This window comes from Mycobacterium sp. E1386, assembly GCF_001672745.1.
Classification (GTDB): domain Bacteria; phylum Actinomycetota; class Actinomycetes; order Mycobacteriales; family Mycobacteriaceae; genus Mycobacterium.
Map to the genome: position 1 here is coordinate 1 of NZ_LZKH01000138.1, position 41,255 is coordinate 41,255.

Annotated in this window: 34 protein-coding genes and 3 rRNA genes; 12 read left to right on the plus strand and 25 right to left on the minus strand. The window is 64.3% G+C overall.

Translation table 11 applies throughout. The features are described from left to right. Positions 1–1,694, minus strand: a 1,694-nt coding sequence (glgP, locus tag A5709_RS14400) for an alpha-glucan family phosphorylase (protein ID WP_156768045.1), incomplete at its 3' end; no start/stop codon positions are given. A 334-nt stretch (positions 1,695–2,028) separates the two neighbouring features. On the opposite strand from glgP, the gene A5709_RS14405 reads away from it, so the two are divergent. Beyond that, on the plus strand, positions 2,029–4,143 hold the full coding sequence (locus tag A5709_RS14405; protein WP_231986971.1) for an alpha-1,4-glucan--maltose-1-phosphate maltosyltransferase: 2,115 nt from the start codon (positions 2,029–2,031) through the stop codon (positions 4,141–4,143). 1 nt (position 4,144) lies between these two features. Next, entirely contained in the window at positions 4,145–6,340 is a 2,196-nt protein-coding gene (gene glgB / locus A5709_RS14410; RefSeq protein ID WP_067950991.1) for a 1,4-alpha-glucan branching protein GlgB, read from the plus strand. A 4-nt stretch (positions 6,341–6,344) separates the two neighbouring features. On the opposite strand, the gene A5709_RS14415 is transcribed toward glgB, so the two are convergent. Together A5709_RS14415 and A5709_RS14420 are read right to left on the minus strand one after the other, a co-directional pair. Beyond that, positions 6,345–7,268, minus strand: a complete 924-nt coding sequence (locus tag A5709_RS14415) for a tetratricopeptide repeat protein (protein ID WP_068012675.1) — start codon at positions 7,266–7,268, stop codon at positions 6,345–6,347. 174 nt (positions 7,269–7,442) lie between these two features. After that, positions 7,443–8,636 carry an acetyl-CoA C-acetyltransferase gene (locus A5709_RS14420; RefSeq protein ID WP_067950994.1) on the minus strand — a complete coding sequence of 398 codons (1,194 nt, stop codon included), beginning with the start codon at positions 8,634–8,636 and terminating at the stop codon, positions 7,443–7,445. Positions 8,637–8,714: 78 nt separating this feature from the next. Here A5709_RS14420 and mce point away from each other — a divergent pair, with 78 nt between their 5' ends. Next, entirely contained in the window at positions 8,715–9,182 is a 468-nt protein-coding gene (gene mce / locus A5709_RS14425; protein WP_082953605.1) for a methylmalonyl-CoA epimerase, read from the plus strand. Here mce and A5709_RS27505 read toward each other — a convergent pair whose 3' ends face one another. Together A5709_RS27505 and nucS are read right to left on the minus strand one after the other, a co-directional pair. Further along, positions 9,183–9,479 carry a hypothetical protein gene (locus tag A5709_RS27505; RefSeq protein ID WP_082953606.1) on the minus strand — a complete coding sequence of 99 codons (297 nt, stop codon included), beginning with the start codon at positions 9,477–9,479 and terminating at the stop codon, positions 9,183–9,185. Positions 9,480–9,498: 19 nt separating this feature from the next. Next, a complete protein-coding gene (nucS, locus tag A5709_RS14430) occupies positions 9,499–10,170 on the minus strand; it encodes an endonuclease NucS (protein WP_067950998.1) in 672 nt (223 codons plus the stop codon). A 45-nt stretch (positions 10,171–10,215) separates the two neighbouring features. Here nucS and A5709_RS14435 point away from each other — a divergent pair, with 45 nt between their 5' ends. Further along, positions 10,216–11,829, plus strand: coding sequence for an adenylate/guanylate cyclase domain-containing protein (locus A5709_RS14435; RefSeq protein ID WP_068120448.1), 1,614 nt, complete (start codon positions 10,216–10,218; stop codon positions 11,827–11,829). Positions 11,830–11,893: 64 nt separating this feature from the next. Beyond that, positions 11,894–12,271: a hypothetical protein gene (locus A5709_RS28455; RefSeq protein ID WP_197501123.1), complete on the plus strand. Its 378-nt coding sequence runs from the start codon at positions 11,894–11,896 to the stop codon at positions 12,269–12,271. Between the two features lie 17 nt (positions 12,272–12,288). Here A5709_RS28455 and A5709_RS14440 read toward each other — a convergent pair whose 3' ends face one another. Next, positions 12,289–13,533, minus strand: a complete 1,245-nt coding sequence (locus A5709_RS14440) for an MFS transporter (protein WP_197520148.1) — start codon at positions 13,531–13,533, stop codon at positions 12,289–12,291. Between the two features lie 91 nt (positions 13,534–13,624). Here A5709_RS14440 and A5709_RS14445 point away from each other — a divergent pair, with 91 nt between their 5' ends. Together A5709_RS14445 and A5709_RS14450 are read left to right on the plus strand one after the other, a co-directional pair. Continuing rightward, on the plus strand, positions 13,625–14,506 hold the full coding sequence (locus tag A5709_RS14445) for a LysR family transcriptional regulator (protein WP_068012679.1): 882 nt from the start codon (positions 13,625–13,627) through the stop codon (positions 14,504–14,506). Positions 14,507–14,685: 179 nt separating this feature from the next. Then, entirely contained in the window at positions 14,686–15,459 is a 774-nt protein-coding gene (locus A5709_RS14450) for a hypothetical protein (protein ID WP_156673459.1), read from the plus strand. Between the two features lie 164 nt (positions 15,460–15,623). On the opposite strand, the gene A5709_RS28080 is transcribed toward A5709_RS14450, so the two are convergent. Both A5709_RS28080 and A5709_RS28460 read right to left on the minus strand, forming a co-directional pair. Continuing rightward, positions 15,624–15,923: a hypothetical protein gene (locus tag A5709_RS28080; RefSeq protein WP_156768046.1), complete on the minus strand. Its 300-nt coding sequence runs from the start codon at positions 15,921–15,923 to the stop codon at positions 15,624–15,626. A 26-nt stretch (positions 15,924–15,949) separates the two neighbouring features. Beyond that, positions 15,950–16,258 (minus strand): hypothetical protein, encoded by a 309-nt coding sequence (locus tag A5709_RS28460; RefSeq protein ID WP_067951006.1) that lies wholly within the window; start codon positions 16,256–16,258, stop codon positions 15,950–15,952. A gap of 615 nt (positions 16,259–16,873) precedes the next feature. Between A5709_RS28460 and A5709_RS14460 the strand changes: the two genes are divergently transcribed. Beyond that, positions 16,874–17,539, plus strand: a complete 666-nt coding sequence (locus A5709_RS14460) for a CAP domain-containing protein (protein ID WP_156768048.1) — start codon at positions 16,874–16,876, stop codon at positions 17,537–17,539. A 66-nt stretch (positions 17,540–17,605) separates the two neighbouring features. Here the strand turns inward: A5709_RS14460 and A5709_RS14465 are convergent, their stop codons facing one another. Next, positions 17,606–18,085 (minus strand): hypothetical protein, encoded by a 480-nt coding sequence (locus tag A5709_RS14465; RefSeq protein ID WP_068120455.1) that lies wholly within the window; start codon positions 18,083–18,085, stop codon positions 17,606–17,608. 371 nt (positions 18,086–18,456) lie between these two features. Between A5709_RS14465 and A5709_RS14470 the strand changes: the two genes are divergently transcribed. After that, positions 18,457–19,068 (plus strand): hypothetical protein, encoded by a 612-nt coding sequence (locus A5709_RS14470; RefSeq protein WP_067951011.1) that lies wholly within the window; start codon positions 18,457–18,459, stop codon positions 19,066–19,068. A gap of 69 nt (positions 19,069–19,137) precedes the next feature. On the opposite strand, the gene A5709_RS14475 is transcribed toward A5709_RS14470, so the two are convergent. Continuing rightward, positions 19,138–21,909 (minus strand): LuxR family transcriptional regulator, encoded by a 2,772-nt coding sequence (locus A5709_RS14475; protein ID WP_067951012.1) that lies wholly within the window; start codon positions 21,907–21,909, stop codon positions 19,138–19,140. 267 nt (positions 21,910–22,176) lie between these two features. Here A5709_RS14475 and A5709_RS14480 point away from each other — a divergent pair, with 267 nt between their 5' ends. Both A5709_RS14480 and A5709_RS14485 read left to right on the plus strand, forming a co-directional pair. Next, complete coding sequence (locus A5709_RS14480; protein WP_068120457.1) at positions 22,177–23,673, plus strand: DNA-3-methyladenine glycosylase 2 family protein; 1,497 nt, start codon at positions 22,177–22,179, stop codon at positions 23,671–23,673. Beyond that, positions 23,670–24,173: a methylated-DNA--[protein]-cysteine S-methyltransferase gene (locus A5709_RS14485; protein ID WP_067951015.1), complete on the plus strand. Its 504-nt coding sequence runs from the start codon at positions 23,670–23,672 to the stop codon at positions 24,171–24,173. The genes A5709_RS14480 and A5709_RS14485 overlap by 4 nt, the downstream gene beginning before the upstream one ends. 60 nt (positions 24,174–24,233) lie before the next feature. Here A5709_RS14485 and rrf read toward each other — a convergent pair. The 4 genes from rrf to murA form a co-directional block, all read right to left on the minus strand. Beyond that, positions 24,234–24,346: ribosomal RNA gene (rrf, locus tag A5709_RS14490) — 5S ribosomal RNA — on the minus strand. Between the two features lie 92 nt (positions 24,347–24,438). Further along, positions 24,439–27,536: ribosomal RNA gene (locus A5709_RS14495) — 23S ribosomal RNA — on the minus strand. Between the two features lie 282 nt (positions 27,537–27,818). Continuing rightward, positions 27,819–29,347, minus strand: a 16S ribosomal RNA gene (locus tag A5709_RS14500). Together the 16S, 23S and 5S rRNA genes form the textbook arrangement of a ribosomal RNA operon. Positions 29,348–29,715: 368 nt before the next feature. Next, entirely contained in the window at positions 29,716–30,969 is a 1,254-nt protein-coding gene (murA, locus tag A5709_RS14505) for a UDP-N-acetylglucosamine 1-carboxyvinyltransferase (protein ID WP_067951017.1), read from the minus strand. 140 nt (positions 30,970–31,109) lie between these two features. On the opposite strand from murA, the gene A5709_RS14510 reads away from it, so the two are divergent. Continuing rightward, complete coding sequence (locus A5709_RS14510; RefSeq protein WP_068120459.1) at positions 31,110–31,694, plus strand: cob(I)yrinic acid a,c-diamide adenosyltransferase; 585 nt, start codon at positions 31,110–31,112, stop codon at positions 31,692–31,694. A 15-nt stretch (positions 31,695–31,709) separates the two neighbouring features. Here the strand turns inward: A5709_RS14510 and A5709_RS14515 are convergent, their stop codons facing one another. From A5709_RS14515 to A5709_RS14565, 11 genes are all read right to left on the minus strand, one after another. Further along, positions 31,710–32,153: a DUF2550 domain-containing protein gene (locus A5709_RS14515; RefSeq protein WP_082953607.1), complete on the minus strand. Its 444-nt coding sequence runs from the start codon at positions 32,151–32,153 to the stop codon at positions 31,710–31,712. A gap of 17 nt (positions 32,154–32,170) precedes the next feature. Next, positions 32,171–32,536 (minus strand): F0F1 ATP synthase subunit epsilon, encoded by a 366-nt coding sequence (locus A5709_RS14520; RefSeq protein WP_067951021.1) that lies wholly within the window; start codon positions 32,534–32,536, stop codon positions 32,171–32,173. A 35-nt stretch (positions 32,537–32,571) separates the two neighbouring features. Continuing rightward, on the minus strand, positions 32,572–34,038 hold the full coding sequence (gene atpD, locus A5709_RS14525) for a F0F1 ATP synthase subunit beta (protein WP_067951023.1): 1,467 nt from the start codon (positions 34,036–34,038) through the stop codon (positions 32,572–32,574). 22 nt (positions 34,039–34,060) lie between these two features. Beyond that, positions 34,061–34,969, minus strand: a complete 909-nt coding sequence (locus A5709_RS14530; RefSeq protein ID WP_067951025.1) for a F0F1 ATP synthase subunit gamma — start codon at positions 34,967–34,969, stop codon at positions 34,061–34,063. Positions 34,970–34,975: 6 nt separating this feature from the next. Next, on the minus strand, positions 34,976–36,652 hold the full coding sequence (atpA, locus tag A5709_RS14535) for a F0F1 ATP synthase subunit alpha (protein ID WP_068012684.1): 1,677 nt from the start codon (positions 36,650–36,652) through the stop codon (positions 34,976–34,978). A 58-nt stretch (positions 36,653–36,710) separates the two neighbouring features. After that, complete coding sequence (locus A5709_RS14540; protein WP_068120461.1) at positions 36,711–38,051, minus strand: F0F1 ATP synthase subunit B/delta; 1,341 nt, start codon at positions 38,049–38,051, stop codon at positions 36,711–36,713. Positions 38,052–38,057: 6 nt separating this feature from the next. Next, positions 38,058–38,591 (minus strand): F0F1 ATP synthase subunit B, encoded by a 534-nt coding sequence (locus tag A5709_RS14545; protein ID WP_067951029.1) that lies wholly within the window; start codon positions 38,589–38,591, stop codon positions 38,058–38,060. 9 nt (positions 38,592–38,600) lie between these two features. Continuing rightward, the gene (locus A5709_RS14550; RefSeq protein WP_024636915.1) at positions 38,601–38,849 is read right to left on the minus strand and encodes a F0F1 ATP synthase subunit C; all 249 of its coding nucleotides are present in this window, start codon (positions 38,847–38,849) and stop codon (positions 38,601–38,603) included. 84 nt (positions 38,850–38,933) lie between these two features. Further along, the gene (atpB, locus tag A5709_RS14555) at positions 38,934–39,689 is read right to left on the minus strand and encodes a F0F1 ATP synthase subunit A (RefSeq protein WP_067281249.1); all 756 of its coding nucleotides are present in this window, start codon (positions 39,687–39,689) and stop codon (positions 38,934–38,936) included. Then, positions 39,682–40,176, minus strand: coding sequence for an ATP synthase subunit I (locus A5709_RS14560; protein ID WP_067951031.1), 495 nt, complete (start codon positions 40,174–40,176; stop codon positions 39,682–39,684). Before A5709_RS14560 ends, atpB begins: the two co-directional genes overlap by 8 nt. Before the next feature lie 218 nt (positions 40,177–40,394). Next, a partial coding sequence (locus A5709_RS14565) for an MraY family glycosyltransferase (RefSeq protein WP_068120463.1) occupies positions 40,395–41,255 on the minus strand: 861 nt, incomplete at its 5' end.

The window sequence follows — 41,255 nt, forward strand, 5'->3', positions numbered from 1 at the left end:
TCGTCGGCCGGGTGCGACTTTCCGGCGACGATCAGCTGAATCGGCCTGTCCTCATCGAGCAGCAGGCGTTCGAGCCGCTCCGGGTCGCGCAGCATCAGCGTCAGCCGCTTGTACGTGGGCACCCGCCGGGCGAACCCAATGGTAAGCACGTTCGGCTCGAATGCCGTTGCTATCCAGCCCAATTCGGCGTCCGATGCGCCGCGTTCCAGCCAGGATTTCCGCAGCCGCTGCCGGACGTCCTCGACCAGCAGCGACCGCAATTGCGAGCGGATCCACCAAAGATGGCCCGCGTCAACCTGGTTCAGCCGAAGCCAGACGCCGGGATCGCCGAACGAATCCGACCCGGCCAACTCACGCCCTAACTGCAACCATTGCGGCGCCGCCCAGGTGCGCGCGTGAACCCCGTTGGTGATCGACCCGATCGGCACTTCGTCCGCGTCGAACCCGGACCACAGCTCGTTGAACATGGCCCGACTCACCTCACCGTGCAGCAACGAGACGCCGTTGGCCCGCTGCGCCAGCCGCAGACCCATGTGCGCCATGTTGAATTTGGTCGGGTCGTCCTCGGCGCCGAGCGCGAGAATCCGGGCCGTCGGTACGCCTGGCAACAGCGCGGGCGCGCCCTTGCCGCCGGCTTTCTTCTTGCCGGGATCGTCCTCGATCTGGCCGTCGAAGTAGAGCCGCACCATGTCGATCGGGAACCGGTCGATACCCGCGGGCACCGGAGTGTGAGTGGTGAACACGGTGCTGGATCGCACGACGGCGAGCGCGGTGTCGAAGTCCAAGCCGGCATCGGTCATCAACTCGCGGATGCGTTCGGCTCCGAGGAATCCCGCGTGCCCCTCATTCATGTGGAACACCTCGGGCGCGGGCAGGCCTTCGATGGCGGTGAACGCGCGGATCGCCCGCACGCCGCCGATGCCGGCCAGCAGCTCTTGGCGCATCCGGTGTTCCTGGTCACCGCCGTACAGCCGGTCGGTAATGCCGCGCAGCTCGTGCTCGTTCTCCGGGACGTCGGAATCGAGCAGGAGCAGCGGCACCCGGCCCACCTGAGCAACCCAGATCCGCGCGTGCAGCTGCGCGGAGTCGGGAAGCGTCAGCTCGACCAGGACGGGATCGCCGGCGGCATCGGTGAGTAGCCGCAACGGCAGGCCCTGCGGGTCCAGCGACGGGTAAGTCTCGTTTTGCCAGCCGTCGGCGGTCAGCGACTGGCGGAAATAGCCGGACCGGTAGTACAGGCCCACGGCCACCAGGGGCACCCCCAGATCCGAGGCCGACTTGAGGTGGTCCCCGGCGAGGATGCCCAGGCCGCCCGAGTAATTGGGCAGCACCTCGGCGACGCCGAACTCCATCGAGAAGTAGGCGATGGCCGTCGGCATCGCCACGCCTTCGGCTTGCTGCTGCTGGTACCACAGCGGACGGCTCAGGTAGTCGTTGAGGTCGGCTGCCAACTGATCGAGTCGGCCCAGGAATGCTTCGTCGAGGGCCAGCTCGTCGAGTCGTGCCGGATTCACCGCGCCCAGCAACGCCACCGGATCAGAGCCGCAGCGCTCCCACAGGCCGACGTCGATGGTCGCGAACAAGTCCTGGGTCGGCTTGTCCCATGACCATCGCAAGTTGGTCGACAGCTGATCCAGCGCGGCCAGCCGTTCGGGGAGGTGAGCGCGGACGGTAAAGCGGCGGAGGGCTTTCACGCGTCCTTACCTTACTGAGGATTTCGCCCCATGCACGGCGTCGGTGGAGACCGCTTTTCCCGCCGAGGGTGTGACCGGACACTAGGCTGGGTATCGGTTAGTTATTGGGGCCGCAACGGTGCTTCCCCGCAGAGGAAGTTCCCCACGACAGGAAGTTTCGCCAGACGAGAGGCATTCCGCGACGGAGCGCACCGCGGTCTGGCCGCAGACAATCGGAACCAGTCGGCGAGGTCCGAAGCGGACCGAGGAGGAGCCGGCAAATCGGAACCAGTCGGCGACGATGCGGTCCGCGAACGCGGACCGAGGAGGAGCCGGCAAATCGGAACGGAGTGTTGTGCCTGGTCGTGTCGAGATCGATAACGTACAACCCGTCGTCTCCTGCGGCGCGTATCCCGCCAAGGCCGTGGTCGGCGAGACCGTCCCGGTCAGCGCGGCGGTATGGCGTGAGGGCCACGAGGCTGTCGCCGCGACCCTGGTCGTGCGGTACCTCGGACCGCGTTATCCGCAGGTCAGCGAAACCCGCCGAATCAAAGCGGTCCAGGCCCCGGTAAAGATCGCGACGGAAGTCGACGGTGCGGGAGATCAGCAACGGATCAAGCCGCTGCTGCTGCCGATGACGTTGGGCCTCGAGCCGTACGTCTTCCACGGGCAATTCACGCCCGACCGGGTGGGCCTGTGGACATTCAGAGTCGATGGCTGGGGGGACCCGATCCACTCCTGGCGGCATGGCCTGGTAGCCAAGCTCGAGGCCGGCCAGGGCGAGACGGAACTGTCCAATGACCTCTTGGTCGGGGCAGCGCTGCTCGAGCGCGCCGCCACGGGCGTGCCGCGCGCGAGGCGCGAACCACTGATGGCGGCCGCCACGGCGTTGCGGAGCCCCGGGGATCCGATCACCCGCACCGCCTTGGCCCTGGGGCCGGAAATCGACGAGATCCTGGCCGAGTATCCGTTGCGCGATCTGGTCACCCGGGGCGAGCAGTACGGGGTCTGGGTGGACCGGCCGCTCGCCCGCTTCGGCTCCTGGTACGAGATGTTCCCCCGCTCGACCGGGGGGTGGGACGCCGAGGGCAAGCCCGTCCACGGCACGTTCGCCACGGCGGCCGCCGAGCTTCCACGCATCGCGGCAATGGGATTCGACGTGGTGTACCTACCGCCGATCCACCCGATCGGCAAGGTGCACCGCAAGGGCCGCAACAACTCTCCCACCGCCGCTCCCGGCGATGTTGGTTCTCCGTGGGCAATCGGCAGCGACGAGGGTGGCCACGACGCCGTCCACCCGGACCTGGGCACCATCGAAGACTTCGACGCCTTCGTCGCCGCGGCGCGCGAGTTGGGCATGGAGGTCTCGCTGGACCTGGCGTTGCAGTGCGCCCCGGACCACCCGTGGGCCCGCGATCACCGTGAATGGTTCACCGAGCTGCCCGACGGCACCATCGCCTATGCGGAGAACCCGCCGAAGAAATATCAAGACATCTATCCGCTCAACTTCGACAACGACCCGGCGGGCCTCTACGACGAGGTGCTGCGCGTCGTCCGGCACTGGATGGACCACGGCGTCAAGTTCTTTCGGGTTGACAACCCGCACACCAAGCCGCCGAACTTCTGGGCATGGCTGATCGCCCAGGCGAAGAGCATCGACCCCGATGTGCTGTTCCTCTCGGAGGCCTTCACGCCGCCGGCCCGCCAGTACGGATTGGCGAAGCTCGGGTTCACGCAGTCCTACAGCTACTTCACCTGGCGCACGGCCAAGCAGGAACTCACCGAGTTCGGCGACGCCATCGCCGCCGCTGCGGACTTTCGGCGCCCCAACCTGTTCGTGAACACCCCCGACATCCTGCACGCCATCCTGCAGCACAACGGCCCCGGCATGTTCGCGATCCGGGCGGTGCTGGCGGCGACCATGGGTCCGGCCTGGGGCGTGTATTCGGGGTACGAGCTCTTCGAGCACCGCGCGGTGCGGGAAGGCAGCGAGGAGTATCTGAACTCCGAGAAATACGAACTGCGGCCTCGTGATTTCGCGGGCGCGCTGGCCGAAGGGCGGTCGCTCGAGCCGTTCATCACCCGGCTCAACTCCATTCGCCGGTTACACCCCGCGCTGCAGCAGTTGCGTACCATCCATTTCCACGCCATCGACAACGATGCGCTACTGGCCTACAGCAAATTCGACCCGGCGACCGGCGACTGTGTGCTGGTGGTCGTCACGCTCAACGCGTTCGGGCCCGAGGAAGCCACGCTGTTTTTGGATATGGCGGCTTTGGGTATGGAGCCCTATGAGCGTTTCTGGGTGCGCGACGAAATCACCGGCCAGGAATTCCAATGGGGGCAAGCAAACTACGTTCGCATCGACCCTGCGCGAGCGGTCGCGCATGTCATCAACATGCCACTCATCCCGCAGGAGTCCCGAATGACGCTGCTCCGCAGGCCACCAAAAGGACCGGAGGGATTGTGACATGAGCCAAGCAGACCAACTCGCCAGGACGCACCTGGCGCCCGACCCCGCCGACTTGTCGCGCCTGCTGGCCGGCACGCATCACAACCCGCACGGGATCCTGGGCGCCCACGAGTACACCGACCACACCGTCATCCGGGCGTTCCGCCCGCATGCGGTCGAGGTCGTGGCGCTCGTCGGAGACGACCGTTTCCCGTTGGAGCACATCGAGTCCGGCCTGTTCGCCGTGGCGCTGCCCTTCACCAACCTGATCGACTACCGGCTGCAGGTGAAATACGAGGGTTCCGAGCCATACACCGTCGCCGACGCGTACCGATTTCTGCCCACTCTGGGCGAGGTGGACCTCTTCCTGTTCGGCGAGGGCCGTCACGAGCGACTCTGGGAAGTCCTTGGCGCGCACCCTCGTTCGTTCACCACGGCCGACGGCGTCGTCAACGGCGTGTCGTTCGCGGTGTGGGCGCCCAACGCCAAGGGCGTCAGCCTGATCGGCGAGTTCAACGGCTGGACGGGCAACGATGCACCCATGCGGTCGCTGGGCTCCTCGGGCGTGTGGGAGCTGTTCTGGCCCGACTTTCCCGCCAACGGCCTGTACAAGTTTCGCGTGCATGGCGCCGACGGCGTCGTGACCGACCGCGCCGATCCTATGGCGTTCGCCACCGAAGTGCCGCCGCACACCGCGTCTCGCGTGACGCGCAGCGAATACACATGGCAGGACGCCGAGTGGATGGAGCGGCGCGCTCAGCTCAACCCGGTGTTCGAGCCGATGAGCACCTATGAGGTCCACCTCGGCTCGTGGCGGCCCGGACTCGGTTACCGGCAACTGGCCGAGGAGCTGACCAATTATGTGGTCGAGCATGGGTTCACCCACGTCGAGTTGCTCCCGGTCGCCGAGCACCCGTTCGCCGGGTCATGGGGTTACCAGGTGACGTCGTACTACGCGCCGACATCGCGGTTCGGCACACCCGACGAATTCCGGGCGTTGGTCGACGCGCTGCACAACGCCGGCATCGGCGTCATCGTTGATTGGGTGCCGGCGCATTTCCCGAAAGATGCATGGGCGTTGGGACGGTTTGACGGCACCCCGCTTTATGAACATGCCGATCCTAAGCGTGGCGAGCAACTAGACTGGGGCACTTACGTTTTCGATTTCGGGCGCGCCGAGGTGCGTAACTTCCTGGTGGCCAACGCGCTGTATTGGCTCGAGGAGTACCACGTCGACGGGTTACGGGTCGACGCCGTTGCCTCCATGCTGTATTTGGACTACTCGCGCCCCGAGGGCGGCTGGACGCCGAACATCTACGGTGGGCGGGAAAACCTGGAGGCCGTGCAATTCCTGCAGGAGATGAACGCCACGGTGCACAAGTCGGCCCCCGGCATCGTCACCATCGCCGAGGAGTCGACGTCGTGGCCCGGTGTCACGCGCCCGACCAACCTTGGCGGCCTTGGCTTCTCGATGAAGTGGAATATGGGCTGGATGCACGACACGCTCGACTACATCAGCCGCGACCCGATTTACCGCAACTACCACCACCACGAGATGACGTTCTCGATGCTCTACGCATTCAGCGAGAACTACGTGCTGCCGATCAGCCACGACGAGGTCGTGCACGGCAAAGGCACGCTGTGGGGCCGCATGCCGGGCAACAACCACGTCAAGGCGGCCGGGCTGCGCAGCCTGCTCGCCTACCAGTGGGCGCACCCCGGCAAGCAATTGCTGTTCATGGGCCAGGAATTCGGCCAGCGCGCCGAGTGGTCGGAGGAACGCGGCCTGGATTGGTGGCAGCTCGACGAACAAGGCTTCTCGAACGGCGTGCTGCGTCTGGTGCGCGACATCAACGACATCTACCGCAACCACCCCGCGCTGTGGAGCCAGGACACCGTCCCCGACGGCTACTCCTGGATCGACGCCAACGACTCGGCCAACAACGTGTTGAGCTTCCTGCGGTACGGCAGCGACGGCTCCGTGATGGCCTGCGTCTTCAATTTCGCCGGCAACGAGCACAGCGGATACCGGCTCGGCCTGCCGTCCGCCGGCCGTTGGCGCGAGGTGCTCAACACCGACGCCACCGACTACAACGGGACCGGCATCGGCAACATGGGTGGTGTCGATGCCACCGAGGACCCGTGGCACGGGCGACCCGCATCGGCGGTGCTGGTGCTTCCGCCCAATTCGGCCTTGTGGCTCGAGCCCGAGTAGGCCGTCAGTAGAGCGCGTTGGCGAGGTTGCGCCGTCCGGCGACGACCTCGGGGTCGGCAGGATCGAAAAGCTCGAAAAGCTCGATCAATCGGGTGCGCACCTTGGTCCGGTCGTCCCCAGATGTGCTGCGCACCAAAGCGATCAGGCGATCGAAGGCCGCGCTCACATCCTGATTGAGGATTTGCACGTCGGCGGCGGCGAAGGCCGCATCGATGTCGCTCGGTGCCGCGTCGGCGGCCGCGAGGGCATCCGGCGAGTGGGTGGTGGCGCGCTTGAGGAAGTCGATCTGCCGGATCGCGCCCTTGGCTTCGACGCTGCCCGGATTGGCATCCAAGATCGCTTGATACGAGGCTCTCGCCACCTCGAAATCACCCGCCTCGAGCTGTTCACGGGCGGCGGCCAGCTCGGGGTCGACCTCGTCGGGGTCCGCGGAACCGCCTGGGCCCTTGAGCTTTCCGGCCGTCGCAGAGAGAAGCGAGTCCACCCAGCCCCGCAACTGCTCGGGCGGCTGCATCCCTTGGAAGCTGGACAGCGGCTGCCCGGCGGCCAGAGCCACGACGGTCGGCACCGCGTCGACACCGAATATCTGGGCCACCCTTGGCGCCACGTCGACGTTGACCGTGGCCAGGGACCACTTGCCGTTGTCCTCGGCGGCCAGGCCGGACAGGATGTCGACGAGCTGGACACATGCGTCGCTGCGTGGCGACCACAGCAGCACCACGACCGGCACTTCCTCGGACCGGAGCAGGACTTCGGTTTCGAAATTGGCTTCGGTGATCGCGGTGACGCCAGGACCGGCCTCAGCGGCCGGCGTTGCACCGGCGCCCGTCGCGCCGGCCGGCGGCTGTTGCTGGGCCCGCTGCTTGAGGCCGGATAAGTCGACCGCACCGGCCATCGCCGGGCCTATCGAGGGTCGCGGACGCGTCACGTCGTCAAGTTTGTCATGCGCATCGGTGACCTATCCACCCGGTGGCGAGGACGTCCGGGCCAGTCCAGAGGGCGCATGGACGGGCCCCGACCGGGCATATGACCAAGATCACAAAAATTCCCGCACGTCAGGAGCCAGCAACCTCGCGCGTGGGCGCGAGCGCCCCCGGGCGAGCTACTTTGCCCGCAGAATCAGCGCGTCGCCCTGGCCACCCGCGCCGCACAGGGCGGCGACGGCGTAGCCGGAGCCGCGGCGGGCCAATTCCAGCGCCGCATGCAGCGTGATCCGAGCGCCCGACATGCCGATGGGATGCCCGACGGCGATCGCACCGCCGTTGACGTTGACGATCTCGGGATCCAACCCGAGTTCGCGGGTCGATGCCAGCGCGACCGCCGAGAACGCCTCGTTGATTTCCACGACGTCGAGCTGGTCGACGGAGATGCCCTCGCGGCTGAGGGCTTTCTTGATCGCGTTGGCGGGCTGCGACTGCAGAGTGGAGTCCGGCCCGGCCACCACACCGTGGGCGCCGATTTCGACCAGCCAGGTCAGGCCGAGCTCTTCTGCCTTGGCCTTGTTCATCACCACCACGGCGGCCGCCCCGTCGGAAATCTGCGACGCCGAACCGGCGGTGATGGTGCCATCGCGACGGAAGGCCGGCTTGAGCCCGGCCAGCGACTCGGCGGTGGTGTTGGCGCGGATCCCCTCGTCCTCGGTGAACTGCAGCGAATCACCCTTGCGCTGTGGGATGTTGACCGGCACGACTTCGTCGGCGAAGACGCCGTCCTTCCACGCCGCGGCCGCCTTCTGATGCGACCGCGCAGCGAACTCGTCCTGCTCCTGGCGGGTGAATTGGTCCACGTCGTTGCGCTGCTCGGTGAGCGCGCCCATCGGCTGGTCGGTGAACACGTCGTGCAGACCGTCGTAGGCCATGTGGTCGAGGACCGTGACGTCGCCATACTTGTAACCCGCCCGGCTGTCCATCAGCAAATGAGGCGCCTTGGTCATCGACTCCTGGCCCCCGGCCACCACCACGTCGAACTCGCCGGCACGAATGAGCTGGTCAGCGAGCGCGATGGCGTCGATGCCGGACAGGCACATCTTGTTGATGGTCAGCGCCGGAACGTCCCAGCCGATGCCGGCCGCAACGGCCGCCTGGCGCGCGGGCATCTGGCCGGCCCCGGCCGTCAGCACCTGCCCCATGATCACGTACTCGACCAGGCGACCCGGCACTTGAACATTCGGGAAAGCCTTCTCCAGCGCGCCGGCGATCGCGATGGCACCCAGGTCGCTGGCCGAAAAATCCTTCAGCGAACCCATCAATTTGCCGATCGGCGTGCGCGCTCCAGCAACGATCACCGACGTCGTCATGAAAACCTCCTAGGGGTCCGTGGACGGCCGATTCGGCCTCCCGGAGAAGCGCAATCTTTGCCGCCAGGTTACCTTTATGTGATGACGACCGATCAAGTTGACGCCCGTCAGATCCTGGCCACCGGCCTGGTGACGGCGATCGATCACGTCGGCATCGCAGTCGCCGACCTGGACGCGGCAATCGCCTGGTATCACGACCACCTCGGCATGAACGTGGTGCACGAGGAAGTCAACGAGGAGCAGGGAATCCGCGAGGCCATGCTGGCCGTGCGCGGCGCACCGGCCGGTACCGCGCAGATCCAGCTGATGGCCCCGTTCGACGACTCCTCGACCATCGCGAAGTTCCTCGACAAGCGCGGGCCGGGCATTCAGCAGATGGCGGTTCGCGTGGGCGACCTCGACAGCGTGATCGAGCATCTGCGCTCCCAGGGCATCCGGTTGATCTACGACGCGCCGCGCCGCGGCACGGCAAACTCGCGGATCAACTTCATCCACCCCAAGGACGCCGGCGGCGTTCTCATCGAGCTGGTCGAACCGGCCGCCTGATCACGACCACTTCCGGGTCGGGCCCCGCGTGGCGCGGTGGCTCCAGCACGGGGTGTGCCAATGCCGCCGATCGTCAGCTCCCCCGAGTGTCGAATCGGTCGGCCACACCACGAGATGTGCGGTACCGGCGCGTATTTCGTGATCACAACCGGGACAGCGGTAGGTCTTGACCGCACGGTCCGCCGCGACGGGCCGGACTTCGTACTCGTGGCCGTCGGGCCCGATCTCCAAGCGGCGCGGCACCAGGGGAGGCAGTGACGCCCGCTGCCGACGTGGCGGTGTGCGGCGTCTAGCCATGTCACCAGCCTAACGGGGTTCAGAACAGCCGGTATTCGTCGCTGTCCATTCCTCGCATCTTGTCGTAATCCAGTGTGATGCAACGGATCCCGCGGTCGGTGGCCAGCGTGCGCGCTTGCGGCTTGATCTGCTGTGCGGCGAACACCCCCTTCACCGGCGCGAGCACGCTGTCGCGATTGAGCAACTCGAGGTAGCGGGTGAGCTGCTCAACGCCGTCGATCTCGCCGCGTCGCTTGATTTCCACCGCGACGGAACCGCCTTGCTCGTCACGGCAGAGCAGGTCGACGGGCCCGATGGCGGTCATGTATTCGCGACGCACCAGCGTGTAGCCCTCGCCGAGCAGTTGCACGTGCTCGGCGAGCAACGCCTGCAAGTGGGCTTCGACGCCGTCCTTGACCAGGCCGGGGTCCACCCCGAGGTCGTGGCTGGAATCGTGCTCGACCTCCTCGACGGTGATGCGCAGCTGTTCCCCGGCCTTGTTCTGGACGACCCACACTGGCACCTGATCACCGGGCTCCTCGGTGAGCCAGCAAGGTGGACTCATCCAATTCAGCGGCTTGTAGGCGCGATCGTCGGCGTGCACGCTGACCGATCCGTCGGCCTTGAACAGCAACAACCTGCGGGCCGACGGAAGATGCGCGGTGAGCCGGCCGACATAGTCCACAGTGCACTGGGCGATCACTAGACGCACCCGACTCACCTTAGAGCGTGGCCGACAAATTAGGCTGACGCCACCATGTCGGCCAACCAGAGCTTGGCAAAACGCATCGGCCGGGTGCTCGAGACGGTCACCCGGCAGAGCGGGCGGCTCCCAGAGACCCCGGCGTACGGCTCGCTGCTGCTGGGACGCGTTTCGGAAAGCCAGCGACGTCGCCGCATTCGCATCCAGGTCATCCTGACGGTGTTGGTCTTGGGCGCCAATCTGATCGGCATCGCCGTCGCGCTGCTCCTGGTGACCATCGCCATTCCGCAGCCCAGCGTGTTCGACGCGCCGTGGTGGATCACCTTCGCGGCATCACCGGCATATATCGCGCTGGCACTGGCGGTGGGCACCTATTGGATCACCCGCAGGACCGTCGTATCGCTGCGCTGGGCGATCGAGGAGCGCACGCCGAACCGGGAGGACGAGCGAAACACTTTTCTGGCCCCATGGCGCATCGCCCGCTTCGATCTCGTCCTGTGGGGCGTCGGGGCGACGGTCCTGACGACGCTTTACGGACTGGTCAACACGCTATTCATCCCGCGCTTCCTCATCGCGGTGGGCATCTGCGGAATCTTGGTGGCGACCGGCAGTTATCTGCTCGCCGAGTTCGCGCTGCGCCCGGCGGCGGCCCAAGCGCTCGAAGCAGGGCCACCGCCGCGGCGATTCGCCTCGGGGATCATGGGCCGGACCATGGTGGTCTGGTTCCTCGGCTCGGGCCTGCCCGTTCTCGGTATTGGCTTCCTGGCCGGCTTCCAAGCCCTGATGCGCAATCTGACCGAAACGCAATTCGCCGTCGGCGTGCTGATCGTGTCGATCGCCACGCTCATCTTCGGTTGCCTCTTGATGTGGATCCTGGCCTGGCTCACCGCAACTCCCGTGCGCGTGGTCCGCGCGGCGCTGAGGCGTGTCGAGCGCGGTGATCTGCGGGGCGACCTCGTCGTGTTCGACGGGACCGAACTCGGTGAACTACAACGCGGATTCAACGCGATGGTGGACGGGCTGCGCGAGCGCGAACGCGTTCGCGACCTGTTCGGCCGGCACGTTGGGCGAGAGGTGGCCCTGGCCGCCGAACGCGAGCGACCGAAGCTGGGCGGCGAAGAACGGCACGTGGCGGTGGTATTCATCGACATCGTCGGGTCGACCAAGCTGGTGACGAGCCGGCCCGCGTCGGAGATCGTCCAGTTGCTCAACCAATTCTTCGGAATAGTCGTGGAGGAAGTGGACCGACACTGCGGGCTGGTCAACAAGTTTGAGGGCGATGCCACGCTGGCCGTGTTCGGGGCCCCCAATCATTTGGACTGCCCCGAAGAGCAAGCGCTGGCCGCCGCGCGTGCCATCGCCGAGCGGCTGAACGACGAAATCTCTGAGTGCCGGGCCGGTATCGGCGTGGCGGCCGGCCAAGTCGTGGCCGGGAACGTCGGCGCCAGGGAACGCTTCGAATACACCGTGATCGGCGGACCGGTCAATGAGGCGGCCCGGCTGTGCGAACTCGCCAAGTCGTACCCGGGCCTACTGCTCGCGGCGGCCGACGCGCTGGAAGGGGTCGGTGAGAAGGAGCGCGCCCGTTGGTCTTTGGGCGAGACCGTGACCCTCCGTGGACACGAGAACCCCACGCGGCTCGCCATGCCCACCGACCCGGCGCAGTGATTGATTTCGGACCCGAGTGGGTAAGGGGTTTATGGACATCGCCCCTCTAGAGATTGGTGTTGACATGACCGGAAGTGGAACTGTCCGCCGTGTTGCCGTCGCGGCGGGCATCGCCGCGGCAATCGCGCTGAGTTCGTTCACCGCCGGATGTAGCTCGAACAACAACAACAAGAACCCGACGACCTCGACCGTTACCACCACCGTCACCACGCCCGCGAGCGTCACCACGACGGCGCCGGCGGCGACGACTCCCGCCGGACCGGGCGGCGGCCCCGAGACCGGACCCGGTGGCGCCACGACCGCCGGACCGGGTGGTTCCGGCGCCGGCGCCGGGCCAGGAGGGGCGAGCGCGGGTGTGCCGGGCGCCGGGGCTTCCGCTGGACCCGGGGGCGCGGGCGCCTGCGCCGGCGGTGTTTGCGTCGGGACCCCTCCCGCCCCGTAACCGCCTGCCGGGCGCAATCAATAACGGGTGGTCAAGGCTGCAACGAGGTGGTTGTTGGTGCGGGAGTCGCTCTCCCGCACCAACATCGCCACGAGGCCCGAGCCGGCCACCAGCAGTGCGCCGACGAAACCGACGACCGCGGGCCAGCCGTGGACGCCGTAAATGAGGCCGCCGACCGCGCCGGCGACTGATCCGCCCAAGTAATAGCTGAATAAATACAGCGCGGACGCCTCCGCGCGGTCGGTTTGCGCCAACGCGCCCACCCAACCGCTGGCCACGGTGTGCGCGGCGAAGAAACCACCCGTGAAGACGCCGACGCCCACCACTACCGCGGCCAGGGCGTGCGACACCGTCAGCAGTAGACCCGTCATCGTGACCGGCAAGGCGACTCCGAGCACGAGTGGGCGTCCCCTGCTGTCGGCGAGCCGCCCGGCGACCAGCGATGTCCAGGTGCCGACCAGGTACAGCAGGAACAGCAGGCCAACAACCGACGGAGCGAGGCCGAACGGCCGCGCGGTCAGCCGGTAGCCAAGGTAGTTGTACACGGTCACGAATCCACCCATCAGCACGAATCCCACCGCGAAGAGCTTCAGCAGTAAGGGATTTCGCAGATGTGCCGCGAGGTTACACACGCTGGCCCGCGCACTCGTCTCTTTCGCTTCGAAGAACTGAGACCTCGGCACCAGGACGGCGAAGACCACCGTGCCGGCCAGCGTCGTCAGGGAACACACCAGCAGCGCGACCCGCCAATTGCTGACCTCGATAACGAACGACGGGACGAGGCGACCGGCCAGTCCGCCGACCGTCGTTCCGGCGATGTAGCGGCCCATCGCCGATCCGAGCGACGAAGCGTGCACCTCCTCGGCCAGGAACGCCATCGCGACAGCGGGTATCCCTGCCAGGGCGACGCCGTGCACCGCGCGGCCGACGAGCAGCACGCCGAGCGTCGGACTGAATGGCAGCAACAGCCCGATCACGCTGGACGCCAGGCCGGAGGTCAGCATCACTGGGATTCGCCCGTAGCGCTCGGATACCACGCTCGCGGGAATGACGGCCAGCGCCAGCATTCCAGTAGTCAGCGAGACCGTCAGCGCCGCGACGGCGGGGGTGATCCGGTAGGACGCGGACAAGGCCGGAAGCAACGCCTGTGTGCAGTACATCGCGGCGAAACTGGCGAGACCGGCGCCGTACAGCGCCGTTGTCAGCCGGCGATATCCGCTGGTTCCGGCTCGGTGCGCGACGGCAGAGGGGCGCTCAGGCATAGCAACGATGCTTCCGGCCTGCGCAGTACAACGGAAATGAATTATTCGTTGATCTGTTATGCAATAATCGAATAAGTAGAGGTGGTGGCATGTGGGCGACGATTACGAGTGGTTCGTCACACTCGCGGAGCTAGAGCACGTCACCGCGGCCGCCGAGCAGCTGCACCTGGCGCAGCCGACGCTCACCCGGATGCTGGCGCGCCTGGAAAGGCGACTGGGCGTGGCGCTGTTCGATCGCCGCGGCAAGCGACTATCTCTGAACACGTATGGCCGCATCTTTTACGAGCACGCACGGCGGGCACAGTCGGAGCTCGACTCGGCCCGGCGCGCAATCGACGACCTGGCCAATCCGGCTGTCAGCGAGATCCGGTTGGGATTCCTCGGTTCGTTCGGAGCGACGGTGGTGCCGCGCTTGATCGCCGGATTCAAGGAAGTATCGCCACGAGTGACGTTCGCGCTCCAGGAGGGTGCGGCCGAATCGGTCGGCGACCTCGTGCAGTCCGGAGAAGTCGACGTCGGTGTGGTGTCCCCACGCCCGCGGCGGGCGGTTCTCGCCTGGCGCAGCCTCTTTCGGCAGCGGCTCGGTATCGCCGTCCCGCCGGGGCACCGATTCACCGGCAGTGCGTCGGTATCCATGACCGAGCTGGCCGACGAGCCCGTCGTGGCCATGCACCCCGGGTTCGGCATGCGTCGATTGCTCGACGAGCTTTGTGTCGCAGCGCATTTCCAGCCGCGGATCGTATTGGAAGCGGCGAACCTCACCACGACCGCGGGCCTGGTGGCCGCCGGACTGGGCGTCGGCCTGATGCCCATCGACGGCAGCGACTACGCACCGGGGTTGAGCGTGCTGCCGCTGGCCGACGCCGACGCGTACCGCGACGTGGGGATGATCTGGGATTCGGGCCGGCCGCTTTCCCGCCCGGCCCGCGATTTCATCGCGGCCGCCGCGGCAGTCCGTCAGCGACAGCCTTAGGTCGGCGCGGTCCGCCGGCTTACCCAACACGATTCGATTGGTTGGCTGTGCCGATCAATAGGGAAATTCCTTATTTGTTCCTCTCCCCCAACACGCGAGAGTTGCTAGCGGAGCAGACCACAACGTTCGACTGATGCGCGGCACACCGATCCGTGAGTACAGGGCAAAGGAGAAAAGCAATGGCGAGAATGCGGCTTTCGGTATCTCTGAGCCTCATGACGACAGCGGCCACCGGTGTCGCCCTGTTCTCCGTGAGCGCGCCAGTGGGGATTGCCCGCGCTGATCAGCAGGACATGAAGCAATACGTCAACAACGAGCGCCGTTCCACCAGCTGTCCAGGGCTGACGGACCGCGCCGACCTCGACAATGCGGCTCAGCAGTATGCGAACACCGAGAAGACCCCGGTGCAGTCAGGCGGCTACCGGGGCGCCGTCGTCGCCTTCCTCGGCTCAGGCGATCCGTACGCCAAGGCCGCTGACAGCGCCATGGCGAAGGCGAAAGGTGCCGTCCACGACTGCAAGTACACCGACTATGGCGTGGGTTTCATCCGACATGAAGATCGCAGTGTCGACGTCGTGACCATCGTGCTCGGCGCGGAAAACCCCACGCCGACCGTCTCTCCGCCGTCCAACCAGGCGCATGGACCGGGGCTCGATTTGGAACAGAGTGCCGTCGTTCAGGCACGCAGCGGAACCAGCTGCCCAGGGCTGGCCTACCAAACCGCACTTGAAGGCGTGGCGCAACAGTACGCCAGAACAGAGAGTCCCGCGTTCGCGCCCGGCCAGACAGGATTTCTGGCATCCGGTGATCCCACGGTCAGAGCCATTGACAGCCTGATCCCTAAAGCCCACAACGCGATTGCCGATTGCAGCAACACGGTGTACGGCGTGGGCTTCGTCCGGCACGACGACAGAAATGTCAGCGTCGTCACGGTTGTGCTTGCAAAGCACTGACCCGACTGTTTCTGTGTCGACCGACGCGTAATGTCCTTCGGCGCCAACTACTTACCCAGCAAGTGCCTCAGTCCTGATGTGCCACACGCCGCCGGTCATATCCTGCGCTCCCTTGAACATCACCTGCACCGACGCCAGCGGCCACATCCCAAAACTGTTGACAGTTAAGCTCTGCCGAGGGGCGGTACTTGAGTAGCTGCCGTTACCCGGTCGGCAGGAATGCCCGCCTGCAGACAGGCTCGGGTGACCAGGTCGGCGGAATCGGCCGAGAAGATTCCGAACATGTAGGCGTCCTCCGGTACCGAGACGGCGTAGAGCAACTGAGGGGGATGGGCTTGGGCGGCAAGGGCCGCCAGTGATCGTCGCAGGGACTGCGCCATGTCGGCGATAAGTAGCTCATCGCTTTGGCGGGTGTACCACTCCGCCAGATAACACGGTGACGAAGCAACATCATCAGCCGTCACAACATGCACCCCGAGCTATCCGGGCTCTAGCGCGGCACTTGCGGGGCGATTTCACGGGCCAGTTTTACCGCAGCGGCATTCGCGTCGTCGGGCGAGAGCCGCAAGACTGCGACCTGCACCGTATTGACGCGATTGCCGGCAGCGAATTCGACTTCACCGCCACCCAGGTAACGCATCCCGTCCGGCCCCGGCCTGGAGGTGTCCGGGAAGCTGGGCGCTGGAAGCTTGTTGTTCAGGGCGGTGCCGGGGTTGCTGATCGTGAGTGAGACGGATTCCTCAGTCGCGGTGTTCTGCCACGTGCAGTCGGCTTGTTGCGGATCCTTGCCCGTCGCCACACCCGGAGCCGCCGCGCCTAGCAGTGACGAAATCTCCTGTGGCGCAATCATAGAGCAGGCGTCAATGCGTGCCGCAACCGGCGGCTTGGAGGCGGCGGTCGACTGCGACGCCGGTGCCCCGGCGGCGCCGGCGTTCAGACCGTTCGACCCACATGCGGCTAGCACGCAGCACGCCGCGGCGATGGCCGGTATCCCTTGCGGGCGAGGCGGCCGGATCAAGATCGAACTTACCGACGCACCATTATTGCCAAATGCACGCATGGTTTACCTCCCACATCGCGAACCGGTGACTCGACGGCCCAACGAATTTCGACACTAGGAGCTTTGGATCGCGGCTATCAATAGGGAGTTCCCCTACACCCGCGCCGAGCGCGGCCGTCCGCGCCCGTTTAACGCACACGAGACGCAACACCGCGATACTGGCCCGTGCGTCATAGCCATAGGGAAATGCCCTATTGGCCGGCACACACATCGGGCATAGCGTCGAAATCGTTAGACGCAGCAGCAAAACCGTCAACACCGCTTGACGAGAACTGCACCGAGTGAGGCCCCATGACCAGATCACGACCACGCATAACGCTTGCGTCCGCAGCAGCGTCCGCAGGCGCCGTTGTCTTGGCGGCAGCCATCGCCACTCCGGCCGCACATGCTGATCCTCTCGACGCGATTCGGGGTGCGGTCAACGGCGCACGTGCCGAATCGACTTGTCCACCCTTGACGTATTCCGGTCAATTAGAAGCCGCCGCGCAGCAGCTCGCCAGACAACCGAGCGACGCCTACGAGCACATCAACCCCCACGGCTACCAGGGCGCCACGAGCGGTAACCTCGTTCGCGACGATCCCACGGCCAGAGCCACATCCGAACTCGTGGCACAGGAAAGGATCCCCATTCACGACTGCGCCAATAAGGATTACGGCGTAGGCATGTTTCGGGACGACGGAGCGGACAAGAGTGTTGTCGCCGTCGTGCTGGGTAAGCCGGCGCCGCCAAAAGCCCCGCCGGCGCCACCACCCTCGCCGAAAGCCGCACCAGATCCCCCGCCGGCGCCGGTCCACCAGCTCGCCAAAGTGGTTGGCGGGGACGTGGACGTGTTCAACATCGCACACAACGACGTTCCCGATCCCACGACCGGCGTAGTAGCGGTCAAGATCGGCAAGTTGACGAACGGCTCGCAAGTCTCGATTGAACCGCCCTGCAAAAACGGTTGGTGCTGGGTCGATTCGACTCAGATAAAACGCGGTTATGGCTTCGTGGAGCAGAGTCACCTGCAGCTAAGTTAACGGACCATAACCTGCATGGCGCGGGAAAGCGCACGCGGCAGCCGACCCTCCCCGCCGTGGCCGAAGCTAGACCGGGCGCGCGGCTTGAGTACTGACCTCCATGCCATGGCCGGTGTGGTCATTGGTGAAGACGAAGCTGTCGCCCGTAGCCGCGACGGACCAGCCTTGCGCCTCGTACGCCCCGGGCTGTAGCTCAACCTTGCCCGCAAGCGCTCCCAGGTCAGCCTCGACGAATTGGAATTTGCCGTCGGCGCTGACGCTCACGGCATGGAATGGCTGACCGTTGCCGCGAGGAGGCCAGCTGTCCGAGGAGGTTTGACAGGCGACCAGTTCGGCGCTGATCGAACAACTAATCGCCCGCGATGCCAAGGTCACACGCACATACCCGTGGTCGTTGGGGACCAAGGGAGTGGGGGGCACGGGAGGCGTCGAGGTCGAGATCAACCGATACGAGCGCGGCTCCGTCATGCCGGTTGACCTCGTGGCGGCCACCGCGGCCAAGATCACAGCAATAAGGGCGGCCAGCTGCCGAGCTTTGATACGCATCGCATCGAACCCCTGTCGCTTGTATTGAACGCGCGAGGACCAACGCTATCGGCGCAGCGGCCGGCTTTGCATCAGGGAAATCACTACATTTCGACGCGCTCGGTGAGCATGCCGCATAGCGAGACGCCCCCAGGTCGGCTTCGAAACTTATAGGGAAACTCCGTATTCCACCTCGAACCCGGCCGCCTTAGCGTTGAGCAGCGAACAGAGGGCATATGGCGACAGGAGTTGTTCTGATGTCTTGGTATTCGGCGCCACAGGCCACGTCCGTGAAAGAGCCCCGCCGCGAGTCGGAGCGGCCTTCGCGACACGAGCACCACCGGACCGCACCGCTAGCCGCGTTGCTGCTCGGTGCGGTCCTTGCAAGCTGCATGACCGTTCTGCCCAGCGCTTCCGCGAATGGCGGCTGCATTCCCGGCGACGCCCCCGGCCAGGTTCCGCGCCAAGCCCGCCCCGGCGACAACGTGTGCGTCTCGTCAACGGTCGCGGCGGAAGTTCAATCCGAGAACGCGGCCGCAGCCGCGGGCCAGGGCTACGCCGGTGGAGGCGCTTACGGACCCAAGACGTGTGTCTCGGGGTTGGTATGGCGCGAGGCATTCGACGGCGATGCGGTGTGTGTCAGCCCGCAGAGGCGCACCGAAACGTGGCAGGAAAACGCCAATGCTGGGGTCGGCGCCACCGGCGGACTGAAGCCACAAACCAACTCGACAGCGTCCGGTCAGCACACGGTGACGTACCAGGTCCTGGGAGCGGGTGACGTCTTCTCAGCCATTCCCGACCCCGGCACGCCGGTGTATCCGGCCAGCAACACCACCTGGGTTTCTACGCCGTGGTCGCAGACGGTACAAGTATCCGGAAGCAAGTTCCTGGCCTTGAATTACACGGACCACCACGGTACTCACGACTGCTCGATCTTGGTGGACGGTCAGCCCGTACACCTCACTGAGCACAAGCCAGGACGCTGCGCTTACCAGATTCCTTAGTAAGCGGCGTCCAACTCCTTCCGCCTCGGGGATTCCTTCGCCCGCAGACCCGGGTACTCAGACCGGTTGCTAGGAGTCGCTTTTCAGTTGGTCCAGGCGACGGCCTAGTTCCGCACGGGATCGGATGCCGAGTTTGCGATAGATCCTAGAGAGGTGCACTTCCACGGTCTTAGGACTGACGAAGAGTGCAGCGGCGATGTCGTGATTCGTTCTGCCACCCGCCGCCAGGTCGGCGATCCGTTGCTCCGCTGACGTCAGCACCTTCGACTCACCTCGGCCGAAGTTGATGCGTTCCAATGAGGTTCGCGCACGTCGCTCCCAAAGCGGCGTGTTGAGCTCTTCGAAGGCGGCCGCGGCTGTACGCATCGCTGTAGCGGCGACTTCTCGGCTGCGCTGCCTGCGCAGAATCTCACCAAGGAGCAATTGCGTCCGGGCCCGCTCAAACGGCATCGGTAGCCGCTCATGCTCGGCCATCGCGCGTTCGGCAGCCTCCAGCGCGGCACTCAGATCTCGTCTACCGGCCAAGAGCATCGCCCGGCAACGGGACCCCAATGCCAGCATCCACGGCCTGTCCAACCGATGTCCGTTGCCCTCCAGAACGTCAATCAGGCTCAGGGCCTCGTCGAATCGGCCAAGGTGAATCAGCGCTTCGGCCGCATCGGGTAGAAACGGGGTGACATAGATTTCCGTGGCGCGCGGGTTCTGCTCGAATCGACCCAGCAGCGGTGCCACAGTCTGCAGCACCGCCTCGTAGTTGCCGAGGGAAAGTTCAAGAAAGCCAAGTGTGGTCGTCGGCCACACCGTGACCAGTGCTGGCGAGTCGCACCGCTGCGCTGCGCTAAGCGCCGCGCGGGCATCGCGGCGAGCTACAGGCTCGTCGCCGGCGTAGGCGGCCACCATGGCCTGGATCATCAGTGCCACCGCCAGCGGCAGGTCCTCGTCGAGGAGGCGCGCACGCTGCAGGGCATCCTCACCGATGAGCGATGCTTCCGCGAAGTCGCCACGCCAGATCTCGTTGAGCGCGCCATGGAAGGCATCGACCATCATCTCGCTGTCCGCACCACGCTCGGCATAGCGCTGCCGAATCGTCCTGAGCTCCCGGCGCCCCTCCTCTAGGCGTCCCGTCGCGTTGAGCAGCGCGGCGCGCTGAAGAGTTGGCCACAGCATGGCCGACGACGGCTCTTCGCCGTCGTCGAGCAGCACCGCCGTTCGCAAGGTCGCTTCGTCGAAACCGTCACCGACCAGGAAGTGCACCAGAACTTGCATGCTCAACGCCTGGCTCAGGACCTGACGGTCGTCTAGCCGGGCCGCCCTGTTCACCGCCTCGTTGGCCGCCTGCACGGCGGCGTCGAACTCGTGAGTGTTGATCCGGGCGAAGGACAACGACACCAATATCCGACCCAGCAACCCGTTGTCTCCGGTGGCCGCGTCCGCCGCTCGCTGCAGCAACCGAGCGCCTTCTCGGGAACTGCCGTCGAGCAACGCCCACAGTCCCAGCAAGCTTAGGGCCTCGGCGTGCACCCGCACCGCTGCCGGGGTCTCGAGCACTTCCTCGAGAACCTCGCGTGCGCGAGCTGCATCGCCGGCGCTGAAGTGTAGTGTCGCGCAACGGATCCTACGCTCAGGATCATTTGCGCCGAGCTCGTTGGCTAATTCGGCGAACTCGGCGGCCGCCGCCGGTGCCCCACGCCTGCTGGCCAACTCAGCGGCGGCATCAAGGGCCTCCAGCGTTGCCGCGTCACCGTGGGTGGCGGCCAGCGCCAGGTGGCGAGCGCGCAATTCCGGGTGGTCAACCAGCGCCGCCAGACGCCTGTGCATGGCGCGCCGTTGCGACGGTGCGGCTGCGGTATAAACGGCAGCGATGAGTAGTGGGTGAGTGAATCGGAGCCGGTTACGGTCGATTGTGATGATGCCGCGCTGCTCTGCGACGAGCAGTCGTTGAACACATTCATCGACGCCCCGACCTGCCGCCTTCGACACGACGTCTACCGTCGGTTCGGCCAGACATGCTGCGGCAAGAAGGATTTCGCGCACATCCTCATCGAGCACCCCGATTTTGGAAGTTACCAGCCCGGTCAATGTGGCTGGCAGGGTCATCTCGATGCCCGTTTGCCCCTCGGGTATGGCGCGCGCTAATTCGATGGCGTAGAAGGGATTGCCGCCAGAGGCGTCGTGAATGCGCAACATGGCATGCCTTGAAACCGAGCGCCCCAGCCGCGCCGTGATGACTTGATGCAGTCCGCCGACGGTCAAGGGTTTGAGCGCAAGTCGCCTCATCGCATTGGGGTTCTCGAGCTGCAGCCACGATACGTCGTCAGCATCGCCAGTCCGCACGGTCGCCAACAACCCCACGGGACCGGAAAACCGTCGTGCGGCGAACGCGACAATGCGAGCACTGGAAGGGTCCAGCCATTGGAGGTCGTCGATGGCCACCAGCACCGGAGCGCTATCCGACAGGATCTCGATCGCCGAAACGAACGCCGCCGCAACCGCACGTTGGTCCGTTGCCTGTCCATCGGCACTGACCTGCAACAGAATTCGGTCGACCGCCGCCCGTTGCGGTGCCGGTAGCGCGTCGAGAACGTCCGCCCCGACAGTTGAAAAAAGGTCAGCCAAGGAGACGTAGGCCGTCACCGATTCGGTGGCCGCGGCATGCGCGGAAAGCACATGCATGCCTCGTGCGCGGGCCCGGTCGATAGCTGCCAACCACAGGGTGGTCTTGCCGATTCCCGCTTCGCCCTCCAAGAGCAAGCATGCGGTCGTTGTGGTGCACGCATCGAGAAATTCGGAGATGGCTTCGGACTCCGCCGCACGACTCCCCGGTAGCAGTGGCCCGTCCATAAGCGTCAGTGGGAAGGACCGCCAGCGAATGAACAAATGCCGGCGCCGAACACGGCTGGGCGAGCCGACTCGCCTGACCCCACAAGCCGTGGCCAATCGCGGCGTGGGAGCCTGCTCATGATCCGGGGCAATTTGACATAAAACGAAACATATAGGTGCTCTAACAGGCCTGCAACCTCGACACGTGCGGCAAGGGACAGCGACGGTCCGCACTACCATGTCGTTTTTCCGCCAGTTTTGTCGGCGGGCGGGTGTAAGTCTTGAGGCGTGCACGAAGACTTCGAACGCTGCTACCGCGCCGTCCAGTCCAAGGACGCGCGGTTCGACGGCTGGTTCGTCACGGCGGTGCTGACAACGGGCATCTATTGCCGGCCCAGCTGCCCGGTGCGTCCGCCTTTCGCCCGCAACGTCCGGTTCTATCCGACCGCCGCCGCTGCTCAGCGCGCAGGATTTCGGGCATGTAAGCGGTGCCGTCCCGACGCGTCTCCGGGATCGCCGGAATGGAATGTGCGCGGCGACGTCGTTGCACGAACGATGCGGCTCATCGCCGACGGCACGGTGGACCGCGAAGGTGTCGGCGGGCTGGCGGCCCACCTCGGTTACACCACCCGCCAGTTGGAGCGGCTGTTGCAGGCCGAGGTCGGGGCCGGCCCGCTCGCACTGGCCCGGGCCCAACGGGCGCAGACCGCCCGCCTGCTCGTCGAGACCACGAACCTGCCCTTCGGCGACATCGCGTTCGCGTCCGGCTTTTCGAGCATTCGCCAGTTCAACGACACCGTGCGTGCGGTCTTCGACAACGCGCCGACGGAGCTGCGCCGACGCGCGGCGGATCCTTCGGGTGCCGCGAAGCTCGGAGCGGCGTCGGCGGGGACGGTCAGCCTGCGGTTGCCGGTGCGCACACCATTCGCCTATGAGGGCGTCTTCGGTCATCTCGCCGCCGGCACGGTGCCCGGATGCGAGGAGGTCCGCGATGGTGCGTACCGACGCAGCCTGCGCCTTCCGTTCGGCAGCGGCGTGGCCGCCCTGACACCGGCGGTCGACCATGTCCGCTGTGTGCTCACTCTCGACGACTTCCGTGACCTGACGACTGCGATCGCCCGCTGCCGGCGGCTGCTGGATCTCGACGCCGACCCCGAGGCGGTGGACGGCGCGCTGGCTGGGGACCCGTACCTGGCTCCCGTGGTGGCCAAGGCGCCCGGCCAACGCATTCCGCGCACCGTCGACGAGGCCGAGCTGGCCGTGCGGGCGGTCCTGGGGCAGCAGGTGTCGACAAAGGCGGCCAGAACCCACGCCGGCCGCCTTGTCGCGGCGTACGGGGAGCCGGTCGCCGACCCCGACGGCGGATTGACCCACACCTTCCCGTCAGCGGAGCAGCTGGCCGAGATCGACCCCGTCCACTTGGCGGTCCCCGAAGCCCGGCGACGAACCCTCAACGCACTCGTCGCCCGTCTCGTCGACGGCAGTATCGTCCTGGACAGCGGGAGCGACTGGGAGGCCGCCCGCAGGCAATTGCTGGATGTGCCGGGGGTGGGCCCATGGACCGCAGAGGTGATTGCGATGCGCGGCCTCGGTGACCCCGACGCGTTCCCCGCCACCGACCTCGGCCTTCGCCTGGCCGCCAAGGAGCTGGGCTTACCGAGTGGCGAGCGGGCCCTGGTCGCCCATGGCGTCCAGTGGCGCCCTTGGCGCTCCTACGCAACCCAGTACCTATGGACCACCCTCGAGCATCCGGTTAACCAATGGCCACCACAGGAGGTCGCATGATCGAGTACCGCACCATCGACAGCCCGATCGGGCCGCTGACCCTTGCCGGCCAGGACTCGGTTCTGACCATGCTTCGAATGGTCGACCAGACCTACGAGCCAAGCCGCACCGGCTGGGCCCCGAATCCGGCGGCATTCAACGAGGCTACTGAGCAACTCAACGCATATTTCGAGGGCGAACTCACGGAGTTCGATTTCGAATTCGAGCTGCGCGGCTCCACATTCCAGCGGAGAGTGTGGGAGGCCCTTCGGACTATCCCCTATGGCGAAACGAGATCGTACGGACAAATCGCGGACCAGATCGGCGCTTCCGGTTCCGCACGAGCCGTGGGATTGGCCAATGGCCACAACCCGATTGCGATTGTCATTCCCTGCCACCGCGTTATCGGTGCCAACGGCAGCCTTACCGGCTACGGTGGCGGCCTCGACCGAAAGCGGACGCTGCTCGCATTGGAAAAGAAACGCGCTTCGGTGAATTCGGCTTTGACGCTATTCGATTAGGAACGCGCCGGCGTCAGCGAATGCAAAAACACCCCCGTCGCCGGGGGTGTTTTTGTGTATGTTCGGCGGTGTCCTACTTTTCCACCCGGATGGGCAGTATCATCGGCGCTGACAGGCTTAGCTTCCGGGTTCGGAATGGGACCGGGCGTTTCCCTGTCGCTGTGGCCGCCGTAACTCTATTTAAATTTGGTTTCGGTGGGGGGTGTGGCGTCAGAGCGTCCCGCGACTAATAGTCGCTGGAACTGAAAAGTGGTTGCGATTGTGTATAAGTAAGTTTTCGGCCGGTTAGTGCCAGTTCCCTACACCCATTACTGGGCTTCCAGGTCTGGCCTATCGATCCCGTGGTCTGCGGGGGGCCTTATCCCTCTAAAAGGGTGAGAAACCTGATCTTGGAGAAGGTTTCCCGCTTAGATGCTTTCAGCGGTTATCCTGTCCGAACGTGGCTATCCAGCCGTGCCCCTGGTGGGACAACTGGTATACCAGAGGTTCGTCCGTCCCGGTCCTCTCGTACTAGGGACAGGTTTCCTCAAGTTTCTGACGCGCGCGGCGGATAGAGACCGAACTGTCTCACGACGTTCTAAACCCAGCTCGCGTGCCGCTTTAATGGGCGAACAGCCCAACCCTTGGGACCTGCTCCAGCCCCAGGATGCGACGAGCCGACATCGAGGTGCCAAACCATCCCGTCGATATGGACTCTTGGGGAAGATCAGCCTGTTATCCCCGGGGTACCTTTTATCCGTTGAGCGACACCCCTTCCACTCGGGGGTGCCGGATCACTAGTCCCGACTTTCGTCCCTGCTTGACTTGTAAGTCTCGCAGTCAAGCTCCCTTGTGCACTTACACTCAACACCTGATTGCCGTCCAGGTTGAGGGAACCTTTGGGCGCCTCCGTTACATTTTAGGAGGCAACCGCCCCAGTTAAACTACCCGCCAGGCACTGTCCGTGAACCCGATAAGGGTTCGACGTTAGGTGTCCAATACGATCAGAGTGGTATTTCAACAACGACTCCGCCCCAACTGGCGTTGGGGTTTCACAGTCTCCCACCTATCCTACACAAACCGTACCGAACACCAATACCAAGTTGTAGTGAAGGTCCCGGGGTCTTTTCGTCCTGCCGCGCGTAACGAGCATCTTTACTCGTAGTGCAATTTCGCCGAGTCTATGGTTGAGACAGTTGGGAAGTCGTTACGCCATTCGTGCAGGTCGGAACTTACCCGACAAGGAATTTCGCTACCTTAGGATGGTTATAGTTACCACCGCCGTTTACTGGGGCTTAAATTCTCCGCTTCACCTTACGGTTAACGGGTCCTCTTAACCTTCCAGCACCGGGCAGGCGTCAGTCCGTATACATCGTCTTGCGACTTCGCACGGACCTGTGTTTTTAGTAAACAGTCGCTACCCACTGGTTTCTGCGGCCGAATCCCGCTCCCACCGCAAGGGTGTTCACGGTATTCCGGCCCCCCTTCTCCCGAAGTTACGGGGGCATTTTGCCGAGTTCCTTAACCATAGTTATCTCGTACGCCTTGGTATGCTCTACCTGACCACCTGTGTCGGTTTGGGGTACGGGCCGTGTGTGTGCTCGCTAGAGGCTTTTCTTGGCAGCAGAGGATCACCGAATTCACCTCAATCGGCTATGCATCACCTCTCAGGATTAATGAGCGACGGATTTGCCTATCGCTCTCCCTACAGGTTTGCCCCAGTATTACCACTGACTGGTACGGCTACCTTCCTGCGTCACCCCATTGCTTGACTACTACCAGCGAAGGTCCCACGCAGCCGGCGATCCTCGCACCCCGAAGGGATTGATAGACCACCATTTGGGTGGTTAGTACCGCTGATTCGTCAGGGACGCCCACACACGGGTACGGGAATATCAACCCGTTGTCCATCGACTACGCCTGTCGGCCTCGCCTTAGGTCCCGACTCACCCTGGGCGGACTGGCCTGGCCCAGGAACCCTTGGTCTTACGGCGGGCAAGGTTCTCACTTGCCTTATCGCTACTCATGCCTGCATTCTCACTCCCCCAAACTCCACCACCGGTTACCCGGTAGCTTCGCTGCATGGGGGACGCTCCCCTACCCAACCTTACGGTTGCCGCGGCTTCGGCGGTGTGCTTGAGCCCCGCTACATTATCGGCGCACAATCACTTGACCAGTGAGCTATTACGCACTCTTTCAAGGGTGGCTGCTTCTAAGCCAACCTCCTGGTTGTCTCTGCGACTGCACATCCTTTTCCACTTAGCACACGCTTAGGGGCCTTAGCCGGCGATCTGGGCTGTTTCCCTCTCGACGTACGGAGCTTATCCCCCGCCGTCTCACTGCCACGCTATACACCACGGCATTCGGAGTTTGGCTGACGTCAGTAACCTAGTAGGGCCCATCGGCCATCCAGTAGCTCTACCTCCGTGGTGAAACACGTAACGCTGCACCTAAATGCATTTCGGGGAGAACCAGCTATCACGGAGTTTGATTGGCCTTTCACCCCTACCCACAGCTCATCCCCTCAGTCTTCAACCTAAGTGGGTTCGGGCCTCCACGCGGTCTTACCCGCGCTTCACCCTGGCCATGGGTAGATCACTCCGCTTCGGGTCCAGAACACGCCACTACACCCCAAAGGGGATGCGCCCTATTCAGACTCGCTTTCGCTGCGGCTACCCCGCACGGGTTAACCTCGCGACGTGTCCCTGACTCGCAGGCTCATTCTTCAAAAGGCACGCCATCACCCCACAAGGAGGCTCTGACGGATTGTAGGCACACGGTTTCAGGTACTCTTTCACTCCCCTCCCGGGGTACTTTTCACCATTCCCTCACGGTACTAATCCGCTATCGGTCATCGAGAAGTATTTAGGCTTACCGGGTGGTCCCGGCAGATTCACAGCAGATTCCACGGGCCCGCTGCTACTCGGGAGTTGATACAAGGTAGGTGCCGGGTTTTCGCGTACCGGGCTTTCACCGTCTACGGCGGGCCGTCCCAGGCCACTTCCGCTAACCACGACACTTTATGACTACCCCTCAGCCAGGTAGAGCTGAGACATATCAATCCCACTACCCCGCACACACAACCCCTACCCGGTTACACATGCGTGCGGTTTAGCCTGTTCCGCGTTCGCTCGCCACTACTAACGGAATCACAATTGTTTTCTTCTCCTACGGGTACTGAGATGTTTCACTTCCCCGCGTTACCTCCCGCACCCTATATATTCAGATGCGGGTAACACGACATCACTCGTGCTGGGTTTCCCCATTCGGAAATCCTCGGATCAAAGCTCGGTTGACAGCTCCCCGAGGCATATCGCAGCCTCCCACGTCCTTCATCGGCTCTCGATGCCAAGGCATCCACCATGCGCCCTTAAACACTTACATACACACAAAAACCAAAGAAGAAATTACACATTTCAACGAATACGCGACCGTTGCCGGCAACGCATCCGTTTAGATGCTCGCAACCACTATCCAATACTCAAACACCACACCCCACCACCAAGATGGAGGGACACCACACGGACTGGCCGAGTGTTGTCTCAGGGCCCAATAGTGTGTCTGGCAATCATTTGCTGTTGTGCACCCGGCCCTCATCCACTACAGATGAGAACCCCGCACGGCTTACACCCCACCAATTGGGGTGTTTTTCGTGGTGCTCCTTAGAAAGGAGGTGATCCAGCCGCACCTTCCGGTACGGCTACCTTGTTACGACTTCGTCCCAATCGCCGATCCCACCTTCGACAGCTCCCTCCCAAAGGGTTAGGCCACTGGCTTCGGGTGTTACCGACTTTCATGACGTGACGGGCGGTGTGTACAAGGCCCGGGAACGTATTCACCGCAGCGTTGCTGATCTGCGATTACTAGCGACTCCGACTTCACGGGGTCGAGTTGCAGACCCCGATCCGAACTGAGACCGGCTTTAAAAGGATTCGCTTAACCTTACGGCATCGCAGCCCTTTGTACCGGCCATTGTAGCATGTGTGAAGCCCTGGACATAAGGGGCATGATGACTTGACGTCATCCCCACCTTCCTCCGAGTTGACCCCGGCAGTCTCTCACGAGTCCCCGGCATTACCCGCTGGCAACATGAGACAAGGGTTGCGCTCGTTGCGGGACTTAACCCAACATCTCACGACACGAGCTGACGACAGCCATGCACCACCTGCACACAGGCCACAAGGGAACGCCTATCTCTAGACGCGTCCTGTGCATGTCAAACCCAGGTAAGGTTCTTCGCGTTGCATCGAATTAATCCACATGCTCCGCCGCTTGTGCGGGCCCCCGTCAATTCCTTTGAGTTTTAGCCTTGCGGCCGTACTCCCCAGGCGGGGTACTTAATGCGTTAGCTACGGCACGGATCCCAAGGAAGGAAACCCACACCTAGTACCCACCGTTTACGGCGTGGACTACCAGGGTATCTAATCCTGTTCGCTCCCCACGCTTTCGCTCCTCAGCGTCAGTTACTGCCCAGAGACCCGCCTTCGCCACCGGTGTTCCTCCTGATATCTGCGCATTCCACCGCTACACCAGGAATTCCAGTCTCCCCTGCAGTACTCTAGTCTGCCCGTATCGCCCGCACGCTCACAGTTAAGCCGTGAGATTTCACGAACAACGCGACAAACCACCTACGAGCTCTTTACGCCCAGTAATTCCGGACAACGCTCGCACCCTACGTATTACCGCGGCTGCTGGCACGTAGTTGGCCGGTGCTTCTTCTCCACCTACCGTCAACTCACGAAGTGAGCCTTCGTCGATGGTGAAAGAGGTTTACAACCCGAAGGCCGTCATCCCCCACGCGGCGTCGCTGCATCAGGCTTGCGCCCATTGTGCAATATTCCCCACTGCTGCCTCCCGTAGGAGTCTGGGCCGTATCTCAGTCCCAGTGTGGCCGGACACCCTCTCAGGCCGGCTACCCGTCGTCGCCTTGGTAGGCCATCACCCCACCAACAAGCTGATAGGCCGCGGGCCCATCCCACACCGCAAAAGCTTTCCACCACAAGGCATGCGCCAAGTGGTCCTATCCGGTATTAGACCCAGTTTCCCAGGCTTATCCCGAAGTGCAGGGCAGATTGCCCACGTGTTACTCACCCGTTCGCCACTCGAGTACCCCCGAAGGGGCCTTTCCGTTCGACTTGCATGTGTTAAGCACGCCGCCAGCGTTCGTCCTGAGCCAGGATCAAACTCTCCAAACAAAATCTCCTCGCAGAACGAGGTGAATTTCAAATCAGAGAAAATCTGACCTAACAAAAAGACACCAAATAACTGGCATCAAAAATTGCCATACCCACACACGGGGAGTGCTAGGTATGGCCAAAAACAACAACAAATAAAAAGACCAAACACACTATTGAGTTCTCAAACAACACTTGTTTCGCCCGTTTTGGGGCAACCCTGCCAGCTTAATACAAGTCCGGCAGTGGAGTCAACTCCCAGTTTTGGTCTTCTAGAGACCGTTTCGGGAGCAGCCGTGCCAGGCTAGTACCAATCCAGCGAGGGAGTCAAGCGCCCGGGGTGTCGACCGCCTGGTGTGGCGACCGGCCCTGCGGGGCACTGACTTTGGTTACTCTACCCGCTCGATCTCCGCTCCCAAAATCGCCAGGTTTTCGACGAACAAGGGGTAGCCGCGATCGATGTGGAAGACGTCGTGGACCTCGGTGTCACCGTCCGCGACGAGCCCCGCCAGCACCAGGCCGGCGCCGGCCCGAATGTCCGAACACCACACCGGGGCGCTCGATAATTGCGGCAGTCCACGTACGACGGCATGGTGACCGTCCGTGCGGGCGTCGGCGCCCAACCGGATCATTTCTTCGACGAAGCGGAAGCGCGCCTCGAAAACGTTTTCCGTGATCATCGACGTGCCGTCGGCGATGGACGCCAGGGCGATCGCCATCGGCTGCAGGTCGGTCGGGAACCCGGGGAACGGCAGCGTCGCGACGTTGACGGCTTTGGGGCGTTCGTACTGCGTGATCCGGAAGCTGTCGTCCGTTTGGGTCACCGTCGCGCCGGCGTCGTGCAGTTTATGCAGCACCACCTGGAGGTGGGCCGGGTCGACGCCCGTCACCGAAATGTCGCCTCGGGTCATTGCGGCCGCGATGCCCCACGTGGCGGCGACGATGCGGTCCCCGATCACGCGGTGCTCGGTCGGGTGTAGCCGGGGAACGCCGGTGATGGTCATGGTCGGCGAACCCGCACCTTCGACCTGCGCGCCCATTTGATTCAACATGGTGCACAGGTCCACGACATCGGGCTCGCGCGCCGCATTGTGGATCGTGGTTACGCCCTCGGCCAAGACGGCGGCCATCAGGATGTTCTCGGTGGCTCCCACCGACGGGAACTCCAGCTGAATCTCCGCACCGCGCAACGTGTCGGCTTGGGCGACGACGCAGCCGTGCTCGATGTTGCATTGCGCGCCCAGTTGGCGCAGGCCCGACTGGTGCATGTCGAGCGGACGAGACCCGATCGCGTCACCGCCCGGCAGCGCAACCCTGGCCCGCTTGCACCGGCCGACCAGCGGACCCAGCACGCAGACCGATGCGCGGAACTGGCGCACCGCGGCGAAATCGGCGTCGTATTTCGGCTCGTCGGGCGAGGTGATGCGGGCGACGTCGCCGTCGAGCTCGACGGTGGCACCGAGCCCACGCAACACCTCGGCCATCAAAGGCACATCGAGGATGTCGGGGCAGTTGGTGATGGTGCTGGTGCCTTCGGCCAGCAGGGTCGCGGCCATCAGCTTGAGCACACTGTTTTTGGCGCCGCCCACTGCGACTTCGCCGGACAACCGGTTGCCGCCGGTCACCACGAATCGCTCAGCCACCCGCGTCAGTCTAGTGAAGCGGTATCGGCTTGTCAGTCAGCCCAGCTCGGCGACGATGCGCTCCGTGCGGCGGAGTGAACAGGAGACGGGCAATCGAGCCGAGCCTCCATGCCTACCCCGGGCGCAGTACCGTTTTGCTCATGGCGATACACCTGACCCGCATCTATACGCGAACCGGTGACGACGGCACGACGGGATTGAGTGACTTCTCGCGGGTCTCCAAGAACGACCCTCGCCTGGTCGCGTACGCCGATTGCGACGAGGCCAACTCGGCGATCGGCGTCGCGATCGCGATGGGGCAGCCCGACGAGGAAATCGCGGGCGTGCTGCGGCAGATCCAGAACGATCTGTTCGACGCCGGCGCTGACCTGTCGACCCCGGTGGTGGAAAACCCCGAATATCCCCCGCTGCGAATCACCCAGCCCTACATCGATCGACTGGAGGGCTGGTGTGACAAATATAACGAGCACCTGGCCACGCTGAATTCCTTTGTGCTGCCGGGCGGTTCGCCGTTGTCGGCAATGTTGCACGTCGCCCGCACCATCGTCCGTCGAGCGGAGCGCTCGGCGTGGGCGGCGATCGATGCCACGCCGCAGCAGATCAACGTGCTTCCGGCGAAATACCTGAACCGCCTCTCGGATCTGCTTTTCATCCTGGCGCGCGCGGCAAACCCCGACGGCGACGTGTTGTGGAAGCCCGGCGGAGGCAGACCGAGCGCGGGTTAGCCTGCGGCGCAGGGCTTAAACGCTGCGGCGACGAGCGCGTGGTGACGGACGGGACTCCAGCCAGGACAGGAAGGCCGTCAAAGCGCCCTTGTCCAGCGCGATCTCGTAACCGGTCCTGCGGTCCTGGGTCGTATCGCGCAGCTCCACCACGACGATCTCGTCGGTCATGATGTCGAATTCGTCGCCGCGCGGCGCACGCCGGGCGACGATCTCCACTCCCCTGCGGCTGATTCGACGGTCCGGCCATAATCGCAGGCTGGACAGTCGGTAGAACGCCGCCTCGCCGCCGCGGTACCGAATCACGCCGTGACGCCAGCCGTGACCTCCGACCGCGGGGATGTCCCGCATGATTCCCGCCGTGCCGCCCTGGCGCAGCTTCCACAACCGATAGCTCAGCGCGACGACCGCGCCCGCCAAGACGACAACGAGCGCGACCATGCTGATCATGGGCGCGCTCACTGTCTTCTCCGAGGCGGCTAGTCGATTGCGCCGACGGCGCGTAACCTGCCGCGCCCCCGCGCCGCGATGCGCGGGTCGTCGGACTCGGATTCCTCCCTGGCGGCGCTTTCGTCGATCTCGGATTCGAAGGCGGCAGACTCGGCCAGGACCGTCACCGTCTCCTCGGTGACCGACAGAAACCCACCTTCGATGGCGACCCGCAGATCGTCTTCGCCTTCGCGCTCGACGCGCACCATCGCATCGTCGACCAACTGGGCGACAACCGGGATATGCCTGGGCAGAATGCCGATTTCACCGACGGTGGTGCGGGTGAACAGAAACGTTGCCTCGCCCGACCATATCTTCCGGTCGACCGCGACTATCTCAACGTTCAATTCAGCCATGCCACAGAGCCTTTCAGAGCCGATTCACTCACGCCTCAGGAATCCAACTTGGCGCCGAAGCCTTCGGCCTTCTTGGCCAAGTCGTCGAGGCCGCCGATCAAGAAGAACGCCTGCTCCGGTATGTGGTCGAAGTCGCCCTTGGTCAGACGGTCGAACGCCTCGATGGTCTCCTTCAGCGGCACCGTCGAACCCGGCTGACCCGTGAACTGCTCGGCCGCCATCATGTTCTGCGAGAGGAACCGCTCGATGCGTCGTGCGCGCTGAACGAGCTGCTTGTCTTCTTCCGACAGCTCGTCGATACCGAGGATGGCGATGATGTCCTGGAGGTCCTTGTACCGCTGCAGGATTCGGATGACCTCCTGCGCCACCCGGTAGTGCTCGTCACCGACGACGCTCGGGTCCAGGATGGTCGAGCTCGATGCCAGCGGGTCCACCGCGGGGAAAATTCCCTTGGAGAACACCGAGCGCGACAGCTCGGTCGTCGCGTCCAGGTGAGCGAACGTCGTCGCCGGCGCGGGGTCGGTGTAGTCGTCGGCGGGCACGTAGACCGCCTGCATCGACGTGATCGAGCGGCCGCGCGTCGACGTGATGCGCTCCTGCAGCTCGCCCATCTCGTCGGCCAGCGTCGGCTGGTAACCCACGGCCGACGGCATGCGGCCGAGCAGTGTCGACACCTCGGAACCCGCCTGGGTGAAGCGGAAGATGTTGTCGATGAACAGCAGCACGTCCTGGCCGGCCTCGTCGCGGAACCACTCCGCCATCGTCAGCGCCGACAGCGCCACCCGCATACGGGTGCCGGGCGGCTCGTCCATCTGACCGAACACCAGCGCGGTGTCTTTGAGCACGTCGGCTTCTTTGAGCTCGACCCAGAGGTCGTTGCCCTCGCGGGTGCGCTCGCCCACGCCGGCGAAAACCGAAGTACCACCGAAGTTTCGGGCGATACGGTTGATCATCTCCTGGATGAGCACCGTCTTGCCCACGCCGGCACCGCCGAACAGCGCGATCTTGCCACCGCGCACGTACGGGGTGAGCAGGTCGACGACCTTGAGACCGGTTTCGAGCATCTCGGTGCGGGGCTCGAGCTCTTCGAACGCCGGGGGCTTGCGGTGGATCGACCAGTGCTCGAAGTCCTCGCCGTAGCCCGGCTTGTCCAGACAGTCTCCGAGCGCGTTGAAGACGTGACCCTTCACCTCTTGGCCGACCGGTACCGAGATCGGCTTGCCGCTGTCGGTCACCTCGACGCCGCGGACCAGGCCGTCGGTGGGCTGCAACGAAATGGTGCGAACCAGGTTGTCGCCGAGGTGCTGTGCGACCTCCAGCGTGAGGGTCTTCTTGAGTTCCTCGAACGTGATCTCGGCGTTGAGCGCGTTGAACAGTTCAGGAACGGATCCACGCGGGAACTCGACGTCGACCACGGGCCCGGTGATTCGTACCACGCGGCCGCTGGTCTCGGAGTTGGTGGACTTATCGGTCTTTTCTGTTGCTTCGGTAGTAGCAGCCATGTTTTTTCTTCTTCCTCGTGTGCTACTTGGCGTCGGCGAGTGCGTTTGCACCGCCGACGATTTCGCTGATCTCTTGGGTGATCTGAGCCTGCCGCTCGCGGTTCGCCATCAGCGTCAGCTCTTTGATCAGGTCGTCCGCGTTGTCGGTTGCCGACTTCATCGCTCGTTGGCGCGACGCGAGCTCCGATGCCGCCGATTCGAGTAGCGCGGCGTAGACGCGGGTCGTCACATACCGCGGCAGCAACGACTCGAAAAGCGTTGTCGCGTCTGGCTCGAACGAATACAGCGTATGAAGTTCCTCGGTGTCCTCGACATATTCCACGACCAGCGGGGCGATGCGGTGGGCCACCGCTGCCTGCGACATCATCGACTTGAACTCCGAGTAGACGATGTGCAGTTCGTCCACGCCTTGGTCGTCCGATGACTCGTCGTCGCCCGCACCCTTCATGAACGTCTCGACGAGAGTCGAAGCGATCTCCGCGGCGTTTTCGTAGCTGGGCTGCTCGGAGAAGCCCGTCCACGATTCGGTGATGTCCCAGTTGCGGAACTTGAAGTAGTTCAGCGCCTTCCGGCCGACCGTGTACACGACCGGCGTCTTGCCTTCCTCCCTCAGCAGCGAGAACAACTCCTCGGCCCGGCGGAAGATGCTGGAGTTGTACGCCCCGCACAATCCGCGGTCGGAGGACACCACCAGAACGCCGGCCCGCTTGGGTTCTTCTCTCTCGACCAGCAGAGGGTGATCGAGGGCGGCTTCGGACGACAGCGTGGTCAACATCGCGGTGATCTGAAACGCATAGGGCCTAGCGGCTTCCAGCCGAGCCTGCGCCTTACCGATGCGCGATGTCGCGATCATCTCCTGGGCCTTGGTGATCTTTTTGATCGACCCTGCCGAACGAATTCGACCGCGTAGTTCGCGAAGTGTTGCAGCCATTGTTAGCTACTTCTTGTCCTTACCGCTCTTGGAGTCCTTCTTGTCCTTCGGCTTCTCCTTCTTGACCTGGACCGACTCCTTTTCGAGATCCTCCTCGTCCAAAGGCTCGACGTGCTCGTCGGGCACCACCGATCCACCGCCGGTGGCAGCGAAGCCCTTCTTGAAGTTGTTGATGATCTCGGTCAGCTGGTTCTCGCCCTCTTCGGAGAGCTTTCCGCTGTCGCGGACACCGGCCAGGAACTTCTCTTCCGACGCCCGCATGTGGTCCAGCAACTCGGTTTCGAAGCGCCTGACGTCTTCCACCGGCACGGAGTCCAGGTGACCGCCGGTGCCCAGGAAGATCGAAACCACCTGCTCCTCAACCGGCATGGGCTGGTATTGCGGTTGCTTGAGCAGCTCAACCAGCCGTTCACCGCGCTCCAGCTGCGCCTTGGACGTCGCGTCCAGGTCCGAAGCGAAGGCCGCGAACGACTCGAGTTCGCGGTACTGCGACAGGTCCAGACGCAGCGACCCGGCCACCTCTTTCATGGCCTTGATCTGCGCCGCACCGCCCACGCGGGACACCGACACACCAACGTTGATGGCCGGCCGGACACCCTGGTTGAACAGGTCGGACTCCAGGAAGCACTGGCCGTCGGTGATCGAGATGACGTTGGTCGGGATGTAGGCCGAGATGTCGTTCGCCTTGGTCTCGATGATCGGCAGACCGGTCAGCGAGCCACCCCCGAGGTCGTCGGAGAGCTTCGCGCAGCGTTCCAACAGCCGCGAGTGCAAGTAGAACACGTCACCGGGGTAGGCCTCGCGACCCGGCGGGCGGCGCAGCAGCAGCGAGATCGCGCGGTACGCCTCGGCCTGCTTGCTCAGGTCGTCGAAGACGATCAGCACATGCTTGCCGTCGTACATCCAGTGCTGGGCGATCGCCGAACCCGTGTACGGCGCAAGCCATTTGAAGCCGGCGGAGTCGGAAGCCGGGGCAGCGACGATGGTGGTGTAGTCCATCGCGCCACCCTCTTCGAGCGCCCGACGGACCGAGGCGATCGTGGTGCCCTTCTGGCCGATCGCCACATAGACGCAGCGGACCTGCTTCTTCTCGTCGCCGCTTTCCCAGTTCTCCCGCTGGTTGAGGATGGTGTCGACGCAGACGGCGGTCTTGCCGGTCTTGCGGTCGCCGATGATCAGCTGCCGCTGACCGCGACCGATCGGGGTCATCGCGTCGATGGCCTTGATGCCGGTCTGCAGCGGCTCGCTCACGCTCTGCCGCTGCACCACGGACGGCGCCTGGATCTCCAGCGCGCGGCGCGTGTCGGTGTCGATGTCTCCCCGGCCGTCGATGGGGTGGCCGAGCGGGTTGACGACGCGGCCCAGGAACGCGTCGCCGACGGGGACGGACAGGACCTCGCCGGTGCGCTTGACCTGTTGGCCCTCTTCGATTTTCTCGAAGTCACCCAGGATCACCGCACCGACGCTGTGCTCGTCGAGGTTCAATGCGACGCCCAGGACCCCGCCCGGGAACTCGAGCAGCTCCTGGGTCATGACGGAGGGCAGGCCTTCGACGTGCGCGATGCCGTCCCCGGCCTCGACGACGGTACCGACCTCTTCGCGGGAGGTGTCGGAGGTGAAAGAGCCTACATACTCCTCGATGGCGCTCTGGATGTCATCAGCGGAGATTGTCAACTCGGCCATGGCTTTTCGTCTTCCTACTTGATCTTCGTTCGCGTGTGGTTGTGGTAGGTGGTTGGTGTCAGTCCGGCAGTTGCGCCTTCGCTGCGGCGAGGCGAGAAGCGAGTGTCCCGTCAATCACTTCGTCTGCCACGGAGATGAGCAGACCGCCGAGCAGTTCGTCGGAGACCTGCAGCTGCACCGTCACCGGATGGCCGTAGATACGGCCGAGCACGTCGGTGAGGCGAGATCGTTGGGCGTCGCTGAGGTCGGCCGCCGCACTGACCCGCGCGACGATCTCGCCGCGGCGCGCCACCGCGACTTTCGCCAGGAACTGGAAGGCCTCCTCGGCGGACTCGCCCCTGAGCAGTTGGACGGTTTGGGTCAGCAGCGCCACGACGATCGGGTCGACCCGGGCGCTGGCACTGTCAAGAACCTTGCGAAGCAGGTCGATTCGGCCTTCCACCGGAACGCCGTAGTCGCCCAACAGGATCCCGAGCCGGGGCTGTGCGTCCAGGATGCGGGAGAACCGGAACAACTGGTCTTCCACGTCGTCGACCTTGTCCTCGCGTTCGGCGACCTCGAGCAAGGCCTGGCGCGAGATGTGCTCGATCGCGTCGCCCAAATCGGAGTTGGCCGACCAACGCTCCGAGACGGCCATCCGCAGAACGTCGAGCGTGGCATCGGCGACCTTGCCCGAGACCAGCCGCTCGATCAGCCGGATCCGGGGCGCCGCATCCTCGGCGGGCACGGTCAGGTACCGGGTGACAACGATCTCCCGGTCCAGCATTTCGGCGACCGAAACCAGCTCGGCGGACAGGCTGGAAAGCGCCTTATTGTCAAGGTTTTTGGCTATGTCGCTGAACCGCTCCGCCAGGCTGGCAACCGCCACCCGACTGGCGGAGCGCATCTTCGCCAGCAGCGGGTATTGGACCTCCGCGGGTGCCGGGGCCATCGCTTCGAGGTCGTCCAGGAAGCGATCGACGGTACCCGCTTGTTGCGCGGGGTCGGCGACGTAGTTACGCACCAGCTCGCCCGCCTGACGCACCGCCTCGTGACCGAGCTCCAGGCGAAGCTGGCGGCTCAGCTGGGTGCGCAGCAGGTCGGCCTGGCGGGCACCCTGCGCGGTGATGCGTTCGGACTCGACGCCGGCCTGGGTCCGGAACTGTTCGGCGATGCGGCCGGCGTCCGTCTCGGCTTCTTCGACGAGCCGCTCGGCTTCGGTCTTGGCGGATTCCACCGCGTTGCTGTGGGCCGTGGTCGACTCGCTCAACCGATCTGCCGCTGCCGCAGAGTCTTTCAGCTGTTGGCGCACGGTCTCTTGGCGGGCGGCCATCAGACGACGTACCGGCGGCACGACGTAACGCATGACCAAAAGCACGATGGCCGCGAAACCGATCAACTGCCCGATGAATGTCGACATACGCGATTACCGTCCAGATTTCCCGGTTGCCGATGTTGCCGCGGTGGCCGGGGCCACCTCGACGCCGAGGATCCGGCTGGCCAGCGTCGCCGACATGGCCGCCACGTTGGCGCGCAGATCCAGCTCCACGGCGTCTCTCTCCCGCTTGAGTTGCTCGGAGGCCATTTGCAACGTCGACATCACCTGTTGCTCGGCACTGGCGCGCGCGTCTTCGACCACCTTACGGCCCTCGGCGCGGGCATTGTCGCGCAGCGACGACGCCTTGACCCGCGCCTCCGTCAGGGCCTCTTCGTAGTCGGCCTTGGCGGCGTCGAACTGCTCGGCCGCCTTCTTGTTGTCGGCGGCCGTCTTGGCAACCATGGCGTCGCGTTCGCGCAACACCCGCATGACCGGCGGCACGACGAAGGTGCCGATGACGGCCAGCACAATCAAGAAGATGGCCAGCACGAAGAAGAAGGTGCCGTTGGGAACGAGGAAGTTGTTGCCTCCCTCTGCCACAACCTGGCTGGATGCCAGAACGCTCAGACTCGCGTCACCCATCACAGCGAACTAGGTGCCGACGGGTGTGGCGAAGACGAACAGCGCCATGAACGCCAGGTTGATGAAGTAGGCCGCCTCGACCAGACCGACGGTGATGAAGAACGGCGTGAACAGCCGGCCTTGCGCCTCGGGTTGCCGGGCGATGCCGGAGACCAGCGCGTTACCGGCGATACCGTCACCGATACCGGCGCCGATCGCGCCACCGCCCATGATGAGTCCACCGCCGATGAGCGCAGCGGCAGCGACTTGGGGGTCCAGAGCCATTCTTATCCTCCTTGATAGCTGGTAGCGGTCTACCAGGCCTCTGTAATGGTGTGTGGGACAAAGCGATTCATGGTGGACTCAGTCATGATGTTCCTCGATCTCCATGGCTTGGCTGAAGTAGAGGATGGTCAAGATCGAGAAGATGAACGCCTGGATCGCCCCGACGAACAGGTCGAAGGCCTTCCAGATCGCGTTGGGCGCCCACATGATGTACGGCGGGAAGAGCGCGATCAGCGCGACCAGGATGCCGCCGGCGAAGATGTTGCCGAAAAGTCGGAGCGACAACGAGATCGGCTTGGCGAGCTCTTCGACGAGGTTGATCGGGGCCAGGAACGCCACGTGACCCTTGAGCACGGCGAGCGGGTGGCCGACGATGCCGCGGCGCCAGATGCCCGCCACGTGATAGCAGACGAACACGAAGAGGGCCAGCGCCAGAACGTAGTTGATGTCCGCGGCCGCCGACTTCAGCAGTTCGGTGGTGTGCCCGGACTTGTCGGTGTACTGCAGCGGGAGCACCGACAGCCAGTTGGAGATCAGGATGAACACGAAGATGGTGACGGCCAGCGGCAACACGAACGGCGCGATCCGCATCCCGACCGCACTCTCGATCTGATCGCGCATCTGGACGGTGATGGCCTCCCAGAACAGCTGCACACCGCTGGGGACCCCGGTGGAGGTGATCTTCGCCCGCAGGAAGAAGGCGAGCGCCAGCACGATCACCGCGGCGATCGCGGTCGACAGGATGGTGTCGGTGTTGACCGTAAGCCCGAGCCATTTGGCCTGGTTGTGCTCACCAACTTCGATCGCGGCGGCCAGGAACGTCGTCTCAGTCATCGCTGCTGCCTCTTCCTTCCGTTCCTTCCGCTCCCGCCGTCAAGCCGCCTCCGTCCGCGGGATGGGCGTCCGCCCAGTCACCGGCACGCAGCTTCTTCCAGACCGGAAGCGCCGTCGATGCCACTAACAAGACCTGGAAAAGCGCCAGCCCGAACACGACACCCAGGCCGGCGGGCCGAAAAATGTAGGCGATGATCAGCCCGATGATCGTGATGATGGCAAGCCGGGTGGCAGAATTGAGTGCCATCGTGCTTTTCAGCGGGTGCTCTTTCGCGGTGATCGACGCGACCGAACGGCGCACCAGAAGGGCGTTGAGCAAACCGAGCAGCAGCCCGACGCCGAAGAAGACACCGACCATCAGGTGACCGGTCAGGCCGGCGACGACGACTGCCACCGCAGTGACCGCAATGCTGAGGACGAACAGGCGGACCGGGCGGAAGGCAACAGAGGGAAACACCAACGGCGCGTCCTGCGCTGGTGTCGTCACTGCAGCACCTCAATCCCAAGTTGGTGAAGCGGGAGTCCCCCGACCGACTGATCGGTGGCCCGCCGAGCGTATCGCACGTCACAGTGGAATCACCCAAGGGGTATCTCCCGACGTGAATCCCCAGCCGACCCAATCGGATCTGCGTCCGATGGACCGGCATTCTGTGCGGCTTTTTGGGGTTCTACCTGCACCGTACCATATGGAGAAGGCCACTACTACTAGCTGTCGTAGTCCTCGTCTGCGTACTCGTCCCGACGGCGCAGGAGCGGGATCGCCGTCGCGATGCCGGCGACCACGATCGCGCCCAGCATCACCGCGGCGGTATCGCGGGGATTGAAGAAGATCGTGCTGGCGGCGCCGAACGCGACGATGCCGACCCAGAGGTAGATCAGCAACACCACCCGGCGGTGCGAATGGCCGATCTGCAGCAACCGGTGGTGCAGGTGCATCTTGTCGGGGCTGAACGCGCTGCGGCCCGCGCGGGTGCGGCGCACGATCGCCAGCAGCAAATCGAGCATCGGCACGAACATGACGGCGACCACCAGCAGGAACGGCGACAGCAGCGCGAACACGTCGCGCGCACCGTAGGCGTTTTGCGAGACGGGGCCGGCGGCGGTGGTGGAGGCCGCGGCGAGCATCAAGCCGATCAGCATCGACCCCGAGTCGCCCATGAAGATCTTGGCGCGGTGGAAGTTGTGCGGCAGGAAGCCCAGACAAGCCCCCGCGAGCACGACGGAGATCACGGCGGGCGGATAGAAGAGGACATCGCCGCCATGATCACGCAGCAGGCCGACCGAGAACATGCAGATCGCCAGCGCGGTGATCAGTCCGAGCCCCGCGGCCAGTCCGTCGAGTCCGTCGACGAAGTTCATCGCGTTGACGATGGACACCGTGAGCGCCAGCGTGAGCAGGATCGACGAGGCTTGGTCCAGCACGATGGTGCCGACACCGCCGATCGGGATGTAGAGGACGCTCCAGGCCACGCCCATGGTGACCAGCACGCTGGCCGCGGTGATCTGGCCGGCGAACTTCGTCAGGGCGTCGAGCCCCCAACGATCGTCGATGAGGCCGATGCCCAT

Coding starts and splice junctions, on each gene's coding strand:
- atpD (WP_067951023.1), bottom strand. CDS start 34,038: ATGGCTGCTACTACCGAAGCAACAGAAAAGACCGATAAGTCCACCAAC.
- atpB (WP_067281249.1), bottom strand. CDS start 39,689: ATGACTGAGACGACGTTCCTGGCCGCCGCGATCGAAGTTGGTGAGCAC.
- A5709_RS14420 (WP_067950994.1), bottom strand. CDS start 8,636: ATGACGACGTCGGTGATCGTTGCTGGAGCGCGCACGCCGATCGGCAAA.
- A5709_RS14475 (WP_067951012.1), bottom strand. CDS start 21,909: ATGGACGGGCCACTGCTACCGGGGAGTCGTGCGGCGGAGTCCGAAGCC.
- A5709_RS14485 (WP_067951015.1), top strand. CDS start 23,670: ATGATCGAGTACCGCACCATCGACAGCCCGATCGGGCCGCTGACCCTT.
- A5709_RS14530 (WP_067951025.1), bottom strand. CDS start 34,969: ATGGCTGCAACACTTCGCGAACTACGCGGTCGAATTCGTTCGGCAGGG.
- A5709_RS14510 (WP_068120459.1), top strand. CDS start 31,110: ATGGCGATACACCTGACCCGCATCTATACGCGAACCGGTGACGACGGC.
- A5709_RS14450 (WP_156673459.1), top strand. CDS start 14,686: ATGGCGAGAATGCGGCTTTCGGTATCTCTGAGCCTCATGACGACAGCG.
- A5709_RS14470 (WP_067951011.1), top strand. CDS start 18,457: ATGACCGTTCTGCCCAGCGCTTCCGCGAATGGCGGCTGCATTCCCGGC.
- glgB (WP_067950991.1), top strand. CDS start 4,145: ATGAGCCAAGCAGACCAACTCGCCAGGACGCACCTGGCGCCCGACCCC.
- A5709_RS14520 (WP_067951021.1), bottom strand. CDS start 32,536: ATGGCTGAATTGAACGTTGAGATAGTCGCGGTCGACCGGAAGATATGG.
- A5709_RS14465 (WP_068120455.1), bottom strand. CDS start 18,085: ATGCGTATCAAAGCTCGGCAGCTGGCCGCCCTTATTGCTGTGATCTTG.
- A5709_RS14435 (WP_068120448.1), top strand. CDS start 10,216: ATGTCGGCCAACCAGAGCTTGGCAAAACGCATCGGCCGGGTGCTCGAG.
- A5709_RS14545 (WP_067951029.1), bottom strand. CDS start 38,591: ATGGGTGACGCGAGTCTGAGCGTTCTGGCATCCAGCCAGGTTGTGGCA.
- A5709_RS28455 (WP_197501123.1), top strand. CDS start 11,894: ATGACCGGAAGTGGAACTGTCCGCCGTGTTGCCGTCGCGGCGGGCATC.
- atpA (WP_068012684.1), bottom strand. CDS start 36,652: ATGGCCGAGTTGACAATCTCCGCTGATGACATCCAGAGCGCCATCGAG.
- A5709_RS27505 (WP_082953606.1), bottom strand. CDS start 9,479: ATGGCTAGACGCCGCACACCGCCACGTCGGCAGCGGGCGTCACTGCCT.
- A5709_RS14440 (WP_197520148.1), bottom strand. CDS start 13,533: ATGCCTGAGCGCCCCTCTGCCGTCGCGCACCGAGCCGGAACCAGCGGA.
- A5709_RS14540 (WP_068120461.1), bottom strand. CDS start 38,051: ATGTCGACATTCATCGGGCAGTTGATCGGTTTCGCGGCCATCGTGCTT.